The 57380-nt window shown below is 67.5% G+C and carries 49 protein-coding genes (2 of these 49 running past the window's edge); 16 read left to right on the top strand and 33 right to left on the bottom strand.

Annotation, left to right across the window (positions count from 1 at the left end; all coding sequences use genetic code 11):
- The 6 genes in view from ABIC66_RS13460 to rhmD are tightly spaced (at most 22 nt apart) and all read right to left on the bottom strand, a layout consistent with a single transcriptional unit that may run on beyond the window.
- On the bottom strand, positions 1-3084 hold the 5' portion of the coding sequence (locus ABIC66_RS13460) for a beta-galactosidase (RefSeq protein WP_354070788.1). The gene continues 699 nt to the left of window position 1, outside the view; the window shows 3084 of its 3783 coding nt (coding positions 1-3084); it begins with the start codon at positions 3082-3084; its stop codon lies beyond the left edge, outside the window.
- A gap of 2 nt (positions 3085-3086) precedes the next feature.
- On the bottom strand, positions 3087-3422 hold the full coding sequence (rhaM, locus tag ABIC66_RS13455) for an L-rhamnose mutarotase (RefSeq protein WP_354070787.1): 336 nt from the start codon (positions 3420-3422) through the stop codon (positions 3087-3089).
- Positions 3423-3444: 22 nt separating this feature from the next.
- The gene (locus ABIC66_RS13450) at positions 3445-4353 is read right to left on the bottom strand and encodes an amidohydrolase family protein (RefSeq protein ID WP_354070786.1); all 909 of its coding nucleotides are present in this window, start codon (positions 4351-4353) and stop codon (positions 3445-3447) included.
- 9 nt (positions 4354-4362) lie between these two features.
- Positions 4363-5130 (bottom strand): SDR family NAD(P)-dependent oxidoreductase, encoded by a 768-nt coding sequence (locus ABIC66_RS13445; protein ID WP_354070785.1) that lies wholly within the window; start codon positions 5128-5130, stop codon positions 4363-4365.
- Positions 5127-5990 (bottom strand): 2,4-didehydro-3-deoxy-L-rhamnonate hydrolase, encoded by an 864-nt coding sequence (locus ABIC66_RS13440; protein WP_354070784.1) that lies wholly within the window; start codon positions 5988-5990, stop codon positions 5127-5129. Before ABIC66_RS13440 ends, ABIC66_RS13445 begins: the two co-directional genes overlap by 4 nt.
- A gap of 21 nt (positions 5991-6011) precedes the next feature.
- Positions 6012-7190 (bottom strand): L-rhamnonate dehydratase, encoded by a 1179-nt coding sequence (rhmD, locus tag ABIC66_RS13435; protein ID WP_354070783.1) that lies wholly within the window; start codon positions 7188-7190, stop codon positions 6012-6014.
- A gap of 222 nt (positions 7191-7412) precedes the next feature.
- Between rhmD and ABIC66_RS13430 the strand changes: the two genes are divergently transcribed.
- The 6 genes from ABIC66_RS13430 to ABIC66_RS13405 all read left to right on the top strand — a co-directional run bounded on the left by ABIC66_RS13430 (position 7413) and on the right by ABIC66_RS13405 (position 15485).
- Positions 7413-8243, top strand: a complete 831-nt coding sequence (locus ABIC66_RS13430; protein WP_502910349.1) for an IclR family transcriptional regulator — start codon at positions 7413-7415, stop codon at positions 8241-8243.
- A 28-nt stretch (positions 8244-8271) separates the two neighbouring features.
- A complete protein-coding gene (lra1, locus tag ABIC66_RS13425) occupies positions 8272-9033 on the top strand; it encodes an L-rhamnose 1-dehydrogenase Lra1 (protein ID WP_354070781.1) in 762 nt (253 codons plus the stop codon).
- Between the two features lie 4 nt (positions 9034-9037).
- Complete coding sequence (lldD, locus tag ABIC66_RS13420; protein ID WP_354070780.1) at positions 9038-10180, top strand: FMN-dependent L-lactate dehydrogenase LldD; 1143 nt, start codon at positions 9038-9040, stop codon at positions 10178-10180.
- Positions 10177-10941, top strand: a complete 765-nt coding sequence (locus ABIC66_RS13415) for a rhamnogalacturonan acetylesterase (RefSeq protein WP_354070779.1) — start codon at positions 10177-10179, stop codon at positions 10939-10941. The genes lldD and ABIC66_RS13415 overlap by 4 nt, the downstream gene beginning before the upstream one ends.
- A gap of 25 nt (positions 10942-10966) precedes the next feature.
- Positions 10967-12205: an SGNH/GDSL hydrolase family protein gene (locus ABIC66_RS13410; RefSeq protein WP_354070778.1), complete on the top strand. Its 1239-nt coding sequence runs from the start codon at positions 10967-10969 to the stop codon at positions 12203-12205.
- Positions 12206-12476: 271 nt separating this feature from the next.
- Positions 12477-15485 (top strand): glycoside hydrolase family 2 protein, encoded by a 3009-nt coding sequence (locus ABIC66_RS13405; RefSeq protein WP_354070777.1) that lies wholly within the window; start codon positions 12477-12479, stop codon positions 15483-15485.
- On the opposite strand, the gene ABIC66_RS13400 is transcribed toward ABIC66_RS13405, so the two are convergent.
- The 3 genes from ABIC66_RS13400 to ABIC66_RS13390 form a co-directional block, all read right to left on the bottom strand.
- A complete protein-coding gene (locus tag ABIC66_RS13400) occupies positions 15482-16675 on the bottom strand; it encodes a serine hydrolase domain-containing protein (RefSeq protein ID WP_354070776.1) in 1194 nt (397 codons plus the stop codon). The two genes, ABIC66_RS13405 and ABIC66_RS13400, sit on opposite strands and share 4 nt — an antisense overlap.
- 81 nt (positions 16676-16756) lie before the next feature.
- Entirely contained in the window at positions 16757-18085 is a 1329-nt protein-coding gene (locus ABIC66_RS13395) for an oligogalacturonate lyase family protein (RefSeq protein WP_354070775.1), read from the bottom strand.
- Positions 18082-20049: a rhamnogalacturonan lyase gene (locus tag ABIC66_RS13390; protein WP_354070774.1), complete on the bottom strand. Its 1968-nt coding sequence runs from the start codon at positions 20047-20049 to the stop codon at positions 18082-18084. The genes ABIC66_RS13395 and ABIC66_RS13390 overlap by 4 nt, the downstream gene beginning before the upstream one ends.
- 289 nt (positions 20050-20338) lie before the next feature.
- Here ABIC66_RS13390 and ABIC66_RS13385 point away from each other — a divergent pair, with 289 nt between their 5' ends.
- Together ABIC66_RS13385 and ABIC66_RS13380 are read left to right on the top strand one after the other, a co-directional pair.
- Positions 20339-23977 (top strand): TonB-dependent receptor, encoded by a 3639-nt coding sequence (locus tag ABIC66_RS13385; RefSeq protein WP_354070773.1) that lies wholly within the window; start codon positions 20339-20341, stop codon positions 23975-23977.
- A 16-nt stretch (positions 23978-23993) separates the two neighbouring features.
- Positions 23994-26666, top strand: a complete 2673-nt coding sequence (locus ABIC66_RS13380) for an exo-rhamnogalacturonan lyase family protein (protein ID WP_354070772.1) — start codon at positions 23994-23996, stop codon at positions 26664-26666.
- On the opposite strand, the gene ABIC66_RS13375 is transcribed toward ABIC66_RS13380, so the two are convergent.
- From ABIC66_RS13375 to ABIC66_RS13325, 11 genes are all read right to left on the bottom strand, one after another.
- On the bottom strand, positions 26646-27335 hold the full coding sequence (locus ABIC66_RS13375; RefSeq protein ID WP_354070771.1) for a DUF6250 domain-containing protein: 690 nt from the start codon (positions 27333-27335) through the stop codon (positions 26646-26648). The genes ABIC66_RS13380 and ABIC66_RS13375 overlap by 21 nt on opposite strands.
- Positions 27332-28720, bottom strand: coding sequence for a rhamnogalacturonidase (locus ABIC66_RS13370; protein WP_354070770.1), 1389 nt, complete (start codon positions 28718-28720; stop codon positions 27332-27334). The genes ABIC66_RS13375 and ABIC66_RS13370 overlap by 4 nt, the downstream gene beginning before the upstream one ends.
- A complete protein-coding gene (locus ABIC66_RS13365) occupies positions 28717-29658 on the bottom strand; it encodes an alpha/beta hydrolase (protein WP_502910347.1) in 942 nt (313 codons plus the stop codon). Before ABIC66_RS13365 ends, ABIC66_RS13370 begins: the two co-directional genes overlap by 4 nt.
- A gap of 34 nt (positions 29659-29692) precedes the next feature.
- Positions 29693-30913 (bottom strand): rhamnogalacturonan acetylesterase, encoded by a 1221-nt coding sequence (locus tag ABIC66_RS13360; protein WP_354070769.1) that lies wholly within the window; start codon positions 30911-30913, stop codon positions 29693-29695.
- Between the two features lie 120 nt (positions 30914-31033).
- On the bottom strand, positions 31034-31864 hold the full coding sequence (locus ABIC66_RS13355) for a helix-turn-helix transcriptional regulator (RefSeq protein WP_354070768.1): 831 nt from the start codon (positions 31862-31864) through the stop codon (positions 31034-31036).
- A 7-nt stretch (positions 31865-31871) separates the two neighbouring features.
- Positions 31872-32864 carry an alpha/beta fold hydrolase gene (locus tag ABIC66_RS13350; protein WP_354070767.1) on the bottom strand — a complete coding sequence of 331 codons (993 nt, stop codon included), beginning with the start codon at positions 32862-32864 and terminating at the stop codon, positions 31872-31874.
- Positions 32865-32869: 5 nt separating this feature from the next.
- Positions 32870-33022, bottom strand: coding sequence for a hypothetical protein (locus ABIC66_RS13345; RefSeq protein ID WP_354070766.1), 153 nt, complete (start codon positions 33020-33022; stop codon positions 32870-32872).
- 95 nt (positions 33023-33117) lie between these two features.
- Entirely contained in the window at positions 33118-33927 is an 810-nt protein-coding gene (locus tag ABIC66_RS13340) for a DUF4198 domain-containing protein (RefSeq protein ID WP_354070765.1), read from the bottom strand.
- 3 nt (positions 33928-33930) lie between these two features.
- Positions 33931-35109, bottom strand: coding sequence for a DUF4331 family protein (locus ABIC66_RS13335; RefSeq protein ID WP_354070764.1), 1179 nt, complete (start codon positions 35107-35109; stop codon positions 33931-33933).
- Between the two features lie 39 nt (positions 35110-35148).
- The gene (locus ABIC66_RS13330) at positions 35149-36150 is read right to left on the bottom strand and encodes a flippase-like domain-containing protein (RefSeq protein WP_354070763.1); all 1002 of its coding nucleotides are present in this window, start codon (positions 36148-36150) and stop codon (positions 35149-35151) included.
- Positions 36147-37280 (bottom strand): glycosyltransferase family 4 protein, encoded by a 1134-nt coding sequence (locus tag ABIC66_RS13325; protein WP_354070762.1) that lies wholly within the window; start codon positions 37278-37280, stop codon positions 36147-36149. The genes ABIC66_RS13330 and ABIC66_RS13325 overlap by 4 nt, the downstream gene beginning before the upstream one ends.
- Positions 37281-37724: 444 nt before the next feature.
- Between ABIC66_RS13325 and ABIC66_RS13320 the strand changes: the two genes are divergently transcribed.
- Positions 37725-38483 (top strand): phosphocholine cytidylyltransferase family protein, encoded by a 759-nt coding sequence (locus ABIC66_RS13320; protein ID WP_354070761.1) that lies wholly within the window; start codon positions 37725-37727, stop codon positions 38481-38483.
- Here ABIC66_RS13320 and ABIC66_RS13315 read toward each other — a convergent pair.
- From ABIC66_RS13315 to ABIC66_RS13295, 5 genes are read right to left on the bottom strand one after another with little or no spacing between them, the layout of a single operon-like run.
- The gene (locus ABIC66_RS13315; protein WP_354070760.1) at positions 38480-39238 is read right to left on the bottom strand and encodes a nucleotidyltransferase family protein; all 759 of its coding nucleotides are present in this window, start codon (positions 39236-39238) and stop codon (positions 38480-38482) included. The genes ABIC66_RS13320 and ABIC66_RS13315 overlap by 4 nt on opposite strands.
- Positions 39235-40389: a ceramide synthase gene (gene bcerS, locus ABIC66_RS13310; protein ID WP_354070759.1), complete on the bottom strand. Its 1155-nt coding sequence runs from the start codon at positions 40387-40389 to the stop codon at positions 39235-39237. Before bcerS ends, ABIC66_RS13315 begins: the two co-directional genes overlap by 4 nt.
- On the bottom strand, positions 40389-41453 hold the full coding sequence (locus ABIC66_RS13305; RefSeq protein ID WP_354070758.1) for an LptF/LptG family permease: 1065 nt from the start codon (positions 41451-41453) through the stop codon (positions 40389-40391). The genes bcerS and ABIC66_RS13305 overlap by 1 nt, the downstream gene beginning before the upstream one ends.
- Entirely contained in the window at positions 41450-42670 is a 1221-nt protein-coding gene (locus ABIC66_RS13300) for an LptF/LptG family permease (RefSeq protein ID WP_354070757.1), read from the bottom strand. The genes ABIC66_RS13305 and ABIC66_RS13300 overlap by 4 nt, the downstream gene beginning before the upstream one ends.
- Positions 42667-43104, bottom strand: a complete 438-nt coding sequence (locus tag ABIC66_RS13295; protein ID WP_354070756.1) for an HIT family protein — start codon at positions 43102-43104, stop codon at positions 42667-42669. Before ABIC66_RS13295 ends, ABIC66_RS13300 begins: the two co-directional genes overlap by 4 nt.
- Before the next feature lie 143 nt (positions 43105-43247).
- Here ABIC66_RS13295 and ABIC66_RS13290 point away from each other — a divergent pair, with 143 nt between their 5' ends.
- Positions 43248-43778: a DUF2141 domain-containing protein gene (locus tag ABIC66_RS13290; protein WP_354070755.1), complete on the top strand. Its 531-nt coding sequence runs from the start codon at positions 43248-43250 to the stop codon at positions 43776-43778.
- On the opposite strand, the gene ABIC66_RS13285 is transcribed toward ABIC66_RS13290, so the two are convergent.
- Positions 43775-44674, bottom strand: a complete 900-nt coding sequence (locus ABIC66_RS13285) for a metallophosphoesterase family protein (protein WP_354070754.1) — start codon at positions 44672-44674, stop codon at positions 43775-43777. The genes ABIC66_RS13290 and ABIC66_RS13285 overlap by 4 nt on opposite strands.
- A gap of 146 nt (positions 44675-44820) precedes the next feature.
- On the opposite strand from ABIC66_RS13285, the gene ABIC66_RS13280 reads away from it, so the two are divergent.
- Genes ABIC66_RS13280 through ABIC66_RS13270 form a run of 3 tightly spaced genes read left to right on the top strand, consistent with a single transcriptional unit; the run spans position 44821 to position 47668 of the window.
- Positions 44821-45879, top strand: coding sequence for a CDP-alcohol phosphatidyltransferase family protein (locus ABIC66_RS13280; RefSeq protein WP_502910351.1), 1059 nt, complete (start codon positions 44821-44823; stop codon positions 45877-45879).
- Positions 45798-46790 carry a diacylglycerol/lipid kinase family protein gene (locus tag ABIC66_RS13275; protein ID WP_502910346.1) on the top strand — a complete coding sequence of 331 codons (993 nt, stop codon included), beginning with the start codon at positions 45798-45800 and terminating at the stop codon, positions 46788-46790. Before ABIC66_RS13280 ends, ABIC66_RS13275 begins: the two co-directional genes overlap by 82 nt.
- On the top strand, positions 46787-47668 hold the full coding sequence (locus ABIC66_RS13270; protein ID WP_354070751.1) for a hypothetical protein: 882 nt from the start codon (positions 46787-46789) through the stop codon (positions 47666-47668). The genes ABIC66_RS13275 and ABIC66_RS13270 overlap by 4 nt, the downstream gene beginning before the upstream one ends.
- Before the next feature lie 73 nt (positions 47669-47741).
- On the opposite strand, the gene spt is transcribed toward ABIC66_RS13270, so the two are convergent.
- The 7 genes from spt to lptC all read right to left on the bottom strand — a co-directional run bounded on the left by spt (position 47742) and on the right by lptC (position 55047).
- Complete coding sequence (spt, locus tag ABIC66_RS13265; protein WP_354070750.1) at positions 47742-48956, bottom strand: serine palmitoyltransferase; 1215 nt, start codon at positions 48954-48956, stop codon at positions 47742-47744.
- Positions 48957-48959: 3 nt separating this feature from the next.
- Positions 48960-49211, bottom strand: a complete 252-nt coding sequence (locus tag ABIC66_RS13260) for an acyl carrier protein (protein ID WP_013079816.1) — start codon at positions 49209-49211, stop codon at positions 48960-48962.
- Between the two features lie 77 nt (positions 49212-49288).
- Positions 49289-50251: a ceramide reductase gene (gene cerR / locus ABIC66_RS13255; protein WP_502910350.1), complete on the bottom strand. Its 963-nt coding sequence runs from the start codon at positions 50249-50251 to the stop codon at positions 49289-49291.
- Positions 50226-51944, bottom strand: a complete 1719-nt coding sequence (locus ABIC66_RS13250; RefSeq protein ID WP_354070748.1) for a fatty acyl-AMP ligase — start codon at positions 51942-51944, stop codon at positions 50226-50228. The genes cerR and ABIC66_RS13250 overlap by 26 nt, the downstream gene beginning before the upstream one ends.
- Positions 51907-53289 (bottom strand): lipopolysaccharide biosynthesis protein, encoded by a 1383-nt coding sequence (locus tag ABIC66_RS13245; RefSeq protein ID WP_502910345.1) that lies wholly within the window; start codon positions 53287-53289, stop codon positions 51907-51909. The genes ABIC66_RS13250 and ABIC66_RS13245 overlap by 38 nt, the downstream gene beginning before the upstream one ends.
- Positions 53286-54413 (bottom strand): CDP-glycerol glycerophosphotransferase family protein, encoded by a 1128-nt coding sequence (locus ABIC66_RS13240; protein ID WP_354070747.1) that lies wholly within the window; start codon positions 54411-54413, stop codon positions 53286-53288. Before ABIC66_RS13240 ends, ABIC66_RS13245 begins: the two co-directional genes overlap by 4 nt.
- A 1-nt stretch (position 54414) precedes the next feature.
- Positions 54415-55047, bottom strand: a complete 633-nt coding sequence (lptC, locus tag ABIC66_RS13235) for an LPS export ABC transporter periplasmic protein LptC (protein WP_354070746.1) — start codon at positions 55045-55047, stop codon at positions 54415-54417.
- A 176-nt stretch (positions 55048-55223) separates the two neighbouring features.
- On the opposite strand from lptC, the gene ABIC66_RS13230 reads away from it, so the two are divergent.
- The 3 genes in view from ABIC66_RS13230 to ABIC66_RS13220 are tightly spaced (each overlapping or abutting the next) and all read left to right on the top strand, a layout consistent with a single transcriptional unit that may run on beyond the window.
- Complete coding sequence (locus tag ABIC66_RS13230) at positions 55224-56288, top strand: LLM class flavin-dependent oxidoreductase (RefSeq protein WP_354070745.1); 1065 nt, start codon at positions 55224-55226, stop codon at positions 56286-56288.
- Positions 56285-56908 (top strand): cysteine hydrolase family protein, encoded by a 624-nt coding sequence (locus ABIC66_RS13225; protein WP_354070744.1) that lies wholly within the window; start codon positions 56285-56287, stop codon positions 56906-56908. Before ABIC66_RS13230 ends, ABIC66_RS13225 begins: the two co-directional genes overlap by 4 nt.
- Positions 56908-57380, top strand: partial view of a zinc-binding metallopeptidase family protein gene (locus tag ABIC66_RS13220; protein WP_354070743.1) — the 5' portion only. Its footprint extends 877 nt past the window's final position; only the first 473 of its 1350 coding nucleotides appear in the window; it begins with the start codon at positions 56908-56910; its stop codon lies off the right edge, out of view. The genes ABIC66_RS13225 and ABIC66_RS13220 overlap by 1 nt, the downstream gene beginning before the upstream one ends.

The raw sequence follows: 57380 nt of genomic DNA, 5'->3' as shown, positions 1-57380 counted from the left end.
GACGCCGGTGGTGATCGGGCGGGGAAGGCCGCCGTCCAGCTCGTGCTGCCCTAGAAAGCGGCCATCCAGCCACACCTGCAGCATGCCCGCGCCGCCGGCCCCGTAGTGCAGGGTCAGGGTGTCGATGTCAGCCTGGCCCTGGTAGCGGCCGCGATACCAGACGTCGCCCTGGTGGAAGCCGTAGGCGCTCATGTCCAAAGCCGGCTGGCCGGTAGGGCCACGCACGGTCGAGCCGCTGCGACGGCCCTCGGTCTTCAGCCAGGCTGCGTCGTCGAACTTCGGATCCGCCTCGGGCGAGCCGGGCGCGGTCTTCCAGATCAGTTGGGCGAGATTGGGCAGGGCGGTCACGGCCGGACCGGCTAGCGCCTTGTCGGCCAGCAGGCTGCCCGAGGCGGTGGCCTTGGCCGCGATCTTGGCGCCGTTCCAGCGGACCGACGTCACGGCCTTGGGCGCGAAGACTTCAAGCGGGCTAACGGTCTCGGTGTCGCCGGTCAGGCTGAGCATGCCGCCCTTGGTCGCGTCGCTCCGGATCAGGCCCGGACCTCGGATCAGGGCGGTGTCGCGCCGCCAGAAGGCCTGGCCGGTCTCGGCGTCGGCCAGCAGCAGGGTCAAGGGCGGGCGACCGCCGCCGGTGATCCGCACGCGGGCCAGGCCCTTGTGCTGGTAGGTCAGTTTCAAATCGCCCTTGGTCGAGTCGAAGGCCGAAGCGACATCGCCGTCCAGCACCTCGACCTTCGGCGCGGACGCATAGCGCAGCACGGTCTCGCCCGCCTCGCCGGCGCGGCCGTAGAGCAAAGCCAGGTCGCCGTCATTCCACTTCAGGTGAGTCTGGATCTCGGACGTCGAATAGACCAACCGCTGGCCGCCCAGATCGTAGCTGGCCATCAGCATCTTGGCGTCCTGGCCCTTGATCCGCGAGGGGACCACGTACTCGCCGTCGCGGGTCTTCAGCTTGAAGGTGAAGGCCTCGTCGCCGGTGGCGCTGCTCGGGTTGTGGACCACCACATAAAGGTGTCCGCCCGTCTCGAGGTTCACGTTGTGATAGATGCGGACCTTGTCGTTCGACGGAACGATCGCCTCGCCCTTGTCCATGCGGCGGAGGTCGGGGACGGCGGCGATGAACTCGCCCATCTGCTTCATCACCCGGATCTTGTCGCGCAGGCCCCGAGCCTCGTCGATCGCCGAGCCATAGTCGTATGAGCTGAACACCACCGGGGCCGGCAGCCAGCCCCAGCTGGTTCCGCCATAGGTCATGTAGAAGCTCTGCAGCGTGATGCCGTTGGCGACATTGGTTGCGTAGAACACCCGCTGGTAGCCGACGCCGCGGTGGACGGCCGTGCAGTCGTAGTCGCCGTTGCTGCCCCAGTAGTCGAACCAGCCGCCGCCGAACTCGGCCAGGAAGCCGGGCGTGTTCGGGCTGGCCAAGGCGCCGCCCTTGGCCCCGTTCACGCCGTAGATCCCCCAGTCCGGCGCGACGCCGGGGCTCGCCGGCTTGGAGTCGACGCGGCAGTTGCCGCCTGGATAGCCGTCGAAGGCGTAGAGGTCGTTCGGGCCTTCTACGGTCCCGGGCACGTTCGAGCCCTTCGGGACCCAGTAGCCGTTGCGGCCCTTGTCGTTGTGGAAGATCGGGACGGTGATGCCATCGGCCTTGGCCTTGTCGGCCAGCCACTGCATGTATCGCTGCTGCGGCGCGCCGACGACGTCGAGTTCGTTCTCGATCTGGTGGGCGATCACCGTGCCCTGACCGGTGGTCAGCTGGTGGCGGGCGATGACGGCGTTGATCTGGGTCAGCCACTCGTCGGCGGCTTGGATGTATTCCGGCGCATCGGTGCGGGCGCGAGCCTGCTGGTTGACCAGCCATCCAGGGAAACCGCCCCGGGTCAGCTCGGCGTTCACGTAAGGCCCGGCGCGGGTGATGACGTAGAGGCCTTCTTCCTTGGCCATGGTCAGCACGCGATCCATGTCGCGCACGCCGCTGAAGTCGTAGACCCCCTGCTTGGGCGAGTGGTACCCCCAGTCGAAATAGATCGCGACGGTGTTGTAGCCGCTGGCCTTCATCTTCTGGAGAATGTCGCGCCACAGGTCGGGGCTTGGCACGCGGAAGGGGTGAAACTCGCCGCCCCACGAGAAGACCCGCTGATCGTCGACCTTCAGCGAGTACCTGTCCCAGGTGATCTTGTGAGCTTCGGCGGGCTTAGCGACGGCGGGCGGATCGCCGCCTTCCTTCAGCACCGTGAAGTGGCGCACCGTGCCGGAAAGCTCCGGCAATTCAACCTTCTGGGTCCAGGTCCTGAAACCGTCCTTGCTGTCCGACGACCAGTAGCGCTTGGCTGCGTACTCGTCGAAATAGATCCGCCAGCCGCCGTCGGATGTGCGGATCATGGCGGGGCCTTCGACGCCCCGACCCCAGCCGGCCCAGTCGCCGGTTCCCTTGGCCTGCCAAGGACCGTCCAGCGACGGTGCGGTCCACAGCTCGATGAACTTGCTCGTCTCGTTCTTGGCGAAGGCTTGATAGAGCCCGTCCTGGCGCACGACGAAGGTGTCGATGAAGTTCGGCCCGAGGCCGGATAGCGGCTTGGGCTTGCTCCAATCGGCCAGCGAGGCGTCGGTCGCGGTGATGCGCATCGGCTGGAACAGGCCGGCGATGCCGGTGGTCGAGACCGACAAGATCAGGTTCACCGACCCGTCCTGGTCGACGAACCACTCCGGCGCCCAGCTGTTGGTCGCGCCGGGGACGTCGATCTTCACGTCGCGCAGGAAAGTCCAGTCGGTGAGGTTCTGGCTGCGGGCCAGGCCGATCGTGTCGCCAGTCCAGCCGGTGGTGTAGGCGACGTAGTACCAGCCGTCCGTATGCTTCATCACGCTGGGATCGCGGATGAGGCCCTTGGGCGGGGTGTAGGCCAGCGGCTTCTTCAGGGTGAAGCGCGTTCCGTCCGCCGAGTCGTACACGCTCATGTTCGACTGGCTGGCGTTGGTGAACGCCGTCATCGTGTAGCGGACGGGCTCGGCGCCAAAAGACTGAACGGGCGCGCTGGTCGTCATCAAGGCGGCGGCCAGTCCGAGCGCGGGGAGGGCGAAACGCATCCTCAGCCCTCGAAATAGAAGACGGGCTTCAGGGGCCACTCGACGGGCTTGTTGTCCGGATGGACCTCCATCAGGTCGGCCATGAAGTCCCACCAGCGCTTCATCACCGGCTGCAGCGGCAAGGCGTCCTTGTTGTGGTCGGGGCGCAGGCGCAGCACGGCGAAGAGGCTCATGGTCTCCTCGTCCAGGAAGATCGAATAGTCGTGGATCCCCGCGTCGCGCAGGGCCTGCGCGAGGTCGGGCCACAGTTCGTCGTGGCGGCGCTCGTACTCGGCGGCGACGCCCGGCTTCAGCTGCATGCGGAAGGCGAGGGGGCGGTTTTCCGTCGTCGTGCTCATCGTCTTCCTCCCGTCCTTGTTGTTAGTTTTCCAGCCGGTAGACCCGCCGGGCGGTCCCGAAGAACAGCGCCTCGCGCTCGTCGTGGCCGAAGTCGGCCGTGATCGCGTCGTAGGCGGCGTAGAAGGCGCCGAAGCTGCCGTGGACCTTCTCGACCGGGAAGTTGCTGGCGAACATGCAGCGCTCGATCCCAAAGGTCTCGATGACCTGGAGCACGAAGGGCTTCAGGCTCGCCGTGGTCCACGACCGGTCGACCATGGCCAGGCCCGAGATCTTGCAGCTGACGTTCGGGCGGCCGGCCAGCACGGCCAGGCCTTCGCGCCAGGCGGCCAGGCCCGCTTCGTCGCGATCCGTCGGCATGCCGGCGTGGTTGACGATTAGCGGGATGTCCGGATGGGCATCGGCCAGTTCGGCCGCCGTCGGCATCTGCGAGGCGTAGAGTTGCAGGTCGAACGACAGGCCGTACTTGGCCAGCAGGGCGAACCCGGCCCGCCATTGCGGGTCTTGCAGCTTGTCGGTCGGGCCGTAGGTCTTGGCCGGATCGTTGTGCCAGTTGACGATCTGGCGGATGCCCCGGACGTTGCGACGGGCGGCGTGGGCCGCCAGCATCGCCTCGACGTCCGGATCGTCCAGATTGGCCCCGGCGACGATACCGCCGATCACGCCGCGCTGATCGGCGATCGCCTGCAGCCAGTCGGTCTCGGACAGCTGGTCCTTCGGTGGCAGACCGCATTCGACATGGACCGTCTGGACGACGTTCCAGCCCTTGGCGTCGGCGAGATAGTCGTCCAGTCCATAGGACCTGTAGGCGATCGACAACATGTCGCCGGCCGGGTTGTTCGGCAGCGGCGTGTCCTGGAGCCAGGCGTAGTAGTGCCGATCGAGGTCCCACAGGTGCATGTGGGGATCGACGATGGGACCCGTGTACGCCATGGCTCCCTCCTAGAACGTGGTCCGGCCGCCGGAGGTGTCGAAGGTGGCGGCGGTGGTGAAGCTGCACTCCTCCGAAGCCATGAAGCAGACCATGGCCGCGCTCTCGTGGATCTCGCCCAGGCGGCCCATCGGGATCTTGCCGCGCATGTAGTCGACCTGGCTCTGGGGCAGCTGCTCCAGGATCGGGCTCTCGAAGGTGGCCGGTGTGATGCTGTTGGCGATCACGCCCTTGGTGGCCAGCTCCTTGCCCAGCGACTTGGTCAGGCCGATCACTGCCGCCTTCGACGCCGAATAGGCGCCGGCGTTGGGGTTGCCTTCCTTGCCCGCGACCGAGGCGACGTTGACAATCCGGCCATAGCCGCCCGCCAGCATGAACGGGACCACGGCCTTGCAGCAGTAGAAGACGCCGTTGACGTTGATGTCGAATACTCGCTTCCAACTCTCCGTCGGATACTCGTACACCGTGGCCGTGGCGCCGGTGATGCCGGCCGAGGCGACCAGGATATCGATGCGGCCCAGGACCTCGTTGGCGGCCTTGGCGGCGGCGAAGACGGCGTCCTCGTCGGAGACGTCAAGCGCGACGGTGTGCGCCGCGCCGACTTCGGTCGCGGTCTCCTTCAGGCCCTCGGCGTCCACGTCCCATAGCGAGACCTGGCCGCCCTCGGCGACGATGCGGGCGGCGACCGAACGGCCCAGGCCCGAGGCCCCGCCAGTGATCACCGCGCACCGGCCCCCAAAGCGACCCGGATAGAAACGATTGGCGTAGGGCGTGCTCACTGGACGCCTTCCTTAGTCCAGGCGACGACGATCTGGCGCTGCTCGCCCAGCTTCTCGATGCCCAGGCGGATCTCGTCGCCAGCCTTCAGATAGACCGGCTCGGGCTTCTGGCCCATGCCGACGCCAGGCGGCGTGCCGGTGGTGATCAGATCGCCCGGCTCAAGAGTCATGAACTCGCTGATGTACGAGACCAGCTTGCTGATCGGGAAGATCATGGTCTTGGACGAGCCGTCCTGCTTGCGCTGGCCGTTGACGTCCAGCCACATGCCCAGATTCTGCGGGTCGCCGACCTCATCCGAAGTGACCATCCAAGGGCCGACCGGGCCGAAAGTGTCGCAGCCCTTGCCCTTGTCCCATGTGCCGCCGCGCTCGATCTGGAAGGCGCGCTCGGAGACGTCATTGATCAGGACATAGCCAGCCACGTGGTCGAGGGCCTCGGCTTCCGAGACGTAGCGGGCGCGCGACCCGATCACCACGCCCAGCTCGACTTCCCAGTCGGTCTTCAGCGAGTCCTTGGGAAGCATCACCGGGTCGTTCGGACCGGTCAGACAGCTGACAGCCTTGGTGAACAGCACCGGCTCCTCGGGGATCGGCAGGTTCGACTCCGCGGCGTGATCGGCGAAATTCAGGCCCACGGCGATGAACTTGCTGACGCCGTTGACCGGCACGCCGTAGCGGGGCGAGCCCTCGACGACGGGCAGAGTGGTCGGATCGATCGCGGCCAGGGCTTTCAGGCTGGCAGGCGAGAGTTGGGCGCCGGTGATGTCGGTGACGTGGGCCGACAGGTCGCGGATCTTGCCGTCGGCGTCGAGGAGACCAGGCTTTTCAGAGCCCCTGGGGCCGTAGCGGAGCAGTTTCATAGGGATTCGCCTTCAGGGAGATCAGCGGGCGTAAGGCCGGTGCAGACCGACCTCGCGATTGAGTTCGACGCCGAAGCCCGGCGCGTCGGAGAGCTTGAGCTTGCCGTTCACCGGCACGGGTTCGCCGATCAGCTGCGGGTGGAACATCGGCACCACCTCGTCGGCCTTCGGGGCCATCATCAGGAACTCGGCGAACGGGCTGTTATGGCGCGTGATGACGAAGTGGTAGCTGTAGACGCTGGAACCGTGCGGGATGCACAGCACGCCGCGGCTGTCCGCCAGGTTCGAGATCTTGATGATCTCGGTCATGCCGCCGCACCAGCCCACGTCCGGCTGGATGATGTCGCAGCACTCCATCTCCAGCAGCATGCGGAAGCCCCAGCGGGTGGCCTCGTGCTCGCCGGTGGTGACCAGCATGCCCTTGGGGGCGTTCTTCTTGAGATCGCGATAGCCCCAGTAGTCGTCGGGGCTGAGCGCTTCTTCGATCCACTTCAGGCCATACTCGTTGGCCTTGTGAGCCAGCTTGGTGGCGTAGTTGAGGTCCAACGCCATCCAGCAGTCGAACATCAGCCAGAAGTCCTCGCCGCAGCGCTCGCGCATGGTGGCGAGTTCCTCGAGGTTCTTCTTCAGGCCTTCCTCGCCCTCGGCCGGGCCGTGGTGCAGGGGCATCTTGCCGCCGATGAAGCCCATCTGCTTGGCGAAATCCGGGCGCGCGCCCGTGGCATAGAAGGTCAGCTCGTCGCGAACCTTGCCGCCCAGCAGGTGATAGACCGGCTCCTGGCGCAGCTTGCCCAGCAGGTCCCACAGCGCCAGGTCGACGCCCGACAGGGCGTTCACCACCAGGCCCTTGCGGCCGTAGTATTGGGTGGAGAAGTACATCTGGTCCCAGATCTTCTCGACCTCGGCCGGGTCGCGGCCTTCCAGGAAGCGGGCCAGGTGTTTCTCGACGATGTAGGCGGCCGGCTCGCCGCCGGTGGTCACCGCGAAGCCGATCGTGCCGTCGGCGGCCTCGATCTCGACCACCAGCGTGCCCAGCACGTTGATGCCGAAGCTCTGGCGGCTCTGGCGATATTCCGGATAGCGCGACATCGGGGTGGCGATGTGGTCGTCGATCCAGTGGCCGTCGCCCTGGTCGTGATAGTCGGCGCCTCCGCCTCGAACCACAAAGGCGCGGACGTGCTTGATGACCGGAAACGCCATGGCGACGAGGCTCCAACCTTTGAGGGCGCTCGACGACGCCCAAGACAAGGAAGGCGCGCCTTCCGGAACCTCTCCGGCAAGCCCTGGCGAAGCCTTTAGGCTCCGCCTACCTCCCCAACACAACCTATGACACGCTATCGGTTCGCGAGGGTGGCGCGCTCGACAGAGTCGCCGTTGTTCCGCTTGCCTTGCGTTCCACAATATGAGAGGTAGTGCTACAAAATGAAACCAGCGTCAAGGGGAGCGGAACCGGTGGCGGCGGATGAAAACGCGACGACCAAGAGCCCCAGCGGCAGCCAGACCCTGTTTCGCGGCCTCGATCTGCTGGATGTGGTCGCCGAGTCCGGGACCATCGCCTTGCCAGCCCTGGCCAAGCAGCTGGGCCTGACTCGCAGCACGACTCACCGCCTGGCCACGGCCCTCGTCGAACGCCGCCTGCTCTCGCAGGCGCCGCGCGAAGGCTACAGCCTTGGCAGCAAACTGCTGGAGCTGGGCTACTTGGCCAGCCAACAGATGGACCTGCCGCGCGTCGCCCGCCCGCACCTGGAAAAGCTGTGGGAGGACACCGAGGACACGGTGCACCTGGGCGTCCTCGACGACGACCGGGCCCTCTATCTCGACAAGCTGACCGGCCGGCGGCGGATCAACATCAGCTCACGCGTCGGCGACCGCCAACCGATTCGCTCGACCGGCCTCGGCAAGGCCCTGGTCCTAGACGACACCGAGGACCGTTGGCGCACGCTGTACCGCGCCGAAGGTCCGCCCGCGCCGGGCGCGCCGGACGAGACCCAGTGGATCGACTGGATGCGCGACTACTCCAAGCGCGGCGTGGCCTTCGACCTGGAGGAGAACGAGGACCGCATTCGCTGCGTCGCCGCGCCGATCCGCGGGGCGGCCGGCCAGGTCGTCGGCGCGATCAGCGTCTCCGGCGCGGCCCAGTACATGGACGACGAGCGGATGCAGGCGCTGGTCAACGACGTCCGCGACACGGCCAACGCCATCGGCCGCGACCTCGGCTGGAATGGAAAAAGGACGGCCGTCGGCAAAGGCTAGACGGTCAGAAGACCTAGGTGGAGGAACGATGCTTCTGAAGGACAAGGTGGTGCTGGTGACCGGCGCCTCGCAGGGGATCGGCAAGGCCGCCGCGATCGGGTGCGCTCGGCACGGCGCGGATGTGGCGATCAACTATCACTCCGACGAAGTGGGCGCGGCCGACGCCGTGCGCGAGATCGAGGCCCTGGGCCGTCGCGCCATCGCCGTGAAGGGCGACGTGGCCAACGTCGAGACCGCTTCATCCTTCGTGCAGGCCGCCGTGGATGCCTTCGGCAAGGTCGACGTCTTCGTCAACAACGCAGGCATCTGCCCGTTCCACGCCTTCCTCGACATGCCGCCCGAGGTCATGGAGCGGACGATGAAGGTCAATCTGTTTGGCGCCTACTACATGGTGCAGGCGGCGGCCAACCAGATGGTCAAGCAGGGGAACGGCGGCGCGATCGTCGCCGTCAGCTCGATCAGCGCCCTGGTCGGCGGCGGCATGCAAACCCACTACACCCCGACCAAGGCCGGCGTGCACAGCCTGATGCAGTCCACGGCCATCGCGCTGGGCAAATACGGCATCCGCTGCAACTCGGTGCTGCCGGGCACGATCGAGACGGCGATCAACAAGGAAGACCTGGCCGACGTCGCCAAGCGCGAATACATGGCCGGCCGCATCCCGCTGGGCCGCCTGGGCGAGCCTGACGACCTTGCCGGTCCGATCGTGTTCCTGGCCTCGGACCTGGCCAAGTACGTCACCGGCGCGGCCCTCTTGGTCGACGGCGGCGCGTTCGTGAACCTGCAGTGATCCCGTGATCGTTTCCTCGACCACGGACTTCCGGGAGGCGGCCAAGCGCAGGCTGCCGCGCTTCCTGTTCGACTATATCGACGGCGGCGCCTATGCCGAGCGGACCTTGGCCCGCAACGTCTCGGACCTGGCCGACATCGCCCTGCGTCAGCGGGTGCTGAAGGATGTCTCGGCGGCCGACCTCTCCACGACGCTGTTCGGGGTCAAGCAGGCCCTGCCGGTCGCCCTGGCCCCGGTCGGCCTGACCGGCATGTACGCCCGGCGGGGCGAATGCCAAGCCGCCCGCGCGGCGGCCAAGAAGGGGGTGCCCTTCTGCCTGTCGACGGTCTCGGTCTGCGACGTCGACGAGGTCAGCAAGGCCTCGTCCGCGCCGATCTGGTTTCAGCTCTACGTGCTGCGTGACCGGGCCTTCATGCGCGAACTGCTGGCCCGCGCCAGCGCGGCTGGGGCGACGGCCCTGGTGTTCACCGTTGACATGCCTGTGCCCGGCGCTCGCTACCGCGACGCCCATTCAGGCATGAGCGGCCCAAACGCCGCCGCCCGTCGTCTCGTGCAGGCGGCGTTCAAGCCGGCCTGGGCCTGGGACGTCGGGGTGATGGGGCATCCCCACACCTTGGGTAATGTCGCGCCGGTGCTGGGCGCCAATTCCGGCCTCGAGGACTTTATGGGCTGGCTGGGCGCGAACTTCGATCCGTCCATCCAGTGGAAGGATCTGGAATGGATCCGCGAGCTCTGGAAGGGACCGCTGATCATCAAGGGCGTGCTTGACCCCGAGGACGCCAAGGCCGCCGCCGACATCGGCGCGGACGGGGTCATCGTCTCCAACCACGGCGGGCGCCAACTCGACGGTGTGCTGTCCTCGGCGCGGGCCCTGCCGGCCATCGCCGACGCCGTGGGGGACAAGTTAACGGTGCTGGCCGACAGCGGCGTGCGCTCCGGTCTCGACGTGGTGCGGATGCTGGCCCTGGGCGCCAAGGGCGTGCTGCTGGGCCGGGCCTTCGTCTACGCCCTGGCCGCGCGCGGCGAGGCGGGCGTCACTCAGCTTCTGGATTTGATCGAGAAGGAGATGCGCGTCGCCATGGCCCTGACCGGCGTGCGTGATCTGGCCTCGATCGACCGTTCCATCCTCGCGGAGTTCAAGTCGTGATCGCAGCCCTGGCGCTCGCCGCCGCCGTCAGCGCGACGCCGCCGCGCATCGTCATCGCCAGCGACTCCACCGCAGCCAACTATGGCGCCAGCAGCTATCCACAGATGGGCTGGGGCATGGTGCTGAAGTGTTCGCTGGACCCGAACATCGAGGTCGTGAACCTGGCGCGCGGCGGCCGTTCGACCAAGACCTTCATCGAGGAGGGGCTATGGGACCAACTGCTGGCCCAGTTGAAACCCCGCGACACGGTGCTGATCCAGTTCGGCCACAACGACGCCGACACCAAGAAGATCGTTCGCTTCACCGATCCGAACGGGGCCTATGACGTCAATCTGCGCCGGTTCGTGGCCGACGTGCGGGCGGCCAAGGCCGTGCCGGTGCTGGTCACCCCGATCGCCCGCTGGATGTGGGAAAACGGCGAGCCCAAGGACGCTCACGCCGCCTATGCCGCGACGATCCACAGGGTGGCCGCCGACCTGAAGGTTCCGCTGGTCGACCTGGACGGCGACATGATGGCGGCGCTGAAGGCGAGGGGGGAGCTGGCCTCGCGCGGCCTCTATCTGCAGTACAAGCCTTACGACCACATCGCGCGCTATCCCGAAGGCGTCAGCGACGACACCCACATCAACGAGCAGGGCGCGCGGCTGGGCGCGGCCCTGGTGGCGACACGGCTGGCGGCGCTGAAGCTGCCAATCTCCAAAAGCGTGCATCCGGCTTCAGTCGCCGGCCAGCCCAATCTGGGCGGCCCGACCTGTCCATGATCCGCATTCCTTGAGGGAGGAACGCATGAAGCTTTCGCGCGCGAGCTTGCTCGCCTTCGCCGCCGTGGTCGTCATCTCAGGCTCGCCAGCCCTGTCGGCGCCGAAGGCCAAACCAGCGATGGTCGCCGCGCCGCTGTCGACCTGGTCGGGCGCCTGGGGTACTGCGCCCAGCGCCTCGCAGGCCGTGGCGCGGCCCAACGAGGTGCGAGCGTTCGCCGATATCACCGCTCGTCAGGTCATCCGGCTCAACCTGGGCGGCGAGGCGTTGCGGCTGCGGTTGACCAACGAACTGGGCGATCGCCCCCTGAAGGTCGGAGCGATGAGCGTCGCCCTGGCCGGTCCGGACGGCGAGCCGCTAGGCGCGCCGATCCCCGTCACCTTCGGCGGCCGGGGCGAAGCTCTGATCCCGCCGGGCGGGCCGCTGCTCAGCGATCCGGTCGTGCTACAGGTCAAGGCCATGGACCGTATCTCGGTCTCGACCTTCTATGTCGAGCCGACCGCGCCGGCCGGCCACCGCGTGCGACTGTTCCTGTCACCGCAGGGCAACCATACCGCCAAGACCGAGACGCCAGGCGAGCAGGCCTTGCGTGGTCCGGGATTGGTCTCGGGCGTCGACGTGCGTGGCGCGACCCAGCGCCCGGTGCTGGTGACGATCGGCGACTCGATCACCGAGGGGGCGGGCTCGACGCCCAATGCCGACATGGGTTGGCCCGAGCAATTGGCGGCGCGCATCGCCGCGCGCGGCGGCGAGTGGGGCGTCGTCAATGTCGGGATCAGCGGCGGGCGGCTGCTGCGCGAAGGCTCGGGGCCGAGCGCGCTGTCGCGCTTCGACCGCGATGTGCTGTCGGTTCCCGGTGTGGCGACGGTGGTCCTGCTGGAAGGTATCAATGATATCGGCCGCGCGGCCCAGCCCGGCTATGCCAGCGAGGCCGTTACGGCCGACGAGGTGATCGCCGGCTATCGTCAACTGATCGACCGCGCCCACGCCCGGGGCGTGAAGATCTGGGCTGGCACGATCCTGCCGTTCGAGGGCGCGATGTACTACCACGCCGCCGGTGAGACGACGCGCCAGGCCGTCAATGCCTGGATCCGTACGAGCGGCGCGTTCGACGGCGTCATCGACTTCGAGGCGGTCGCCAAGGATCCGGCCAAGCCCAGCCAGATGGTCGACGGCTTCCACAGCGGCGACCACCTGCATCCGGCCGACGCTGGCTACGCCCGCATGGCCGAGGCCGCGGACAAGGCGCTGTTCGGCGCGAAATAGCTCTGGTCGAAAAAGAAAATGGAGCGCCTGGAGGAGGCGCTCCATGCGCCCGCACGGGGGATGGGCGGACAGTCAATCGCGAGGAACGGGGGCGAGGAGGCGACCGGCGTTCCTGGGAAATATCCCAAATATTGAGATATAATCCGATATAATGAGATTGCTTGACAGGGAGCGACCTGTCAAGCCACACGTGCGGAAGAGCCAAAAGTGGCCTGACCAATCCGAGGCGTTCATGTCGAGCTTTCTCCGGTCCGCTCCCCTCGCTGTCGCTATGTTGGCCGCCGTCGCGCCGGCCCAGGTTCAGGCCCAGCGCGCCGAATTCGCCTTCAACGACGGCTGGCGCATGGCCACTGGCGAGATCGCTGGCGCCGAGAGGTCCGACTTTGACGACGCCGCCTGGAAGGCCGTCACCCTGCCGCACGCCTTCAACGAGGACGAAGCCTTCAAGGTCGACATTCACGATCTGAAGGACGGGATCACCTGGTACCGCAAACGCTTCGTCTTGCCGGCGGACTTCGCGCCCGGCGGCAAGGCGTTCCTGGAGTTCGAGGGCGTGCGCCAGGCCGGCGACGTCTATGTCAACGGCATGCTGGCGGGCGGGCACGAGAACGGCGTCACGGCCTTCGGCGTCGACGCCTCCAAGCTGCTCAAGCCCGCGCCGTTCGAGAACGTCGTCGCCGTCCGCGTCGACAGCGACTGGAAGTACAAGGAGAAAGCCACCGGCAGCGCCTTCCAGTGGAACAACAACAACTTCAATGTGAACTACGGCGGCATCCACCGCGCCGTGCGGCTGCATCTGATGGGCGGCCTGCACCAAACCCTGCCGCTGTATTCCAGCCTGGGCACGACCGGCGTCTACGTTTGGGCTGGCGACTTCGACATCAAGGGCGGGGCGGCGACGATCCACGCCGAGTCCGAGGTGCGTAACGAGACCGATCGTCCGCGCACCTTCATCTATCGCGTGGCCCTACGCGACGTCGAGGGCAAGCCCGCCGGTGAGTTCGCCGGGCCGACCGTTACCCTCGCGCCCGGCGAGACCCGCGTGGTCGCGGCCCAGGGGCGGCTCACGGGGCTGAAGTTCTGGAGTTGGGGCTACGGCTATCTCTACGCCGTGAGCACGGCCCTGGTGGAGGACGGCAACACGGTCGATGCGGTCACGACCCGCACCGGCTTCCGCAAGACCGCCTTCGGCCAGGGCATGATCCGACTGAACGATCGGGTCATTCAAGTCCACGGCTACGCCCAGCGTACCAGCAACGAATGGCCGGCGCTGGGGACGGACATTCCGCCGTGGATCAGCGATTTCTCCAACGCCCTGATGGTCGAGAGCGGTGGCAATCTGGTGCGCTGGATGCACATCACGCCCGCTCGCCAGGACGTGACCTCGGCCGACCGCGTGGGGCTGATGCAGGCCATGCCCGCCGGCGACGCCGAGAGCGACGTCACCGGCCGCCGCTGGGAGCAGCGGAAGGAGGTGATGACCGACGCCATCGTCCGCTTCCGCAACAACCCCTCGATCGTCTTCTACGAGGGCGGCAACGAGAACATCAGCGACGAGCACATGGCCGAGCTGAAGGCCATCCGCGACCGCTTCGACCCGCACGGCGGCCGCGCCATCGGCTCGCGCGAGATGCTGTCCAGCAAGGTCGCCGAGTACGGCGGCGAGATGCTCTACATCAACAAGAGCGCCACCAAACCCGTCTGGGCCATGGAATACTCCCGCGACGAGGGCGCGCGGAAGTTTCAGGACGACTTCACCGCGCCGTTCCACAAGGACAACCCCGATTACAACCGCAACCAGGACAGCCACGCGGCCGAGAACGTTCGCCGTTGGTACGACTACTGGCGCGAGCGGCCGGGCGGCGGCGGCCGGGTCAGCTCGGGCGGCGTCAACATCATCTTCTCGGACAGCAACACCCATTTCCGCGGCGACAACAACTACCGCCGCAGCGGCGAGGTCGACGCTATGCGGCTGCCGAAGGAAGGCTTCTATGCCCACCAAGTGATGTGGGACGGCTGGGTCGACGTCGAGCGGCCGCGCGCCCACATCGTTGGCCATTGGAACTACGCTCAAGGGACGGTGAAGGACGTGCTGGTGATCGCCAGCGCCGACAAGGTCGAGCTGAAACTGAACGGCCGCTCGCTGGGCTACGGCCGCAAGAGCGACGGCTTCCTGTTCACCTTCGACAAGATCGCCTGGACGCCGGGCAGGCTGGAGGCGGTCGGCTACGACGCCAGGGGCAAGGTTGTTTCGCGCCATGCGGTCGAGACCACCGGGGAGCCGGCCGCGCTGCGCCTGACGCCGCGCACCGGGCCAGGCGGCTGGAAGGCCGACGGTGCGGACTTGGCGCTGGTCGATGTCGAGGTCGTGGACAAGCAGGGCCGGCGCGTCCCGACCGCGTTGAACACGATCAGCTTCTCGACCTCGGGGCCGGTCGAGTGGCGCGGCGGCATCGCTCAGGGGGACAGCCTGGGCCGCAAACCCGTCCTTCCGACCTCGACCGAGCCCGAAAAGGCGGCTGGCGTGGACCAGGTGACCAAATTCCCCGGCGCGGCGCGCACCGACGACAACTTCATTCTCTCGAAGACCCTGCCGGTCGAGGCGGGCGTCAACCGCGTCTCCCTGCGGTCGACTCTAGAGCCAGGCAAGGTGACCGTCACGGCCAAGGCCGAGGGGCTGTCCGACGCCACCCTGACTCTGGACGTCGCCACGCCGGCCAAGGCCGACGGCCAGGGGCCGGTGGGCGACGACGCCCTGCCGGTCAGCTTGGTCCGTGGTCCGACGCCCGCGACGCCGTCGTTCAAGCCCTGGCGCGTCACGGTGCGTCCCGCGCAGACCATCGCCGGCTCCAACCAGGTCGATGCCCGCCTGGCCCAGGACGACGACGAGATGACCCACTGGGCCAGCGACGGCCAGCTGGCCAACGCCTGGATCGAGTACCGCCTGGACAAGCCCCAGGTGGTCGACGAGCTGGAACTGAAGCTGATCGGCTGGCGCCTGCGCTCGTACCCGCTACGCGTCACGGTGGATGGGGTCGAGGTCTATCGCGGCACGCCCGCCAAGAGCCTGGGCTATGTGGTCCTGCCGCTGAAGCCGTTGAAGGGCTCGCGCCTGCGGATCGCCCTGACCGAGCCGACGGTGGACCGCGACGCCTTCGGCAAGATCGTCGAGGTGAACGGGGCAAAGGCCAGCCTTGATACGGGCGCGGAGAAAGTGGCCGCCGGGGGCCGGTTGGGGATCGTCGAGGCGGAGCTGCACAGGCGATTGGATCGGCGCTAGCCAAGCAGCTTCGTGATGAACGGCCAGTCGTAGATTCTGCCGATATCGCGCAGCAGCGACATGCCCAGCGCCATGCCGCCGTCGCTGTTGGTCATCATCGCCACGCCCCGGCAGCGCGGCGCGTCGAAGACCAAGAAGGCGCGATAGCCGGCATTGCTGCCAGTGTGGAAGAAGATCGTGTTCCCGTCGTCAGCGGGCATGTAGCGGAAGCCCAAGCCAAAGGAGTCCTTCAACGCGCTCTGCGGCATTAGCGCTTCCCGGGCTAGGTTTTGGGGCAGGAAATCGCCCTCGCCTTGATAGGCCCGACTCATCGCGATGCCGAAGTGGGCGAGGTCGGTCGGGGTGGTCCAGAGACCGGCGGCCGCCAGTTCGGGGTAGGCATGCCAATCGCCAGCGATCGGCGCGCCCTGTTCGTCGTGGCCCAGGGCGATGTCGTCAGATGGCGCTGTCGTGGAGAAGGTCGATCGGGTCATGCCAGCGCGGCGGATGACCTCTCGGTCCAGAACCTGAGCGAACGACGCGCCCGAAACGTCCTCGATCAGCTTCTGCATCACGGTCATTCCGCCGCCCGAATAGGCGACCTGCGCGCCGGCGGGTTTTTCGGCGATGATCGGGCCGGTGTTGACCGGCGGGGCTCCCGCTAGCACCTGGTCCAAGGTCGGAACGGGCGTACCCCGGGCATAGCCCGGGAAGCTGCTAATCGTGGTTCCGCCGGTGTGGGACAGTAGGGCGCGCGGTGTCACCTTATCGACGTCGATCCCCGGCGCGGCCGGCAAGGTCCAGGTGCGAAGCTGGGCGTTGACCGGCCTGTCCAGCGCGAGCTTGCCCTCCTTGGCCAGGCGCAGCGCCGCGACCGCCGTCAGGGTCTTGCTGATCGAGGCGGCCTGGAAGCGGGTCTCCGGCCGAACCGGTGTGGCGTCCGTGGCAGACCGCACGCCGTAAGCGCGTGTCCAGGCCAGCTTGCATCCGTCGACAACGGCGATGCTGACGCCCGGCGTCTTGGCCCTGCGCAGCCGCTCGGAAAGGGTCCCGACGGCTAGAGCGTCGTCGGCCTTGGCCTGTTCGGCGGTAGGACCGCGCTCGAACGCGGCGACGGCGGTCTTCGGCGTCGGCGCGGCAACGGCCATCGCGGTTGTTGCAGCGCCAATCGCCAAGGCGAGGAGGGCGGCGGCCTTATGCGAAACGGACATGCACGGCTCCGTGGCGACCCGTTACAGTTTCAGGTCACCACAGGCCTTGCAGCTTAAATTTCGCTCATGCGCCTAGCGCGATCAGGGCTGGGTCTTCGCCACCTCGACCGCATAGACCTGGTTCGCCCCGTGCATGTTGGAGCGAAACACCAGCCACTTGGCGTCGGGCGTGAAGTTGACGTTCGGCTCCAGGCGATAGTCGTGGCCGCGCATGTCGACCAGGCGCTCGGAGTCCAGCACGCCGGGGGCGATCAGGTGCTCGGCGCCGGGAGCATGGATGCCGGCGACGTCCGGCACGGTGCGCGGCTTCAGCAGCACGATCCATTTGCCGTCCGGGGCGTGGGCGACCATCTCGCTGTCGCCGCCGTCGCCGGCGAACAGCTTGCCGTCCGGCGAACTGTTGAAGTGCACCGACCAGTCGTTGCGCTGGACGTGGTTCCAGGTGCGCTTGCCCGTCGCGATCTCATAGCCGGCGACCCAGAAATCCTCGCCGCGCGGGGTCTGCAGGTCGTACCAGACGGTCTTGCCGTCGGCGCTGAACCATTCGTGGCCCGCGATCTCCATGTTCATGGTGCGAGTGTGGATCTTGACCGGCGTGTCGCCGGCCTTGTCGACGCGGACCAGCCACAGGCGGTCGACCTTGTGCCAGGGACCCTCGTGGCAGAACATCAGGAGGCCCGGATCGGTGGGCGAGAACTGCAGGTGGTTCAGCCAGTCGGTGGCCTGGTGGACGATCTTGCGTTCGCCCGTGACCGTGTTGATCGTGAAGATCTCCATCGGGATGCGGCTGTCCAGGCGCGCGTTCAGCTGCACTTCGCGGCCTTCGGCGTAGGAGAGCTCGCGGCCGTCGGCGCCCTTCACGTCGTCGGGGTTTTTGGGCAGCGAGTCGGCCAGGTTCGGCGGGACCGGCACGTCGGTGCGGACGGCGACGCCGGCCAGCAGGGTCTCATCCGCGTTGATGGTCTGCAAGCTGCCGCGATCCATCACCGCCACCTGGCGAGTGGCCTTGGTATAGGGATCGGTGGCCATCACCGCCTTGGCGCCCATCGGGTCGGCGGTCAGAGCCTTTTCGTAATAGACCGCGCCGGTCTTGCGGCCGACGTACAGCAGCCGAACGCGGCCCTCGACGATCTTGGTCAGGGCCCGGGTCTTCAGGTCCATGGCCGTGATGCCGTTCGGCGACGAGAACACCAGCCGGTCGCCCTTGGGCGTGTAGCCGTTGTAGTTGAAATAGAGGCTGGAGCTGCCGGGCTCGCGCGACAACCGCACGATGCGGTGGCCCGTGGTCTTGTCCACCCACTCCAGCGGCGGCTCGGGCGCGCCGGGCTTGGCGGTGGTCTGCATGTCCTGGCCCGACGCGGCGCCGACCAGAAGGAGGGCGGTCAGGCCGCCGATCAGAAACGACTTCATTGCGACACCTTCCGAGTGACGATGGCCGCCGGCTTGGGCGACTTCATGCCTTCGCCGAGCTGGAAGCTGGTGTGGGGCGGTTGATTGTAGGCGGTGTTCTGCCAGGCGATCGACACCCGGTACTGCGGGTCGTGCATCAGGGTCACTAGGCGGCGCTCGGTGGGGTAGGGAGTGGCGTAGATCCGCAGGGACCTGTTGTCCTCGGCCCGCCAGATCACCTCCTCACGCCAATCGCCCAGAATGTCGGCCGACAGGGCCGGCGTCGCCTTGGTGCCGTTGTTCGAGACCATGCCTTCAGCGGTCAGCAGCGGCGTCGCCTGGCCGGTCTTCCAGTCCCACTTGCTGATCTGGTTGCGGTCCAGCAGTTCGCGCAGGTCGTCGCCGTCCCACCAGATGGCGAAGTTCACTTGGCGCGGATGCTTCACGCCCTCGATGGCCTTGCCCTGGGCGGTGTAGAGCGCGTCCTGGTTCGTGCCCCAGGCCTCGTCGCCGGGGAAGCGAGGGTCGATGTCGGCGGCCAGGCCCCGGCCGGTGTCCCTGTCGGTGGGCGTGCTCCACAGAACCTTGCCGGTCCTGGCGTCCAGCATGGCCGCGCCAATGCCGCCGTTCATCTTGGGGCTCTCGTGGACGCCGAACTTCTCCAGGCCCGGGTGGGTCGGGTCCAGGTCGCCGACGTGCATGGTGTCGCCGTGGAACAGGCGGGCGCTCCACAGGCCCTTGCCGTCGTCGTCCACCGCCATCGAACCATAGATGATCTCGTCGCGACCATCGCCATCGACGTCCGCGACGCTGAGCTGGTGATTACCCTGGCCGCCGAAGGCTTCGTTCCCAGGCGCGGCGCTGTCGAACAGCCAGCGCTGGGTCAGCTTGCCGTCGCGCCAGTCCCAGGCCGCCAGGGTCGTACGACCATAGTACCCCCGGGCCATGATGATGCTGGGCCGCTGGCCGTCCAGATAGGCGGTGCCGGCCAGGAAGCGGTCGGAGCGGTTGGCGTAGCCGTCGCCCCAGATCTGCGTCATCTGCTCGACCGACGGCGCGTCGGTGCGCGGATCGCGCGGGGGCGAGTAGGGGGCGCTGGCCAGGGCCTTGCCGGTCAGGCCGTCGAAGACGGTCAGGAACTCGGGGCCGCGCACGATCCGGCCCTGGACCTTGGCGACCTTGGTGCCGTCGGGCAGCACCGTCGCGCCGGTGCGGTCAGCCTGGGGCCGCTCGCCGCCGGTCTCGCGCCAGTCGGCGCTGGCGTCGCCCAACACCGCGCCGGTCCCGTCGATCGTGCCGTCACTGGTCCGCATGGCGATCTCGGCCTTGCCGTCGCCGTCATAGTCGAACACCTGGAACTGGGTGTAGTGCGCGCCGGCCCGGATGTTGCGGCCCAGGTCGATGCGCCACAGGCGCCTGCCTTCCAGGGTGTAGGCGTCGAGGAAGACGTCCCCCGTATAGCCGCCGAAGGCGTTGTCCTTGGAGTTAGTCGGGTCCCACTTGAGGATGATCTCGTAGCGGCCGTCGCCGTCCAGATCGCCGACGCTGGCGTCGTTGGCGGTGTACGAATAGGCCTCGCCCGCCGGGGTGGTTCCGCCGGGCGGCGGCTCGATCGGGATCGATAGGTAGCCGTCAGTCCAGACCCTGGCGGCGGCGCTGGCCGCGCTCTCCTTGCCTTTGGCGATCAAGCGCACCGTATAGTCGCCCGCGCCGGACGTGGCGTCGACGAAGTCCGTGCCGCCTTTCAGCGGCTTCCCGTTCAGCTTCTTGCCGTCCTTATAGAGGTTGAAGGCCGCGCCGGCCGGGTCGTCGCCCAGTAGCCGCCAGCTGACCAGCACGCCGCCGTCCCTGGCGGGAACGGCCACGACGCCGCGATCCAGTGATTCCACCCAGCGGGGGGCGGCTTGGGCCGTTCCGGCTAGTCCCGTGAGTAGCGCGGCCGCGCAGACCGTCGCGCCGAACCGCATTTCCATACGTCTCGTCATGGGCGTCTGGCCCTCCCTGAACCCTTCAGGATCCCGGCTGGCCGCGACGAGCGGCTTCTATCCGGCGCGCCGTGAGCGGCCGTCGGGATCGCTCCGGGTTACATCATGAAACCCATGTTCTGTCTTCCCATAAATTGCGTTGACATCTCAATATGTGGCACTACTGTAATTGTACTAAGAATGCGTCGTTGCGTGTGGAGCGGACCCTCGGGTCCCGCCATGCGGATTAGGCGCACCAGGGGCTCCAGGGGACGGAGTTCCAGGCAATGAACTAAAAGGGAGGGACACCATGCAGTTCACCATGGCGCGCCGCCGTGCGGCCGCCGCCACCGCTTCGATCCTGGCGCTGAGCGCCGGTCTGGCGCTCGCCGATCAAGCCGCCGCTCAGTCAGCCAACCAAGCGCCAGCCGCCAGCGCGGCGGCGTCGGACAACACCGTCGAGGTGATCGTCGTCGGCGCGCGGGCTTCGCAGCAGAGCTCGATCCAACGCAAGAAGCGCAGCAAGACGGCGCAGGACTCGATCGTCGCCGACGACGTCGGCTCGTTCCCGGACAGCAACGTCAACGAGGCCATGTCGCGCATCGCCGGCGTGGCCATCGAGCGTAACGGCTTCGGTGAGGGCGACGGTTTCGCGATCCGCGGCAACGGGGCCGACCTGACGCGCGTGGAACTGGACGGTCTGGGTGTCGCCGCCTCGGGCTTCAGCCTCGCGGCCGGTGGCGGTGACGGCCGCTCGGCCGACATGCGCGAACTGCCCGCTGAAATGATCAAGAGCCTGGACGTCATCAAGGGGCAGACGGCCGACATGACGCCTGGCGGCCTGGGCGCCACGGTGCAGATCCAGACCCGCACGGGCCTCGACTTCAAGAAGCCCTTCATATCGTTGCGCGGCGCGGCCGCCGGCAACACCCTGTCGAAGAAGGCCGGGCCGGAGATCGGCGTGGTCGCGACCCGCAAGTTCTTCGACGATCGCCTGGGCGTGATGGGCAACCTGAACTCGACCAAGCGCTACAACGACAGCCACGCCCTGAACAACGGCGGGTCGAACAATCTGCAAGGCTATACGCGCTTCGCCGACTTCGACAATTCGCCGAACAAGACCTTCACCTACAATCCCGCGGCGACCAACGGCGTCGACGCCAACACGCCGCTCGGCTCATGGGCTCTGGCCAGCGGCGGGGGCAACTTCCTCGCGCCGACGCCGCTTGAGGTCGTCACCAAGTCGGCGGCCGCAAAGACCAAGGCCGACTGTCTCACGGCCTTCCCGACGCTGACCGACGCCCAGCTGAACACCATCGCGGCCGGCTCCAACGGCGCCAACCGCCAGGCCGCCCAGGCGGCGATCATCAACTCGCAGATCAGCTGCCTGAATCAATGGAACGACTACACGCCCAACCTGGTCCGCGACCAGAACTGGTCGCAGTACGAAAAGCGCCTGGAGTGGGACCTGCGCCTCGACTATCGCGTCACCGACAATCTGACGGTCTTCGCCAAGTACCAGGTCGCCAACCGCCGGCAGGAAGAGAATAACCGTCAGCGCACGCGCGGCGGCATCACGTCGCTGGGCGCGGCCACCGTCGGTTCGGTCACCTCGCCGCTGGTCACGAACACCTTCTACCCGGCTGGCACGACCAACCCGCTCTCGGCCGTCAGCAACTCCGGCTACTACATCTACAACAACGCCTTCCCGACGGGCGTGTCGACGATCGACACGACGCCGGGCACGCCCGTCACCAACAACGCGTTCCCGATCTACGGCGTCGCCGCCAACATCATCCCGGGAACGGTGAAGTATGACGAAAACCACCACCTGACCTCGTTCGACGTGACCAACGCCGCCGTCGGTATCGACCACATCGAAAACACCCAGAACTGGAAGACGAACTATCTCACCTACGGCGCCGACTACGACAAGGGCCCGTTCAAGGTCGAGTTCCGCGGCGGCCGCACCGAGGCGTCCTATACGCGTTACGACCGTCGTCTCTCGCGCAGCTACACCTACGGCAACGCCACGATGCGCGTGCTGGATAACGGCATTTGGACGATCGACACGCCGGCCTCGTACGACGAGACCAACATGACGAACTTCGTGCAGCTGCTGAACCCCACCGCGGTGGGCCAGCCGAGCTATAGCGCGCTCTATCGCCTGCAGTGGAACCCGCGGATCGTCGAAAGTGGTGAGGACCAGTACAAGCTCGACCTCAGCTACCTGGTCAACGACAAGATCCCATTCTTCACGCGCTTCAAGGTTGGCGGCTTCTATCGCGAGGCCAAGACGGATTCGTGGGGCGCTGGCGGCTACACGCCCAAGGCCGGGGTCTTCGTCCCGACACTTGCGCTGCGCAGCGACGTCCGGGCTTGCGAGAACGTGGCCAGCACGACGGCGACCAACGCCTGCGTCTACGGCTACGCCCCCAACCCCACGACCGCCAACACCTTCCTGTACGGCATCGAAACGCTGCCGCAGGCTCAGCTGATATCGATCTTCCAGAACAGCCTGGAGAAAAACTCCGGCGCTTTCATGAAAGGGTATGAGGGCACCAAGGGCCTGACGGTGTGGGACAGCATCGACGTGCCGAAGGCCTTCAGTCAGCTGGCCAGCGCCGCCAACTACAACTTCTCCTGCGTGAAATCCTGCAAGGGCAGCGATGGCAACGTTTACGACCAGCCGGTGAACAAGGCGCTGGAGAAGTACACCTCCTGGTACTGGATGGCGGAATTCGAACAGCAGTTGCCGTTCAACATGGAGCTCGACGGCAATCTCGGCATGCGTGGACTGAAGACCGAAGTGTCGGGCTCCGGCTACGTGTCGCTGGCGGCCACCGTGAAGAATGGGACGTTCAATCCGAACGATCCTTCCAACGCGGCGGGCGTGACCACCACGACCGTCACCAAGGCGGTGGCGATCAACCGCGAATATACGGGTTGGATGCCTGCCTATAACGCGGCCCTATGGATGATCCCGGACAAGGTGGTTTTGCGCTACTCGTGGGCGAAGACCATCGCGCCGCCGCCTCTGAACCGCCTGTTCCCGGCCGGCACCTGCACCTATGACGAACGGCGCGACGGCGTGAACGACGCCGACGGCACCGAACAGGACATGAGCTGCACCACCTTCGGCAATCCGGAGCTGAAGCCCTATACGGCGACGAAGAACAACACGAGCCTGGAGTGGTATCCGAACCGCGACACCTCTTTCAGCCTGGCCTACTACCGCCAGAAGGTCCGCATCGGCGCGCCGGTCGCGGTGCCGGTCAAGAACGTCAACCTCTTCGCCGGCACTGACGAAGTCGTTCCGGGCACGACCAAGAAGTTCTCCGACTACGAATTCGGCATGACCTCGTACATCAACGGTCCTGGCTACGTGCAGAAGGGCTGGGAGTTCGTGGCGCGCACGGCCTTCACCTACCTGCCTTGGAAACTCAAGCACACCGGCGCGGACTTCAACATCTCGACGACCAGGTCGGGAAACTCGGTGGCCTATATCGATCCGGTGACCGCCGACGCGCTGGATCCGGCCGGCCAGTCGAAATACTTCGCCAATCTGGTGTTCTGGTACGACGACAACGTCACCAAGATCCGGGTCGCCTATCAGACCCGAGACCGAGTGCTGAACTGCATCTCGCCGTGCAACAACACCGCGTCCTCGCCGGTCCGTAACTCGCCGAACACCAACGTCGGCAACTTCGTGGGCTTCCCTTACAACCCCAGCGAACCAGTCTATTCGGAGAAGTATGAATACCTGGACGTGAAGGTGTCGCGTAAGGTCAACCCGAACCTCGAGGTCTATTTCGAAGGGCGCAACATGCTGAACGCCGCCCGCCTGACCATCGGCTCCGACCGGGCCGGCTTCGCCGACAAGCCCAACCCCTGGTCGGCCCAGTTCGGCGGCGCCCGCCTCGCGGTCGGCTTCGTCTACAAGAACTAAGCCGATGGGCAGTGGCGTGACGGTTTCGCGACGGGAGGTCCTGGGTTCTGGCCTGGCGCTTCCCGCGGTCCTCGGCGGAGCCGCGGAGGCCAAGGCCGCCGCGCCGCCTTCCGCCGACCTGCACTGGCTGGGCGATGCTCCCCCCGGCGCGCCTGGCGCGGCGGTGTGGGGCGCGCCGTGGCCGCGCGGGGCGCTCAAGGCCAAGACCGCGCTGACGGCCATCGGCGTCGACGGACAGGCTCTACCGTTGCAGACTTGGCCACTGGCCTATTGGCCCGACGGTTCGTTGAAATGGACCGGGCACGCCGTCGCCGGCACGGCCCCCAAGGGCTTTCAGGTCAAGCCAGGCAAGCCCGCGGTTCCGGCCAAGCCCATCCAGGTCCGCGAGACGCCGGAGTGGATCGAAGTCGCTACCGGCGATCTCGTCTGTCGGTTCGCGCGAACGGGCGGCGCGCTGATCGAGAGCGTCGGCCTGGCGGGGCGCGAGACCCTGCGGGGCGCACGCCTCGTCTGTCTGAACCAGATCCTGCCACCCGACGACCTGGGACCGCGCGAGACCCAGGTCTTCGACGGCGTGGTCCAGGCCGCGACCGTCGAACAGCGCGGTCCGGTGCGGGCGGTGGTCCGCATCGACGGTCGTCATCATGGCGCGGGCCGAGACTGGTTGCCGTTCACGGTGCGCGTCGCGGTTGACGCCCAGGGACGGCTGACCCTGACTCACAGCTTCGTCTTCGATGGTGACGGGAACAAGGACTTCATCGCCGGCCTTGGCATCCGCTTCGACGTTCCGCTGACCGATGAGCTTCAGAACCGCCACGTCCGCTTCGCTGGAGAAGGCGAGGGGATGTGGGGCGAGGCTGTGCGCAATCTGCCGGGCTGGCAGCCCGCCAAATTCGCCCTGGCGGACAAGTTTCCCGATCAGCTGCGCGGCGAGCGCGTTCCCGCTCTCGCGGCGATGGATGGGAAGACCCGCGACCAACTGCTGACCGTGCCCGCCTGGGACAGTTATCGTCTGTTCCAGGGTGACGCCGACGCCTTCGCGATCGACAAGCGCACCAACACCAAGAGCAGCTGGCTACGCGCCGACCACGGCGGCCGCTCGCCGGGCTTCGGCTATGTCGGCGGCGTCTCTGGGGGCGTGGCGTTCGGCGTCCGCCACTTCTGGCAACGGCATCCGACCGGGCTGGAGATCAGCGGGGCCACGACCGACGCGGCGACCGTCACGCTATGGCTGTGGTCGCCCCAGGCCGGGCCCATGGACCTGCGCCACTACAGCGACAAGGCCCACGGCCTGGAAATCCAGTACGAGGACGTCGAGGAGGGGCACAGCACCCCGCTGGGCGTCGCGCGCACCAATCAGGTGTTCTTGTGGCCGGTCGCCGCCACGCCGACGCGCGAAACCCTTTCGGCCATGGCCCGGACGACCTCCGAGCCGCCTCTGCCCGTCTGCACTCCGGCCTATTACCAGAGCTGCGGCGCGTTCGGCGTCTGGGCCCCGGTCGACCGCTCGACGCCGGTGAAGGCCAAGCTGGAAGCCGAGCACGAGCGCCTGCTGGGATTCTATCAGTACGAGATCGAACAGCGCCGCTGGTACGGGTTCTGGGACCACGGCGACGTGATGCACACCTACGACCAGGACCGGCATGTCTGGCGCTACGATGTCGGCGGCTACGCCTGGGACAACAGCGAGCTGGTGCCTGACCTCTGGCTATGGACGGCGTTCATGCGCACCGGCCGCGCCGACGTATTCCGCATGGCCGAGGCGATGACTCGCCACACCGGCGAGGTCGACGTGCATCACCTGGGACCGTTTAAGGGCCTGGGTTCTCGCCATAACGTCAACCACTGGGGCGACGGGGCCAAGGAAGTACGGATCAGCCAGTCGCTGTTGCGCCGCCACTACTACTACCTGACCGCCGATGAGCGGACCGGCGACCTGATGGCCGAACTGGTCGACGCCGACCACGCCCTGGCCGCGGTCAATCCGGTTCGCAAGGTCGCCGCCAAGACCGACTATCCCACCCAGGCCCGTTCGGGCCCCGATTGGTTCGCCTTCGCCAGCAACTGGTTGGTGGCCTGGGAGCGGACCAGCGACACGCGCTGGCGCGACAAGATCATCAAGGGCCTGGACGCCATCGCAAGCTCGTCCCACGGCATGTTCAGCGGGCCGCCGTTCGGCTACGACCCGACCACCGCGACCCTTCACGACCTCGGTACGGCCTTCACGACCAGCTACCACCTCGTGACGATCATGGGCGGGGCCGAGTTCGTGTTCGAGCTGGATGGGTTGATCGACGACCCGGCCTGGACCAAGGCCTGGGCGCGGTTCTGCGCCTACTACAATGCTCCCCAAGCCGAGCGGCAGGCGGCCCTGGGACCGACCGCCGTCGATCGTGTGTTCGGCTATCCCGTCTGGCATGCGCGCCTGACCGCCTGGGCGGCCAAGAAGCTGAACGATCCGGTCCTGGCCCAAAGAGCCTGGAAGGAATTCCTGACCAAGACCAAGAGCGGACAGGAAGGTCGTCCGGCCCTAATCCAGCGCGTCGCGGGAACGGCGGTGCTGGAGCCGATCGACGAAATGGCCAATGTCTCGACAAACCAGTCGTCGCAGTGGGCGTTGAATCTGTTCGAACTGCTGGCCCTGGTCGGTGACGCCGCGCCGGCGGCGCTACCTCCCGGCTGGGAGTAGGCTAAAGACCGCGAAATTGCGGATCCGCAGGTGGCTCTGGGTCGTCCGTAGGCCGAACCAGCCGCGCGCGTAGGGCTCCGGATCGCGATGTTCGAACAGGCGGCGATCGTCGTTCCAATATTCGATGCGCTCGCCGTCGGCGACGAGCCGCACCCCCGTCCAGCGATTGGGCGTCAGCATCTCGTCCGCCGCCGCGTGGTCGTGTCGCGGCAGCAGCGGCCGATCGCCAGGCTTGCCGATGTAACGGCGGAAGCGGGTGGTCGTGTTGCCGTTGCCGCCCTGGCCCACATAGTAGGTCTTCAGGGTGTCGTAGTCGGCGAAGGCGCCAGAACGGGGATGCGCCAGCGGTGAGGAGCCATCGAGCTCGCGCGCCATCCAGAATGCGTTGAGGTCGCTGACCCGGTCGTAAGGACCGCCGGCTGAAACGGCCTGGGCCTCGTAGGCGATCGCCACCGGCCCGACCAGCTCGCGCTTGAACCAGACCGTGAGGCCCGCCGCAGCGACGATGTCCAGCACTCCGCCCTTGGCCACGACCGTCGCCGGCTTCTCGGCCTCAATCGTCCAGTGTTTCATCCCGTGGCGGAAATCGTCCGCGAACAGTCGGCGGCCCTGGCCCGCGAAGGGCGTTGCGGCGAGACCGGCCAGCAGGGTTCGGCGATCGAGGATCATGGCGCCTCGCGGACGTTTTCGAACAACACGGCGGGACGGGCGTCCGGCGTCGTCGTCTCGATGGTGAGGTTGTCGATCTTCAAGCCGTCGACGTGCCGCGCCCACAGGCCGTGGACCGGGGAGGGGCCGAACATGCTGGGCTCGGGATAGGCCTCGGGCAGGTCGCCGGGACGGCGCTCGGCCCATTCGGCCGGCCCACCGCCGCGATAGGACAGGCGGATGTTCGACAGGGTCACATCCCGGATCGGCGAGTCCGGGAGGCCGGCGATCGTGGCGGCGTAGTCGGGCAGGACGTCGAAGGCCTCGATGTCGCGCAGCACGATATCGCGCATTGCCCCGAGCGACGTGTCCTCGGGTCCGCGCCGCCGGTCGCCGACCCGTAGGAAGATCGGGGCGGTCGTCACCTCGTGCATGTGCAGCCGCTCGGCGACGACGTTTTCCATGGCCCCACCATCGACCACCTCTAGGGCCAGACCCCGCGAGCGGACAAAGCGGCAGTCGCGGATCGTCACGTCCCTGAAGCCGCCGTTGGACTCCGTGCCCAGCTTGATGCGACCGGTGACCCGGTCCTGGTCTGGCGAGACGAGCTGGGTCCGGCCGAATGTCCCGTCCAGCATCGTGCCGAGATCGAAGCCGCTGACCTCACAGTGCTCGATGATCACGCGTTCGGTCGGCAGGCGTTCGCCCAGCGCCAATGAGCTCTTCAGCACGATGGCGTCGTCGTTGGGCGTGTTGACGCGACAGCCGCTGACCAGCACGTTTCGGCAAGCGTCGATGTCCAGGCCGTCGCGGTTTGTGTCGACGATCAGGTCTCGCAAGACCAGGTCCTCGCAGCCCGTCGCCAGCACCGCGAAATGACCGCCGCGGAAGATTGTCAGGCCTTCGACCCGCGCGCGCTTCACCCGCTTGAGGGCGATGGCCTTGTTGCCCAGACCCGCCATGGCTTCGACCGCCGGCGACAGCTCGGCCATCGCCTCGGCCGAGAGGCCGGCCATGCTAAGCGGGAACTCGCCCGCCTGCTTTTTCCAGCGCGAGCCGGGGCCTTCGCGCGTCAGTCCCGCGCCGTCGATCCGGCCGGGGCCGACGATGGCGACATCCTCGAGATTTTCGCCCCAGATCAGGCTGTTGCGCCAGTGGCTATGGCCGAAGTCCTGCCAGAGGTCGTGTGGATTGGGCTCGGCCGGGTCGTAGGCGCCGCCGTGCTGGGTCGGATCGGCGGCCTCCAGCACGCAGCCTTCCTCCAGCTTCAGGGTGACGCCGCTGAGCAGACGGATCGAGAACGACAGGTGGCGGCCCGCCGGCAGCACCACCTCACCGCCGCCGCGAGCATGGGCGTGGGCGATGGCGCCGTTGATCGCGTCGGTGGCCAGCCGCGCGCCGGTCACGCGTAGAGGCCGTGCCGCTTGAAGAAGGCGTCCAGCGCGGTCATCGCCGGGGCCAGCTGGCCGTCGGGCGTTCGCAGGCCGAAACCGTGGCCGCCGACCTCTTGCAAGTGCATCTCGACGGGGATTTTCTTGGCGCGCAAGGCTTGCCACATCAGCACGCTGTTCTCGACCGGGACGACCTTGTCGTCGGCCGCGGCGGCGATGAAGGTCGGCGGCGTATCGATGGGCGTGTTCAGCTCGACCGAGACGGCCTGGCGCTGGGCGTCGGTCGGATTGGCGCCGAACATCTCTTTCACCGAGCCGCCATGGGCATAGGGTTGGGTCAAGGTGATCACCGGATAGAACAGGCCGGCCGCGAACGGGCGCGTCGGCAGCTTGTCGGCGCCGTCGACCGCGGCATAGGTTTCGCGCGCGAACTGGGTGGCCAGTCGCGCGGCGACGTGGCCGCCGGCAGAGAAGCCGATCGCCGCCACCTTGGCCGGATCGACTCCGATCGTCGGCGCGCGCGCGCGGATCAGGCGCATGGCCCGCTGGGCGTCTTGCAGGGCCACGTCGGGGCCGGCCGCCCAACCATCGGCGGGCAGGCGGTAGTCCATCACGAACGCGGTGATCCCCAGGCTGGCCAGCCAGGCGTCGATCGGCCCGCCGTTCTTGCCGACCGCCACGCGGCGATAGCCGCCGCCGGGGATCATCAGCACGGCCGCGCCGTTCGGCTTGGCCGGCCGGCGCATGGTTAGCCAGGGCTTGGTCACGTTCAGGAAGGCGGTGTCGTTGGGATCGCCGCCCGGCGTGCGCAGGATCACCTGCTCGGTGACGGTGACTTTCTCCCCCCCGGGCGCGCCCTTGGGCCAGAGGTCGACGGTCTCGATGGTCGGGGCGGTCTCGGCCGCGCGAGCCATGGCGGGCAGCGTCGCCAGGCCGGCGGCGAGACCGAGCAAGGCGCGGCGGTCGGTTTCAATTGCCCCATTTCTTCTAGTTTCCACGGGGAGATTCCTGGCTGCGGGCCGCGCTGGGCGGCAGTGTGAAGGCGTCGGGCGAGGGCGGCTTCGCCGGGTCGAACGGCGGCAGGTCGATGGTCAAGTGCGTGGCCAGATCTGGCACGCTATCCCGGACCCCCTGGACCACGCAGCGGGCCAGTTGATAAGCGCCGTAGTTGTCGTGGTGCGTGGCGTCCTTGCCGCCATCGTTGAAGGCTTTCCAGGCCTGGTCCGGACCCAGCGCTTCGTAGAAGACGGCGCTCATGGCGTGCAGGTCGATCAATGGAACGCCGAGCTCCTTGGCCGTCTCGCGCACGGCTTGCGGGTAGTCGCCATGGGTGTTCACGATCTTGCCGGCCGCGTCGAACTTGCGGCGGTGCATGGAGGTGACCAGCACAGGCGTCGCCCCGCGCCGCCGCGCCTCGCCGGCATAGGCCCGCAGATAGTCGCGATAGGTGGTGGCGGCCTCGACATAGGTCTGGGGCCAGTTGGCCTTCTGATCGTTGTGGCCGAACTGGATCAGCAGCCAGTCCCCGGGCTTGATGCGGCTGAGGATCTTGTCCAGCCGGTGCTCCATCAGAAACGACTTCAAGGTCTCGCCGGACTCGGCGTGGTTGGCGATCGAGATGTCGGGCTTGAAAAAGCGCGGCAGCATCTGACCCCAGCCGGCGGCTGGCTCGGCGTTCTGGTCGGTGACCGTGGAGTCGCCGGCGAGGAACACGGTCGGAACCGTGACGGGCTCGATCCGCAACCGGCGCACGGCGGCGGTCGGGCCGCAGAACTCCAGGGTCAGCTTATCGTCCCAGTCGAAGCTGCTGGTTTCACGCGGATTCAGCAGCACGCGCGTACCGCCCGGGGCGTTGGCCGGCGGCGGCGCGAGATCGGGGCGGCGAACATTGACGATGATCGCGCGCGTCTCGGTCTTGCGGGCGCCGACCCGGACGCCTTCCAGCATCAGCCTGCGCGCTTCGGCCTTCACCGTGGTTTCGGAGGCCTTGTCGCCGCCTAGGTCCAGGGTGACGCGATAATCGCCCTCGGGGACGCGAACCGAGAACAGGCGGTCCGAGCCGGACTCGAAGCCGTGGCCCAGGGCGGGGTCATAGGGGCCGATGGATGTCGTGAAATCGAAGGCCCACACGGGCGCGACCTCCCTGGCGAGCGCGGCGCTCGGCGCGAGGACGAGGCCCGCCAGCAGCGAACGCCGATCCAGGATCATGCCGCCTCCCTACGCGCCGTGTCCGTCGCCTTGGTAGCCCCCTGAGAAAAGGCTTTCAATGTCAAAATGCAGGATATTATCTCGCAATATGGGAATATTGCGTCGGCGGCGATCACTGCATCAAGCGCTGACCGAGCGCTGAAACTCCGCCGGCGTGCGGTCATAGGCCTGCTTGAACGCGGCGCTGAAGTGACTGTGGCTGGAGAAGCCGAGGTCCAAGGCCAGGTTGGTCAGGTGGTCGTAGCTGTTCAGCAGGTCCAGCGCCCGGGCCAGGCGCAGGCGCAGCTGGTAGCGATAGAGCGGAACGCCTTCGACCTGCTGGAAGACCTGGGTCAGGTAGACGGGCGACACGCCGACCTCATCGGCGATCTCGGCCAGGGTCCAGCGACGGCTGAGGTCCGAGGCCAAGACTAGTTTGGCGCGATCGACCAGCTTCTGACGGCCCCAACTGGCGGCCGTGGCGTGCGAGGTGCGTTCGCCCAGGGCGCGGCGCACTAGGGTCAGGCTCAGGGTCTCGGCCTCGAGGGTCTCGATGGTCCCGCGCGACAGACTGTGGCGCAACAGGGCGACCAGGGCCTGGGCGCGGGGGTCGATGCCGCGGCGCTGCTTGTCGAAAGCCACTTCCGGTCCGCCGCGGGTCTGGTCCTTGGGCGTCAGCTCGGCCAGCATGGCCGGGCTGAGCGACAGCGACAGGCACGCGTCGCCGCCCTCGACCGGATGGCTGATTTGGAAGCCTTCCTCGTTGTTGAGGAACACCACCTGGTTCGGCTCGGCCACCGTGTCGCGGTCGCGCCCGAGGTGATGCATGAAGAGTCCGCGATAGGGGAAGACAAGGTGCGCGCCGTGGGCGCACTCTTCGTGGCTCTTGTGCCGGCACGTCCCGTCGCAGACCACGTCGTACAACGACACGGTCGGCGTATCGAGCAGTTGCTGGACCTGGTAGCCGCTCATGAGCCCTCTACGCGACCTTCCACAGCAGGCGCGCCTCTTCGGCGATGATATGGGGATACTCTTCCGGGAAGAACAGCTTGGCTTCCGGAATTCTGCGCACACCCTCCACGCGCAGCAGGACCCGCGCCAGATAGTCCGCGTCTTCCTTCGCGAAGATAGTGTCGCTGATGCCCCAGATGATCCGGACGGGGATGTCCAGTGTGCGCAGGGAGGCCTCGACCCCGGCCAGGGGATTGGGCTTCAGGCCCAGAGCGTAGCGGTTGGCCAGGTCCTTGCGCTCGATCGACTGCAGCAGGGGGCCGAGATACTGGTCGATGGCCGCGTCGGTGGGGTGCTCGGGATTGGCGAAGCACATGCCGCCCAGGCCGTCGGACGCGCGGCACTTGGCCTTGTCCTTCAGCCATGGGGCCAGCCAGGCGTCGGGCCAAATGCCCATCTCGGCTAGCTCGAACACCGGCGTCATCGCCGGCGGCGGGCTGTTGGGCTCGACGTCGCAATTGGTCAGCAGCAGCGTGCGCACCCGCTGGGGGTGGCGGATCGCGAATAGCTGGGCGATCGCGCCACCGCTGTCGTTGGCGACCAAGTCCACCGTGTCGACCTCGAGCGCGTCCAGAAAGGCGACCAGCATCTTGACCTGGTCGTCCGGCGTCACCGACTTGCCGGGCAGGACTTCGGTGAAGCCGAGGCCCATGGAGTCGGGCGCCAGGCAGCGGCGGACCTTCGACAGGCGATCGATTGCGCCGCGCCACTGGAACCCACTCAGCGGAAAGCCGTGCAGGAACAGGGCCGTAGGGCCGGTTCCTCGGTCGATATAGGCGGTGCGGCCATAAGGCGTGGCCTGGAAGCGGCGCTCGCGGGTCCAGCGCTCGGCGGCGTCGGAGTCGTCCTCCGCGTCGAAGCCGTGCGCGAGGACGGTGGTGGCGAGGCCGCTCAGCAGGGCCGTGGCGGCGAGGCCGGTCGAGGCCGCGAGCCAGCGGCGGCGGGTCAGGTTGAACGTCATGGGACTTAAGCTTCCGATCCGGCGATGGCCGCCTGGGCTTCGCCCAGCGCGAGGGCGCACGCGTTGCAGCAGACCTCGACGGTCCGGCCGCCGATGGTCACGGTGATGATGTCAGCCTCCAGCTCGCAATCGCAGGCGGCGCAGGTCTTGGAATCCATGGGTGTCTCCTTGGAATGTCCCCGTGGGCGGCGCGCCGGGGGGATGTCTTGAAAGGACGTGACCACACCGGGACCCAACTTCGCTGTCAGGATCTTTAGCGATCACCGAGGCTGAGGCTGGAAAACACGGTCTCGAAGTCGACCTCGGCGTCGGACGGCAGGGGGCGGGTCGAGACGACGGTCAGCAGCCAGGCGCCGTGTGGCGGAACCTGGAAGCGGGCCCGACCGGCGGCGTCGGTGCGATGGGTCTCGACCGGCGCGGCGTCGTGGGCCAGGTCCGTCAGCTTGACTAGGGCGCCGGCCAGCGGGCGTTCGTGCTGATAGACGCGGACCGGCACCTCGGACGACCGGCCCAGCGCATAGGGATCGGCCTCGGGTACGATTTCCAACGGCAGATCCAAGGGCGCGAGGCTCGTGGCGGCCCCACCGGTTCCGACCTGGACGATGGCCTTGGCGACGCGACTGTAGCGCTCCGAGCCGTCGGCGGCCTCGCGACCCTGCTGGCGACGGAGCTCCTGGGCGTTCGTCAGACCCTCTGTTTCGAGATGAAGGTTGAAGCGTTCGGCCGGCAGATGGCTTTCGGCGCGGTCGTCGGTGGTCAGGATCACCACGTACTGGCCGGCGGCGGGCAGGCGCAGGCGGCCATCCTCGTCCGTTTCGCCTGGATGCAGGTCGCCGCTCAGGTCGAGACGACCTTCGGGACCGAGGGCCTCGAAGCGGACGATGCGGTCCTTGCGGATCGGCGAGCGCTGGCGCGCGCCGCCATGACCGACCTGAATGGTCAGGGGCGTGGCCCCGCCGACGGCCATTTGGAAGGCCCGCGGCTGCAGCCAGAAGTCATGGGCGAGGGCGGGTGATGTGGTGAGGACAAGGGCGGCGAGGCCTGAAAGAAAGCGTGCGCGCATGGCTCAGGACCTCGGCGGCGACAGGAACGGGAAGACGGTGTCCGAGACCGGGAGCTCGTCATGGCTCAGCCCGTCGCTGACGCTGGTGTTGGTCCCGTCGACCAGCAGCGAGCGGTAGACATTGACGGCGCTGTAGCTCGGTGCGCGGCCGCCGCAGTCTCCACCGGTCGGGCGCCCGGCCAGCGCCGCCAACTCGACCGCGAACAGCTGGGCGCAACTCTTCGAGGCGCTGTTGACCCACTGTCGGTCGTCGGCCAGCAGCTTAGCCAGGGGCAGGTAGCGGTGCGGCTCGATCCTCGGCGTCGCCAGGAGCTGGTCGCCGCATCGGCCGTCGAAGCCGTCATAGAGGGCCAGGCCCTTCTCGATCTCGGCGACGAACTGGGCGCCGTCGGCGGGCGTGGCGGCGTTGTAAACCTCCTTCATCCGGTCCTGTTCGGCGTCGCTGGCGATCGTGCCGAGTAGGGCGTTGCCGGTCAGCGGGCGGGCGGCGCGATCGATCTGACGCTGCCTGGAGGCGGTGCTGGCCCAGACGCCCAGGATCGGGCCGCCCTTGGCGACGGCCGTCAGCTCGACCTGGACGACGATCGAGGCCGGGGTCCAGCCGGCGAGCAGATTCTGGGCCGGGCCGCCCTTGGTATGACTCCATTCGTGGCGGATCGCCGCCACGGTCGCGGCGTCGAAGGTCGGACAGCCGGCCGCATCGACGGGCGCGCCCGCCCTCAGGGCCACGGCCGCGACGTCATAGGCGGCCCGCGTGCCCCGCACGTTGTTGAAGAAGGGGTCGTCACGCAAGCCCGCGAACACGCGGAAGCGGCCCTTCTGGCTGCGCAGGCCATCGGGCGTCTCGACGGCGCCCTGGGCGACGTCGTCGCCTAGCCCGCAATCGGCTTGGCCCGGCGCTGGGAAGCGGCAGACGATCGTGACGCTAGCCGTCGTCGCGCCGAACCGCCGGCCGCTGTCGATGTGGAAGGCGTAGGTCAGGCGATCCGAGAAGCTGTGGCCGACGATCGGCATGACCAGGTTCAGGCGCCGGCCGTCCGGCGCCATCCAGGCGTAGAGGTCGCCGATGTCGGCGCGGGCGTCCGCGATGACGCTGGGGCTGTCGAGATGGTCCGAAGCGGCGGCGTGGCCGGCTACAAGGCAAGCGGCGAAGGCGGTGGTGGTCCAGAGAGAGAGGCGCATGGCGGCGATCCGGCGGGTTGCTGACCCGCCGGATAAGCCTCAGGCGACCGCCGCTTCGCTGTCGGATTCTTTAGCGATCGTCGTCGGCGCGCGCGTGGTGCGCCAGAGAACCAGGCCGATTCCGCCCAAGGTCAGCTCGCGCAGGCGGCGCAGCAGCGACAGGGCCAGGGCTTGGTCGGGCGTCAGGCCCAGGGCTCCGCCCAGCAGCAGGTAGCCGCCCTCCTGCACGCCCAGGGCGCCGGGGATGGCGAAGCCGACGACCTTGGCCGTCTGGGCCAGACCTTCGACGATCAGGGCCTGCATCAAGGTCGGATTGAGGCCCAGGGCCCACATGGAAACATAGGTCTCGAACGCCCCGGCGATCCAGGCGGCCATGTGCCATGCCCAGGAGGCGAACAGGTTGGCGCGCTGGCGGCCGATGCCCCGGAAGGCCTCGCCCAGTTCGCCAACGCGGCCGGCGATGGCGGTCCAGCGCTGGGAAAATTGACCCAGCCGTCGGCCTAGACCGGCCTTGTGGGCGATCAACAGGGCTCCGGCGATCGCGGCGACGATGCCGACTAGGGTCAGGCCCGCCTGCGCCAGCCGCGGGTCGTGCAGCGTCAGGATCGCCACGACCAGGCTGATCAGCACAAACAACACCAGACCCACCGTGCCGGCCAGGACGTCGACGACACAGCTGGCGGTGGCTTCGGCAAGGGTGAGGCCATCGCGGACCGACAGCTTGGCCCGCACGACGTCGCCGCCGACCTGGGCGACGGGGAGGAGGGCGTTGACGGCCTCCTTGATCAGGCGGACGCGGAACAAGAAGCCGAGGGGCGGCCGTCGATCGGGCGGCAGCAGGACCTGCCAGCCGACCGTGGCCAGAAAGGTGACGGGCAGGTGGGCGGCGACGACCAGGATCGCCTCCCAGCCGACCTGCAGCACGATCTCCCGCACCGCGCCCGCGCCATGAGTGGCCAGCAGCAGAGCCAACAGGGCGACCCCTACCGTCAGTAGCCAGCCCCGCCAAGGCGAAGGCTTGTCCCCCGTCTCCGTGGTCATGCCGCCGAGCGCGCGCGCTGCTCGGGCGCGGCGCCCAGCTCGCGATAGACGTCGAGCACCGATCCGCAGATCGTGCTCCAGTCGTAGCGGGCGCTGGAGATTCGCGCGGCGCGGCCCAAGCGCAGACGGCGCATCGGCTCGGCGACCAGGCCCTGGATCGCGCCGGCATAGGCCTTGGCGTCGGCGCCTTCGATCAGCACGCCGTCCTCGCCGCCGCTGATCAGGGCGCTGGTGCTGGGCGCGCGTGGGCAAAGCACCGCCAAGCCCGCGGCCATGCCTTCCAAACTAGCGTTGCCGAACGCCTCGGTCTGGCTGGGATTGAACAGGATGTCGGCGCTGGACACCGCGCGCCCCAGGGTCTCGCCGTCCAGGTGGCCGGTGAAGATCGCCTCGGGCAGCTTGGCCTCAAGAAACGCCCGCGCCGGACCCTCGCCAATGATCAGCGGGCGGATCGGTAAGCCCCGCAGGCGGATCATAGTCTCGGAGAGAACGTCTAGACCTTTCTCCATCACCAACCGTCCCAGGAAGGCGACGACGATCTCGTGGTCGGCGATCCCCAGCGACCGGCGCCAGGCGGTGTCGCGGCGGGCCGGCGAGAACCGCTCACGGTCAACGCCACGGCCCCAGATCCGCACGCGTTCGCCCAAGCCCTGTTCGCGGAGCAGATCGGCGATCGGGGCGTTGGGAGCCAGCACGCGGTCACAGCCGCGATAGAAGCTGTCCAGATAGCGCTCGGCGCTCGGCCGCAGCCAGTCAAGGCCGTAGTAGGAGAGATAGGTCTCGAACCGCGTGTGCAGGCTGGCCACCACGGGCAGGCCTTGCTTGCGACCCCAACGGCCGGCCTGGGCGCCCAGCAGGTCGGGCGCGGAGAGGTGGATGGCCGTTGGCTGGAAGCGCTGGAGGTCGGCGCGCAGGGCGCGCGTCAGGCCCAGGGCCAGGCGATATTCGCCGCGCCCTGGGATCGCCACCGAGGGCGCCGAGACCAGATCACCGGCCGGTACGAAGGCGGGGGTGTCGGTCGTCGGCGAGTAGACCCGCACCTGGGCGCCGGCCGCGATCATGTAGGCCGCCAGCCGGTTCAGGGCTTGGTTCGAGCCATCCCGCGTGTAGTTGTAATTGCCGGAGAACAACGCCAGGCGAAGGCCTGCGGCGGGTTTTTCTTCAGCAAGCTGACGAACGAATCTTTCCGCGAGCTGCACGACGCCTCCGTTGGTTACTGTCCGAGGCCCCCGCCCAAATCCTCCGTATGACAATGGCCATATGGTGGAATGGTTCAGTTTCCGGAAGGGGCGCCTCGGTGGAAGATTGGACAATCTTCAGGTCAAGCTGAACCGAAGCTGAACCATGGGTCGCATCGATCATCCGGACGTCTCGGCGTCACCCTTTGGCCGCGTTTTTCGAAAAAGCGCCGGCGGGGGCTTGCGCCGCGACCTCATGACCGGCTTTGACAGGCCGAGCGCCCTTGCCGAGAGGCGGGTTCATGCTCAGTTATGCGCTCGCGGCCGCCAGGCGCGCGGTCCAACGATTCCTAGCGGGGCGAAGTCGCCCCGAACCCAGCGAGATTTCGAAACGTCATGCAGCCGGTCAAGACCCTCATCCTCAGCGCCGGCCAGGGCAAGCGGCTGTCGCCGCTGACCGACGACCGACCCAAGTGCCTGGTCGAGCTGGCCGGGCGCACGGTGCTGGAATGGCAGCTGCGCCACCTGCATCAGGCGGGTGTCACCGAGGCGGTGGTCGTCACCGGCTTCCGCGCCGATCTGGTCGAGGCCGAAGTCGCACGCCTGAACCTGCCGGGCATGAGCGTCCGCACGCTCTACAACCCGTTCTACAGCTTGACCGACAATCTCGCGACCTGCTGGCTGGCGCGCGAGGAGATGCGCGGCGGGCCGTTCATGATCCTCAACGGCGACACCCTGTTCGAGCCTGCCATCGCCGAGCGTTTGATCAGCGCTCCGTCGGCGCCGATCACCGTGACGGTCGATCGCAAGGGCTCGTACGATTCCGACGATATGAAGGTGCTGACCGACGGCGACGCCCTGCGCGCCATCGGCAAGACGATCACCCAGTATGACGCCGAGTCGATCGGCTTCCTGCGTTTCGACGTCGAAGGCGCCGAGCTGTTCGTGAACACGCTGGAAGCGATCATGCGCACGCCGGAAGGCCTGAAGCGCTGGTATCTCAGCGTGATCAACGAGATCGCCCAGAACCACGACGTGGTGCGCGTGCGCTCGATCGAAGGCCTGGACTGGGCCGAGATGGACTTCCCGGAGGACCTGGTCGGCAACCGCGCCCTGACCGAGGCCTGGGCGGCGAAGGAAGCGGTTTCGGCCTAGGCTTCGCCGATCAGTTCTCTCACAAGATCCAGGTCGGACGGCTTGTCCACGTCCACGGCGGCAAGGCCGTCGTGCGCCCGCACCGCCGCGGCCTTGACGCCGGCCAGCTTGCCCAGCCGCGTCACGGCCTGGTCCAGGGTCAGCAGACCTAGCGCGTAGCGGATCAGGAAGCTCGGCCCTAGCATCGCGGCGATCTTCCAGGGCTGTTTGCGCAGCGCCTCGACCTTGCGCCAGAGCTGGACGACGCCCATCGCCTTTTCGTCGCGCAGCAAAAAGAGATTGCATCCCGAGTAGCGGCCGTCCTGAAACTTCAGATAGGTCCGCTTGGTCTTTGGCGCGGCTTCTCGAACGCGCGCCTCGGGGGCCAGCAGCACGGCGACGTCGGCCCAGTCGGGCATGTCGGCGAGGAACTGGGTGATCCATTCGGGCTTGAGCAGAGCGTGATCGACAGTGGTCACCACCAGCGGAAAGCCCAGCGTCCCGGCGCCGTCTGCGACGCTTTGGCTGGGCCCCGAGGCGGTGGGCAAGATCACCGCCCTCGTGTCGGCCAGAGCCGCGCGGATGGCCTCGTCATTGGCCGAGACCCCGATCGTGGCCGCGCCGGCCGCTTCGACGGCGCCCAGCACGCGGGCCAGCAGAGTCTGGCCCTGCAGCACGATCAGACCCTTATGGGCGACGCCGGCATAGGCTGCGGCCGGATCGATCTCGCCGCCGCGCGAGCCAGCCAGGATCAGCGCCTTGAAGGGGCTGATCACAGAGCCTTCTCGTAGATCCGATAGGTCTTGTAGTGCGTGCCGCCGACGTTCTCGGCGATGTGGGTCATGGCCTTGTTAGCTTCCAGCACCCACGAAATCTCGTAGCGGTTGTAGCCCAGGCTCATCGCCATATCGCGGCTGGCCTTCATCATCCAGAACGGCAGCATACGGCCGCGCTGGGTGGATGAGAACTTGCGCTTCACCCCCATCAGCGGGATGCGCGCGGACTTCACGCCCTTGACCTTCAGTCGCCACAGCAGCTTGGCCCAGCCGAACGGCAGAAGCTTGCCCTTCAGGTCGGCGATGGCCTCGTTGACGTTGGGCAGGAAGACCACGACGCCGGCCGCCTCGCCGTCGATTTCGGCGAACCAGATCAGGCGCTTGTCGATCACCTGCTTGAGCGCCTTGCCCAGCTGGGCGGTCTCGGCCTCGGTGGTCGGGGTGAAGCCCCAATTGTCTTTCCAGGCGTCATTGAGGATGTCCGTCAACGTCTGGACCTCCTCGTCATAGCGTTTCATGTCCAGTTGGCGCAGGACGACACCGGCGGGCAGGCCGCGCTTGACCCGGCGCTGGGCGATCTCGGGGATGTCGCCGGTCTCGTCGGCCCGGTAGGCGAAGACGTCCTGAGCTTTCACGTAGCCCTGTTCCTCGACGCGCTTGCCAGCATAGGCCGGGTCGTGGCCCATCAGGATCATCGGCGGGGTGTCGAAGCCCCAGACCAGCAGGCCGACCTCTTCGTTGATCGACAGGTTGAATGGGCCGACCACGTGGGTGCGGCCGCGGGCGCGCAGCCAGTCCTCGGCGGCGCGAAACAGGATCTGGAACACCGCCGCGTCGTCCTCGCCGGCGATCATGCCGAAGTGGCCGTCAAGGCGGCCCGGCGCGGGCTGCGGGGTCAGCTGATCGATCTGAGCGCTGATCCGGCCAACGTCGCGGCCGCCGCGCGTGGCGAGGAACAGCTGGACCTCGGCATGTTCGAAGAACGGATTGGTCTTCGGGGACAGGGCCTCCATCCGCTCCATGGTCAGAGGCGTGATCCAGTTCGGATCCTTGGCGTTGAGGCGCGCGGGCAGGGCGATGAACCGCTTCAGTTCATCGGCGGTCTTGACCGGGATGACCGAGAGGTCGGCGTTCGTGGAGTCGAAAGGCATCACCCCTCCAGGGCCAGGAATGTGCGGACGGCGAGGGCGCCGAAGATCGCGGGAGCGGCCCAGACGGCCAGGAACGGGGACAGGGAGCCGGATTCGCCGAGGGCGGTCAGCATGCCGTTGGCCACCAGGAAGAACAGGCCGGCCGCCAGGCCCGCCGTCAGCAGCACCGCGCCTTGGCCGCTGCGGAAGTTGGCCAGGGCGACCGGCGCGCTGAGCAACAGCATGACCAGGGACACGAACGGACCGGCGAAGGCCGCCTGCAGGTGGGTGGCGTAAAAGCTCTCGGGACGGTCTGAGCCGCCATTTTCCAAGGCCCGACGGGCCGAGGCCGCGGTGGGCACGGCGTCGTCGCCGAACAGGCCCTGCACGTCCTGCGGCCGCAGCGCCGTTGGCCAGGTGGTCGTGGTCGCCGTCGAAGTCTGGGCCAGGTCGCCGGCGAAGCGGGTGGTCCGCGGCTGGTCCAGCGTCCAGGCGCCGCCGCCCTTGTAGTGAGCTCGCGTCGCCTCGATCTTCTCGATCAGTATGCCCTTGGCGTCGCGACGGAAGACGGTGACGCCGTTGATGTCGCGACCGTCGGCCGAGGCGCCGGCGGCCATCACCAAGTCGGCGCCGGCGCGGAAGGTGCGGGGGGCGGGGACCTTTCGCTCGGCGACCGGCGTAGTGTTCTTCCACCAGTCGGCCAGGGCCGGATCGGCGCGCGGAGCTAACACTTGGCCACACAGGACGTCCAGAAGCATCACCGCGACCGCGGCGGGGACGGCCATGCCGACGATGCGATAGCCCGACACGCCGCTAGCGCGCATGGCGACGACGGCGCTTTCACGGGCCAACTGCGAGAAGGCGAACAGACCGCCGGCCAGCACCGCGATCGGCGCGACCTGCTCGAACAGGCGCGGCAGGCGCAGGGCGGCGTAGAACGCCACGCCGGCGACGCCCAGGCCGCGGTCGAGGATGTCGTTGGTGACGTCCAACAGGTCCAGGATCTGCAGGATGGACATCAGGATCAGGGCCGCGCCGAGGATGCGGGTGGCGACGGTCCGCAGGACGTGGAGCTGCAGAATCATGCCGCTTGTCGCTTCTTCGGGAGGGGCAGGGCGCGGACAAGGCGCGCGACCAGGTTGTTGATGCGACGGACCGTGCGCGAGACCGGCGTGTCGCCGGGGCGCGTGCGGCTGCCGATGAATAGCCACAGGCCCAGGCCCGCGAAGATGCCGAACGGGACCCAGATCGCCGGGAAGGGGGGGATCTTGCCGGACGAAGCCATGCTCTGGCCCAGCAGCAGGGCGTGTTGGAAGGCCAGGAGCAGAACCCCGGCTATGACTAGGCCCGGCGCGCGGTTGCCGCGCTTCGACGCCAAGCCCAACGGGAAGGCCAGCATCGGCAGGAACGGCAGGAAGGCCGCGCGCGCCAGCCGCCCGTAGAATTCGCTCATCAGTGTGGCTTTGGGGACGACCGGGTGAGGCGACTTCGCCTGTTTCACTAGTTCGCCCATGGTCAACTCGCGTTCGTCGCCGCCGCGATCGCGCAGCAGCGCCGCCGCCGCCGCCAGAGGCGTCTGGGTGGTCAGGCTGCTGAAAGCCAAGTTGCGATAGGCGCCGGTGGCGTCATGGCCGATGCGGCGCCCTTCGCGCAGGTCCATCGTGATGGTCTTGCCATCCGGGTCCATCTTCAGGTCGGCCGAGGCGGCGGTGATGATCTCTTCCTGGCCGCGCGCGTCCAGGCGACGGATAAACACCCGCGTCAGGCGCTGGCCAGCCATGTCGGCGCTGTCGGCGGTCAGCAACGAGCCTTTGTCGTCGATGAAGGCCCCGCCTGCTAGGCGTCCGTTCCAACCGGCGTTGATCGCCGCGTGCATGACCGCTCGGTAGGTGTAACGGCTGTAGGGCTGCATGTAGCCGAAGACGCCCAGGCTGAAGACAGCCAGGAACAGGCCGACGAGCAGGAACGGGGCGGCGATACGCTCCAGCGACTGGCCGCTGGCCAGCAACGCGTCGATCTCCGAGCCGTCGGACAGCTTCACGATGACGATGAACAGCGCCACGAAGAAGGCGACCGGCAGAGCCAGGCCCAGATAGTGCGGCACCAGATTGACGGCCAACTGCGAGACGTAGCCAAAGCGAGCGCTGCTCTGGGACAATGCGTCCAGCAGGCGCAGGATGCGCTCCAGCAGAAGGGCCACGACAGTGACGCCCAGGCAGCCGACCAGCGGCCAGACCAGCAGACGCAGGAGGTAGCGGTCGATCAGGCGAAGACCGCCTGCTTGCAGGTCCTTGGCGCTCACGCCTGAACCCAGGCTTGAGCGAAGCGCTTGGCGAGCGCCTCGACGCCCTCGGCCGAGAGCTCCACGGCGGCGCCCAGGGCGGGCGCGGCGGGCCAGCCGGCGTCCGGGAATGCCTGACCCCCGTGCTCGCGAATCCCGGCATAGCGGGGCAGCACATGGAAGTGGACGTCTTTGTCGACCATCATCAGCATCAGGTAGTTGATCTTCTCGTAGTCGACTTCCGCCTTCAGAAGGCGCTCAATCCCGGCCACCGCGACTTGGAGGTCGGCGAAGGCGGCGGGACTCACTTCCGAGAACGCCTGGACAGCTTCCTTGCACACCAGGACCAAAGACCCAAATGTCGGTTGCTTAGGACGGACGAGAATCAACCAGTGATCTGTCTCCGCGATCTTGGAACCGGGATAGCCGAACGCCAGGGCGGTTGGATTGGTCATGAGAAAGCCGGAACTTCGGGCTGATGTCGGCCCGGAATCTGTTGGTTTGGATGAAATCCTCCAAACCAACAGATTCCAGATTCAAAAGTTTGGAGCGCGCCTTAGCGCGCTCTGTGCGTAACAATAGGGATGCGGCCTTTTACATGGAAGTACGATCCGTTCTCGTCGGCGCGATGTTCGCGACGCTCGCGACGGCCGGAATCGGCTACGCCCAGGGCGGTGCTCGCGCGCCGGTCGCTCCCGCGAGCGCGGCGCGCTCGCTGACCGACAAGGAATGCGTCGGCCGCAAGACCGCGACCCGATTGAACGTGCAGGTCGGCGCCCTGCGCTCGAATGCCGGTGAGGTAGTGATCACGGTTTATCCCGGTGATCCCAGCCGGTTCATGGCGCCGCGCGGCAAGCTTGGCCGTCAGCGGGTCAAGACCTCGGCGCCGATGAGCCAGGCGTGCTTCTTCCTGCCCTCGGCCACCGACGCCTATGCGGTGTTCGTGTTTCATGACGCCAATGGCGACAAGGAACTGGACCGCAGCCCCGACGGCATGCCGACGGAAGGCTACGGCTTCTCGAACGACGCCCCGACCAAGTTTGGCACGCCGTCGTTCGACGCCGTACGCTTCGGCGTGAAGCCGGTGGGCGAAACCACGATCCGCATCAAGGTTCGCTATCCGCGCTAGCTGACGTCGGCGAGCCTATAGCGGCCGAGTTCGGTCAGGCCGTCGCGCCCCGGCTCGATACCTCGCGCCACGACCCGAGCGTGATAGCCGCCTTCAGGCCGCGCCTCGATCTCGATTGCGTGCCAGCGCGCAGGCGAATGGCCGCTAGGCTTGGCCGAGGCGGACGAAACGCCCAGCGCTGGGATCATCGAACCGTTGGGACCTGGAACCGACCCGACTAGGGCCTCGTGGGCATGGCCATGCAGGACGAGATCCGCGCCGCGCTTGGCCAGGACGGCCCTAAGCGCCTCCTGGTCCTCCAGCGCCTTGCGCCTGGCGACCGCGCCCTTCTGCGGCGGGTGGTGCAGCACCACGATCCGAAAGTGATCGGCGTAGGCGGGGTCGGCCAGCAGAGCGTCCAGGCGTTGAAGCTGCTCCTCGCCCAAACGGCCCGTGGCCAGATGCGGCGCGGTCCGCACGGCCGAGCAAAGATTGAAGATCGCCGCTGGACCGCGCACCCGCACCTGCGGAAAACTGGCCTCGCCGAGATCGCCTAGCCAGGGCGTCCAGGTCGCGAACCGTTCGGCCCCGCCCGAGCCGGCCAGGGCGTCGTGATTGCCGGGGCTGACGGTGAAGTCCGCCGGGGCCCCCAGGGTCTCGAGCCAAGCCCGCGCCGCGGCGATCTCCGTATGCGAAGCAAAGTTGGTGAGGTCGCCGCTGATCACCACATGATCGGGCGCGGCGGCCTTCAAATCGGCGACCAGGGCCGCCAGCACCTCGGGCCGATGCACCTTGTGCTTCCGGCGCCAGGCGATGCGGCTCACGAGGCGTTTGGTGAAGACGTCCCTCCAGCCGAACGCTCCGGGCGGCGGCGGCAAGTGGGGGTCGGACAGGTGCGCGATGCGGTATATGGACAAGACGGTTCGGGTCGTTCTGGTCGAAGCAGCCGAAGCTGCTTATCAATCGGCTCGGGATACAAGGGGTATATCTGTCTTTGGGCACTGAATTGCAAAACGGACCGCGCGCCCTGACCGTCGGCGAGGCGGGCGGGCGCATCTGGGGCATGAGCTCCAGCGAGCGCCTGTCGCGGATCTATCGCCGCTTGGGTCTGGCCGAGACGCCCGCCGTCGACCTGTCCAACGCGGTGGTGGCGGTCGATGCCGGCTGGGTGTTCGACGAATCGCTGATCAAGGCTCTGGCCGGCCGCGAGGGCGCAGTGCTGGTCGACGACACTGGCCGCGCCGTGGCCGTGCACGCGCCGGCCGATCTGGCCTACGCCGCCAGCGAAGCGCTGGTCGCGGGGCAGGATCCTTCGACCCTGGATCCGCGCCTCACCCGCTTGACGGCGCTGGAACTGGGCTCGGCCTACAACAGCGCGCTGCGTAAGCGCGAGCCGCCAGTGCTCGAGCGCCTGACGCCGGAAACCGTGCGCGCCGTCGAGAAGCGCCTGTTTCAGGGCTCGTACAAGGGCGTCACCGACCTCGTGACCAAGTATGTGTGGCCAACGCCAGCGCGGATCGTCACCCGCTGGTGCGCCCTGGCCAAGATGACGCCCAACCAGGTGACCTTCGTCGGCTTCCTGCTGACCCTGGCGGCCACCTGGCTGTTCTGGACCGGCCAGTTCGGCTGGGGCCTGGTCTGCGCCTGGATCATGACCTTCCTCGACACCGTCGACGGCAAGCTGGCCCGGGTTACCTTGACCTCGTCCAAGTGGGGCAACGTCTTCGACCACGGCATCGACCTGCTCCACCCGCCGTTCTGGTGGTGGGCCTGGTTCGTCGGCGTCTACGCGATCGGGCAATCCATTCCCTATGCGGGCCTGAGCCTGGCCATCGTCATCGGCGGCTATGTCGCCCAACGGGTCGAGGAAGGGATCTTCCTGGCTCTGTTCAAGCTGGAGATGCATGCCTGGCGGCCGTTCGACAGCTTCTTCCGCCTGATCACGGCGCGTCGGAACCCGAACCTGATTCTGATGACCGCCTGCGTCCTTGTCGGGCGGCCGGACGTCGGCTTCACCCTGGTGGCTATCTGGACCGCCGCGTGCTTCCTGGTGCACGCCGTCCAGATTCTGCAGGGGCTGGCCGCGCCGAAGGGCTCCATCCAGTCATGGCTGTCGAAATGACGCGTATCGGGGTCGTCCGCAATCCGAAGAGCCACGGCAACCAAGTTCGACCGCCGGGGCCCGCGCCCGAGGGCGTGCGCTTGGTCGAGCCGTTTGGCCGGGAGGCGTTGAAGACCGCGTTGGAAGAGTTCGCTCGTGATGGGCTCGATCTACTGATTATCGACGGTGGGGACGGTACGGTTCGCGACGTTATCAGCCTGCTGCCCCATACCTTCGGCGAAGACCTGCCCGTGCTCGCGGTGCTGCCGTCGGGCAAGACCAATGTCCTGGCCATGGACCTAGGCACCCCCAGAGACTGGCGGTTGGAAGAGGCGCTGATCGCGGCGCAACGAGCCGAACCGACGATGAAATCGCGGCCGCCGCTGCGGGTCAGCTGGGCCGACGGCCGGCCGTGCCTGCAAGGCTTCTTTTTCGGCGTTGGAGCGCTCGTAAAGGCCACGAACTTGGCGCAGCGGGCCCACAGAGTCGGGGTCTTCCACAACTTCGCGGTAGCCGTGACGATCGCGACGGCGACGTTTGGCGCGTTGTTCGGCGGGGCGCGCGATGAATGGCGCGAAGGCGTGCCGGCCAAGCTGTCCCTCGATGGCCAGACCCAGCCCGGCGACGAGCGGTTCGCCGTGGTGGCGACAGCCCTGAAACGGCTTCCCTTTGGTCTCAAGCCCTTCGGCGTCCCGCGCGAGGGGTTGAAGCTGCTCGACGTCGACGCCCCGCCGCGCCGCCTATTGAAGGCGGTCCCCATGGTCCTGAGCGGCAAGGCCGAACCACAGCTGGAAGGCATGGGCTATCGCCGCCGCGATCCCAGCGTCGTCAGCCTGGGCGGCGGCGCGCCGTTCGTGCTGGACGGCGAGGTCTATGAAGGCGGTGACCTGACGATTGGCCTGGGACCCGCCTTGAGGTTCCTGGTCGGATGAGCAGCCTTCGCGACCTAGTCGCGGCCGAGCTCTCCACGCCGACCCCCGCGCCCATCACCGCCTTCGCCGAGCACCTGACGACGATTTTTCCCGGCGCTCAGGGGGTGTTGTTCTACGGCTCGATCTTGCGGACGGGGGACCTGTCCGGCGTGCTGGACTACTACGTCCTGACCGATAAGCCGCCGGCCGGTTGGCGCGGCTTCTTCACGCGCATCCTTTGGCCAGACGTCAGCTATCACGAGCTGGAGCGTCAGGGGCAGGTCTTGCGGGCCAAGGTCGCCTCCATGACCCTGGCGCAGTTCCAACGCGCGGCCAGCGGAGCGGGGGCGGACACCACCATCTGGGCGCGCTTCGTGCAGCCAAGCGCCCTGATCTGGGCCGCGGAGTGCGCGCGCGAGACGGTGATGGACGCCGTGACCGACGCCTGCCGTACGGCCGCCCGCTTCGCCCAGGCGCTGGGACCGGTCGGCGCCGACCCGCACGCCCTGTGGACGGCGCTGTTCCAGGAGACCTATCAGGCCGAGCTTCGGGTGGAGAAGGCGGGCCGCGAGGTCTCGATCCTGACCTATGATCCGCGGCGCTATGACCATGTGCTGGAGGCCGTCTGGCGCGACGAGGGCTCGGCCATGGCCGAGGCTGAACGGGCGCGGTTGAGGAAGGCCTGGGGCCTGCGCAAGCTGGCTGGCAAGCCGCTGAACGTAGCGCGGCTGATGAAGGCGGCCTTCACCTTCCAGGGCGCGGCGCGTTACGCGGCCTGGAAGATCCAGCGGCATACGGGCGTTGAGGTCGAGGTCACGCCTTGGCGGGAGCGGCATCCGATCCTGTCAGCGCCGGCGGTGCTGCTGAAGGTGTGGAAGAACCGTCGACGCACGGCCTGATCTCTCGGCGAGCGGCCAAACAAAAACGCCCGGGCGCGAGCCCGGGCGTCTTCGTTTCAACGCGGCGAGGATTTTAGGCGCGCGCGCGCTTTAGGGGTTCGATGACGCCGAGCGCCGCGCCGATTTCGGCGAAGGTGGCCAGGACGGTGTCGATCTGTTCGTTGGTGTGGGCGGCGCTGACGCTGGCGCGCAGCAGCGGACGGCTGTCCGGCGTGGCGGGCGGCAGGGCCAGGTTCAGGTAGACGCCGGCCTGCAGCAGGCCGTTCCACATGGCGATGGCGCGTTCCTGGTCCGGCATGGTCGTGGCGACCACCGGGCTGGCCGTCGGGCCAGTGTGGAAGCCCAACGCGGTCAGGCCGTCGTACAGGCGCTTGGCGTTGTGGTTCAGGCGGTCGCGCAGTTCGGGCTGCTCGATCATGCGGCGCAGCGCCGTCACGGTCGAGGCGACCACGGCCGGCGGCAGCGAGGCGGTGAACATGTACGGACGGCAGACGACGCGCATGACGTCGAAATCGTCCATGTCCGAGACGCAGAAGCCGCCGATGGCGCCCAGGCTCTTAGAGAAGGTGCCGACGATGAAGTCGACGTCCGCTTCCACGCCGGCCGCTTCGGCGAGGCCGCGTCCGGTCGCGCCGAGCACGCCCATCGAGTGGGCTTCGTCGACGAGCAGATAGCCGCCCATCTCGCGCTTAATCGCGGCGATTTCCTTGAGCGGCGCGACATCGCCGATCATCGAATAGACGCCTTCGACGACAATCAGGCGCTCGCCCGGCGCATCGCCTAGGCGACGCAGGCGCTTGGCCAGGTCTTCAGGGTCGTTGTGGCGGAAGCGAATGACCTCGGCGTGGCCGAGACGCGAACCGTCGTAGATCGAGGCGTGGCTGTCGGCGTCGAGGATCAGGTGGTCGCCGCGACCCACCAGGGTCGACAGCACGCCCAGATTGGCCTGGTAGCCGGTCGTGAAGACCATGGCGTGCTTGCGGCCGTAGAACTTGGCCAGTTCGGTCTCGAGCTCGACGTGGGCCTCGAAGCTGCCGTTGGCGATGCGCGAGCCGGTCGTGCCGGTGCCGCGCTCCTGGACGGCCTTCACGGAGGCGGCGATCGCCTCCTGGTCGAAGGTCAAGCCCAGATAGTTATTGGTGCCCAGCAGGATCGTCGGACGACCCTCGACGACGCCTTCGGTCGGAGAGACGACGGCGTCGAAGCGAACCTTGAACGGGTCGGCGCCGGCTTGCTGGATGGCCTTGTACGCATCGCGATAGGCCAGGTGCTTATCGAATAGCCCCATTAGTTAAGCCCTAGTCCGGAGATCATTGATCAGTTTGGAAAGGTCGCCAGCGGTCTCGACAGAGGCCAGGCGATCGAGAGGAATGGAGATGTCGAAGGTGTCTTCGAGCTCCATGATGATATTCATGAGGGCCAGCGAATCCACGGCGAGGTCACGGCCGATATGCGACTCTGCACGCACCTCTACGGGCCGCCCCAGAACCTTGCTCGCCGCCACCCCGATCTCGCGCAAGCTGAGATCCGTCACCGTTTCCATTCTAAATCAAACCTCCGGGAGCCCCACCCGTGTCACTACTGTAACGGCGAGTCTGTCAGATTTCCGCCATATTTGAACTAGGCGACGATATTTTTGGGTAGCCAACCCTCTGAACGATACCAATCGACGGTCTGTGAGAACCCATCGATCAGGCCGAACACGCTGGGTACTCTCTCCGCCATCGGAGCGCTAGATAGGGTCCAATTGGCGTGAAGCAACTCCCTGGCCTTGCCAAAACCGAATACGGCGGGGGTGCGAGTGGCCCAAGACCAAGCATCCGCAAGGGCTCCAGCGGCTAGGATACCGGCGTCGGGAAGCCTTATGAGGCGTGGTTTTGTCCCCATGACGGCGCCCGCCGCGCTCATGATTTCCACCCAAGTGTAACCGTCGCGCCGCACATCCGATAGCTCGACGCGGCCAGAAACGGGCATTTTGCAAAAGCTTGCAAGCTTTGCCGCGGCGTCCTGGACGTGAATCATCGCGATCCGCGTGTCCGGCGACAGCACCGGGAGGACGGGACTTTTGGCCGCGAGTTCGAAAAGGCCCAAGGTTTCGGTGTCGCCAGGGCCGTAGATCGCCGGCGGCCTCACGATCAGGGCCTCGGGAAAGGCTTCGAGGACCGCATCCTCGCCGGCGCGTTTGCTAGCGGCGTAGTTCGAGAGTTGCGGTTCACGCGCCGCCAGGCTGGAGACCAGGATGAAGCGGGCTCCGGCCGCCCTGGCGGCCAGGGCGGCGGCGCGCGCGCCGTCACGATTGACGACGCTAAAACCTTCCAGCGACGCGGCCTTGATCAGGCCCGCCACGTGGATAACGACCTCAGCGCCCTTGCATAGGCGCGCAAGCGCGCCCGACGTTCTCAAATCGCCGGCGACGACCTCGACCTCGATGTCGCGCCAGAAAGGGTGGACTGGATCGCGGCGCACCAGGACGCGGGGCGTCCAGCCGTCCTGGGCCAGGGCGCGGACCAGATGGCGGCCCAGGAAGCCCGTGGCTCCGGTGACGGCGACGACAGGCCTAGTCACCGTAGGTTCCGGCCAGATAGGCGGTCTTGGCCTTCGAACGGCTCAGCTTGCCCGACGAGGTCTGGGGCAGGGCATGGGCTCCGACCAGCTTCACCTTGGCCTCCACCCCGTGGCGGGTGCGCAGCAGGGTGGCGACCGACTCCACCAGGGCCGCGCGGCTGTTGGCGTCGCCGCCGCGCGCCTGGACCAGGACCACGATCTGGTCCTCAGGTTCGGCCGGAATCGCGAAAGCGCAGACATCGCCGCTGCGCAGGCCCTCGATCTCGTGATCGGCCGTCCATTCCAGATCCTGCGGCCAGATATTGCGGCCGTTGAGGATGATCAGATCCTTGGCGCGGCCGGTGATGACGATCTCGCCTTCGATCACGAAGCCGATGTCGCCGGTGTCCAGCCAGCCGTCGGCCGATAGCACGCGGGCGCTTTCTTCTGGATTGGCGAAGTAGCCGCTCATCACCGAGGGGCCCTTGGCGAAGATGCGGCCGACGCCGCGCTCGGGCAGGACCTGACCGTCCTCGCCACGCACTTCCAGGAAGTGTCCGGGCAGGGCGGGGCCGCAGCGGGCGAAGTCGCGGGCCCGATCCGAGCCCTCTGGCGCGTCGACGGCGATGGCGTCGCGCTCGAGGCGTTCGACGTCCAGGGTCTCGGCGCGCAGGCCCTTGCCCAGCGGAGCCATCGACAGGGCCAGCGTCGCCTCGGCCATGCCGTAGCTGGCCACGAACGCCTTGTCCGAGAAGCCGGCCGGGCCGAACGCCTCGACAAAGGCCTTCAGCGGGGGCATCCGGATCATGTCGCCGCCCAAGCCGGCGCTGCGCCAGTGGCCCAGGCTATAGGCGTCCAGCGGCTGCCCTTGCACGCGGCGGGCGCAAAGCTCGTAGCCGAACGTCGGGCTATAGGCGATCGTCGCCTTGTTGCGGCCGATCAGATCGATCCACAGCAGCGGGCGGCGGACGAACGCGCCGGTGGGCAGCAGGTCGACCGACATCTGGCAGCTGAGGGGCGAGAGCAGGAAGCCGATCAGCCCCATGTCGTGATAGAGCGGCAGCCATGAAATGGCGCGGTCCTGCGGCTTCACCTGCAAGCCGTCGCGGGTGATCGCCACGCAGTTGGCCATCAGCGCCTTGTGGCGGACCAGGACGCCGGTTGGCGTGCGGGTGCTGCCTGACGAGAACTGCAGGTAGCAGGGATCTTCCGGCGTGATGGTCGGCAGGGCCGCGCCGCCGTCCTGCGGCAGGTCGGCCAGCACGCCGGCGAAGGCTAGACCCGCGCGCTCGCCGATCTCGGCCACCCAGTCCTTCAGGCCGACCGGGCCGATCAGGATCTTGGCCTGGGCGGAACCGGCGAGGGTCTTGATCTGCTCGATATAGGCCTCGCGGCCGCCGAGCGGGGTCGGCAGGGCCAGGGGCGCCGGCAGCAGGCCGGCATACTGGCAGGCGAAGAAGGCGCGCACGAAGTCGCCGTCGGTCTCGGCCAGCAGGGCGACGCTGTCGCCGACCTTGGCGCCAGTCGCCAACAGGCGGCGGGCCAGCACCAGGGCGTCCTCGCGCAGCTTGGCGTAGGGCAGGGCTTCGACCAGTTCGCCGCGCAGCGAATAGAGGTTGATCCCCGTCTCGCCCGTGGCGGCGAAGTCGAGGGCCTCGGTCAGGGTCGGAAAGTCGGCGAACCGAACGGTGCGGTCAGACGCCGTGGGGGTGATCATAAGAAAGGCCTTCATCGTCTTTGTCGGTGCGGGCGGAGGAATCTTCCGCCGCGAGTCGGGCGAGCCTGCGGCGCGCCATGAAATACATGCCAATGGCCATGGCCAAAGCGGCCGCAACCAGAGCGGCGCCCGCGCCGGTCAGGCCGAACGTCGTGATCAGCGGCGCCAGGGCCGCGAGATAGGCGGTCACGACCACCAGGCGAACGGTCAGGGCCGCGCCCGCGGCGCGCATCGAGACCAGCATCGGCTCCAGCGGAAGAGTCATGACCCCGATGGCGGCGGCCGCGACTTGCCAGTTCATGACCCCGGCCGCCGCGCCATACGCCTTGCCCATCACGATCTCAAGGATCCAGCGTCCGGCGACCAGGCTGACCAGCAGCAACACGCCGGCCGCGGCGCCGCCGATCAGGCCGATCTGCACGGCCAGCTTGGTCATGGCCTGCTGGCCGCCGGCGGCGCGCATCTTGGCCAGTTCCGGATACATGGCCGGCACCATGAGGCGCGCGGGCTTGGCCATGCCGTCGGCCACCTGCTTGCCGATCCGCCAATACGCCGCCTGAACCGGGCCGAGCATGGCGCCGACCACCAGGGTCAGCACGTGCGTGAAGCCGACGTCGACGGTGCTGGAGAAGTTGGTCGCCATGGCGAAGCGCCAGACGCCGGGAAGGTCCTGGCTGGTCGGACCCAGTATGGTGAAGCCTTTCAGCAGGCCGCGCTTGTTCAAATCCCAGGCCGCGATGGCGGCGATATAGAAGAACGAGGCGAAGGTCCCGGCCGCCCAAGCCAGCAGGAACCACTGGATCGGCGCATTGGTCACCGCGCAGACCGCGCAGCCGATCATCCTGACCAGCGAGCTGACCGCCTGCTGGGCGGCCAGGAAACGGAAGCGGTCGAACAGGCGCAGCAGGCCGACGCCCGTGGCCGAGGTCATCACTCCGATCGACAGGGCGTAGAGCGCGCCGTAGCCACTCATGTCGGCCGGCCATTTCAGCGTCTGCCAGAACAGGAAGCTGCCTAGGACACCTAGCGCGGTTCCCAGCACGCCGCTGATCAGGTCCAGCAACAGCGACAGACGCAGCACCTGCTGGAACCGTGCGCGGTCGTTGTCGAGGGCCGGACCGGCGCCGAAGGTGATCAGGGTCTGCCAGGATTGGAAGTGCGCGACCTCACCCAGGAACTGGGCGAAGGCGTTGATCAGCACGACCACGCCCATCGCTTCCTTGCCGAGGCTGCGGGCGGTGAGGGCGATGTAGGCCAGGCCTACGACGGCGTTGACCACGCGGCCGCTGAGCAGCTCGCCGGCGTTGGCCAGCACCCTTCTGAGCGGCGACATCGAGGGGGCAGGCCGGGCGTCGGTCATGCCGCGCGCTCCAGCTTGTCGACGATGGCGCGGGCCGCGCGCACCGAAGCGGGCGTGTTGCTGACGTCGAAGGTCTCTTCGATGCCCCAGACCTGGGTCTCGCGATAGTTTTCGTGCGTGGCGAAGGCCTCGTCCAGGCCGGCGCCCAGACCGTCGATGGTCTCCAGCACAGGGCCGAACAGCCAGTGGTGGAAGCTGGGATCGCCGCACCAGGACGCGCCGCTGGAATTGAGGAACAGGCACGGCTTGGGCGTGCGCAGAAACTCGTAGATCTGGCTTGATACGTCGCCGAGATAGAGGTCGGCGGCCTTGGTGTAGGTCATGTCCGCCGCGGCCGGGCCGCCCAGATCGACGTGGATCCGGGGATGTTCGGCGAAAACCTTGAACGCCGCGCGTTCCTCGGTCGAGGCGGTCTCGAACAGGCGGATATGCGGAGCGAAGATCAGGTTGTAGCGCTCGTTAGCCGCGAAGAACTCCAGTACCTGCCTGCCCCACTTGGGCCAAGAGCCGAGCTCGGCGTGGAAATGCGGGTTGTACAGCACCACAGGCCCTGGCTGATCGAAGCGCGGGGCGGGGCGCTGGGGCAGATCGTCGACCAGGTCGAACTTGGGATAACCGACCATGGCGCAGGTATCCTCGGTGACCCAGCCCTCCTGCAGCATGCGGTCGCGCTGCTTGCGACCGGCGGCCATGACCAGGTCGAAGACCTTCAGGCGCGGCTCGAACGGGCCTTCGCGGTCGCCAGCGCCATGCTGGGTGTAGACCAGCAACGGGTGGCGCACGCCGAGGCGGCGCAGCAGGGCGGTGGTGCGCTCGGGCGTGATGACGGCGTCGTAGCGTCCCAGTCGTCGGGCGTTGGCGATCAGCATCGGCGCTTTGGGCGGCGCGCCGCCGCCGCCGAAGCGGCGCAGCCAGGCGGGCGGCAGCAGGACAAGCTCGATCGGCGCGCCGCCCAATTCGGCGATCAGGCCGGCGACATAGTCGATCAGCTCGGGTGTGGTCGCGGCGATCTCGACCTTGATCGTCGGCCAGCGTCTGGCCATGGCGACGGCCACCGACAGGCTGTGCCAGACCTGATGGTGTTGCGCGATGTAGAGAAAGCAGACGCGTTTGGCGGCGGCCACGTCAGCGCCCGCGCTCCAGCCGGGTGTGGACACGACCCTTCAGCACGACGCGGTCGCCCTTGTTGGTGACGTTGTAGCTGTTGGCCTGGGTGCTGCCCTTGGGCCCGGTTCCGGCAATGCCGGCGTCGCCACTGACCTCGCCCGTCCGCATGTCGATCAGCGCCCGCGGGGCGTCGAACGCGTAGCCCTCGCTGCTGGTGATCTTCACGTCGTCGGCCAGCAACAGGGTGTGCTCGGCCTCGCGATAGAGGCCGGTCTTGGCGGTGGCTTGGCTGGGATTGGGCGCGCCGTAGCCGCGCACCAGGATCGGGGTGGTCAGGCGGACGAGGTTCTCGTCCTTGAGGTCGCGCTCGGCGTGGTCGGCGGTGATCAGGAAGGCTCGGCCATCCTTCAGCACCCCGGTGAAGCGCGGCTTGTTCAGCACCAGGGGTGTGGCGGCGGCCTGGGTCTGGAGCTTGTTCGAAGCGAAGCTGCGCCACGACGCCTGGCCGACCACGGCCACGCCGACGCCAATGGCGAAGACGGCCAGGGCCAGGCGTAAGCGGCGGACCGGTTTCCGCCGGCGATTGCGGGCCCGTTCGGCGGCGCTTTCAGTGGGGGGGACGGCGGAAGCGCCATCGGTCTGGGTGAGCATTTGGGGGAATGGATAGTCCCACGTTGTCATTCGCCCAAGACCTTTGTTTTCAGGTGCGCGGTCCTGGCGCGGGGAAGTGGCGTGCAGATGGTGACCGCTGACGCTTCGTCAAGCGCGGTTGTCCGGCGGCGCGAAGCGCGTGATCCTGGCGCGCGCGCCATGTAAGGATCCGCGTCATGTTCGATCGACCCTCGCAGCACAAGGATTTCGGCGTCTTCCTGCCCGTGGCCAACGGCGGCTGGATCGTCTCAAAGACCACGCCGATCCTCGATGGTCTCTACGCTCAGAACCGCGCCGCCGCCGTGGCCGCCGACCGGGTCGGCATGGATTTCGTGATGTCGATGGGCAAGTTCCGCGGCTTTGGTGGCGCGACCGATCACTGGGGGACCTCGCTCGAGTCGGTGACCCTGATGGCCGCCATCGCCGAGGCGACGACGAACGTGCGCATCTGGGCCACGGTCCACCCACTGCTTCAAAATCCGGCCGTGGCGGCCAAGATGATCGCCACCCTAGACCACATCAGCGGCGGCCGGGCCGGTTTGAACATCGTCGCCGGGGCCTACAAGGCCGAGTTCGACCAGATGAGCGCCTGGGACGATTCGCTAGACCACGACGATCGCTATGGCCTAGCCGAGGAGTGGACGACCATCGTCAAGCGCCTGTGGACCGAGGACAGCGTCGACTTCGCCGGCAAGTACTTCACGATGAAGGACTGCCAGTCCAAGCCCAAGCCCTTGTCCGCGCCGCGCCCGGAACTGATCTGCGCGGGAATGTCCGATCGCGGTTTCCAGTTTTCTGTGCGCGAGGCCGACGCCTGCTTCATCGGCGGCCGCTCGCGCGAGGAGCACCGCGAGGCCTCGCGTCGCGCCAAGCAGCTAGCCCAGAGCCTGGGCAAGACGGTCCGCACCTACGCCATGTGCACGATCATCCACGCAGAAAGCGACGCCGGCGCTGAGGCCCTGGTCCAGCGCTATGCCGAGGGCGCGGACATTGGCGCGATCCTGGCGATGCTGGCTAGCTGGGGCGTGCCCGCCGAGCGACTGCAGGCGGCGGCCGCCAAGCAGGGCGCGTTCATGACCCAGACCATGGTCGGCTCGCCCGCCACCTGCCGCGAACAGGTCGAGGCCTTCATGACCGACTGTGAATTGGATGGGCTGATGTTGATCTTTCCCGACTACGAGGAAGGCTTGGCCATGTTCGGCTCGGAAATCCTGCCAGGCCTGCGGTCGGTGTTCTCGTGAAGCTGGAAGATTGGATCGCGCCCGACCGGACGGCATTGCTGCTTGTCGACATGCAGGTCGATTTCGCCTCGCCAGAGGGCGTGAGCGGCCAGTGGGGGCTAGACCTCTCGACCGTGCCGGCGGCCCTGACGGCGGCCGGGCGTCTGGCGAACGCAGCACGGGCGGCGGGCGTCCCGGTGGCGTTCGTGGGTCTTTTCACGACGCCGGAGACCGACTCCGACGCCTGGGACGAACGCATGCGCCGGCGCGGCGCCGACCCCGAGGCCGCCCCGGCGCTCTGCCGTGCGGGCTCGCCGGGCAGCGCCTTCGTCGGCCCTCAGCCTCAGCCGGGCGAACCGATCTTCCGTAAGACCCGCTATAGCCCTTTTTGGGACACCGACGTCGATGCGTGGTTGAAGGCGATGGAGGTCGACACCGTGGTGTTGGCGGGCCTGACCACCGAGTGCTGTGTCGCCGACACCGCCAAGGACGCCTTCAACCTCGATTACCACGTCTTCGTGGTCGCCGACGCCTGCGCGGCCTACGAGCCCGACCTGCATGCGGGGGCGCTGAAGATGCTGGACCTCAACACCGCGATCCTGACCGACTCGGCCAGCACCGCCGCCGCCTGGAGCATTTGATGGCGACGCCTGTTTCGGTAAGCGCGGCCGATCGTGACGCGATCGCCGCCGCCATCGACACGGGTGAGCTGGTCGAGCTGGCCCTGACCCTGGGCAATATTCCCAGCCGATCGGGCGAGGAGAAGGCGGCCGGCGACTTTGTCCACGACTGGATGGCGCGCGAGGGCTTCTCGCCGCGCAGGGTGGGAGCGACGCCGGAGCGGTTCAACGTCGTCGGGACCTATGGCGGGCTCGGCGTGGGGAAGAACCTGCTGTTCACGGCTCACCTCGACACCGAGAGCCCGACCCGCGATCCGGACCTGGACATCCACAAGTACAGTCCCGCGACTCTGGCCGATCCGGAGTGGGAGCGCTGCTGGCTCGAGGACGGGGTGCTGCGTGGCTATCCGATCGCCAATGATCGCGGGCCGATGAGCTGCTTCCTGATCGCCGCCAAGGCGTTGAAGACCGCCGGCTATGGCCTGGCTGGCAA

Origin of the sequence: Caulobacter sp. 1776, from assembly GCF_040545685.1 — a bacterium.
Lineage (GTDB): Bacteria > Pseudomonadota > Alphaproteobacteria > Caulobacterales > Caulobacteraceae > Caulobacter.
The sequence above is the reverse complement of the archived record's forward strand: the minus strand, read 5'-3'. Positions and strand labels throughout refer to the sequence as shown.

Excerpts from the sequence above, each read along its gene's own strand:
- ABIC66_RS13295 (WP_354070756.1), bottom strand. The coding sequence starts at position 43,104 with ATGACCAATCCAACCGCCCTGGCGTTCGGCTATCCCGGTTCCAAGATC.
- ABIC66_RS13245 (WP_502910345.1), bottom strand. The coding sequence starts at position 53,289 with ATGACCGACGCCCGGCCTGCCCCCTCGATGTCGCCGCTCAGAAGGGTG.
- spt (WP_354070750.1), bottom strand. The coding sequence starts at position 48,956 with ATGGGGCTATTCGATAAGCACCTGGCCTATCGCGATGCGTACAAGGCC.
- ABIC66_RS13430 (WP_502910349.1), top strand. The coding sequence starts at position 7,413 with ATGAAACCAGCGTCAAGGGGAGCGGAACCGGTGGCGGCGGATGAAAAC.
- ABIC66_RS13260 (WP_013079816.1), bottom strand. The coding sequence starts at position 49,211 with ATGGAAACGGTGACGGATCTCAGCTTGCGCGAGATCGGGGTGGCGGCG.
- ABIC66_RS13410 (WP_354070778.1), top strand. The coding sequence starts at position 10,967 with ATGAAGCTTTCGCGCGCGAGCTTGCTCGCCTTCGCCGCCGTGGTCGTC.
- ABIC66_RS13340 (WP_354070765.1), bottom strand. The coding sequence starts at position 33,927 with ATGCGCGCACGCTTTCTTTCAGGCCTCGCCGCCCTTGTCCTCACCACA.
- ABIC66_RS13305 (WP_354070758.1), bottom strand. The coding sequence starts at position 41,453 with ATGATTCTGCAGCTCCACGTCCTGCGGACCGTCGCCACCCGCATCCTC.
- ABIC66_RS13350 (WP_354070767.1), bottom strand. The coding sequence starts at position 32,864 with ATGACGTTCAACCTGACCCGCCGCCGCTGGCTCGCGGCCTCGACCGGC.
- ABIC66_RS13250 (WP_354070748.1), bottom strand. The coding sequence starts at position 51,944 with ATGAAGGCCTTTCTTATGATCACCCCCACGGCGTCTGACCGCACCGTT.
- ABIC66_RS13230 (WP_354070745.1), top strand. The coding sequence starts at position 55,224 with ATGTTCGATCGACCCTCGCAGCACAAGGATTTCGGCGTCTTCCTGCCC.
- ABIC66_RS13280 (WP_502910351.1), top strand. The coding sequence starts at position 44,821 with ATGAGCTCCAGCGAGCGCCTGTCGCGGATCTATCGCCGCTTGGGTCTG.
- ABIC66_RS13450 (WP_354070786.1), bottom strand. The coding sequence starts at position 4,353 with ATGGCGTACACGGGTCCCATCGTCGATCCCCACATGCACCTGTGGGAC.
- ABIC66_RS13400 (WP_354070776.1), bottom strand. The coding sequence starts at position 16,675 with ATGTCCGTTTCGCATAAGGCCGCCGCCCTCCTCGCCTTGGCGATTGGC.
- ABIC66_RS13330 (WP_354070763.1), bottom strand. The coding sequence starts at position 36,150 with ATGACCACGGAGACGGGGGACAAGCCTTCGCCTTGGCGGGGCTGGCTA.
- ABIC66_RS13320 (WP_354070761.1), top strand. The coding sequence starts at position 37,725 with ATGCAGCCGGTCAAGACCCTCATCCTCAGCGCCGGCCAGGGCAAGCGG.
- bcerS (WP_354070759.1), bottom strand. The coding sequence starts at position 40,389 with ATGCCTTTCGACTCCACGAACGCCGACCTCTCGGTCATCCCGGTCAAG.
- ABIC66_RS13375 (WP_354070771.1), bottom strand. The coding sequence starts at position 27,335 with ATGATCCTCGATCGCCGAACCCTGCTGGCCGGTCTCGCCGCAACGCCC.
- ABIC66_RS13335 (WP_354070764.1), bottom strand. The coding sequence starts at position 35,109 with ATGCGCCTCTCTCTCTGGACCACCACCGCCTTCGCCGCTTGCCTTGTA.
- ABIC66_RS13345 (WP_354070766.1), bottom strand. The coding sequence starts at position 33,022 with ATGGATTCCAAGACCTGCGCCGCCTGCGATTGCGAGCTGGAGGCTGAC.
- lptC (WP_354070746.1), bottom strand. The coding sequence starts at position 55,047 with ATGCTCACCCAGACCGATGGCGCTTCCGCCGTCCCCCCCACTGAAAGC.
- lra1 (WP_354070781.1), top strand. The coding sequence starts at position 8,272 with ATGCTTCTGAAGGACAAGGTGGTGCTGGTGACCGGCGCCTCGCAGGGG.
- ABIC66_RS13290 (WP_354070755.1), top strand. The coding sequence starts at position 43,248 with ATGGAAGTACGATCCGTTCTCGTCGGCGCGATGTTCGCGACGCTCGCG.
- rhmD (WP_354070783.1), bottom strand. The coding sequence starts at position 7,190 with ATGGCGTTTCCGGTCATCAAGCACGTCCGCGCCTTTGTGGTTCGAGGC.
- rhaM (WP_354070787.1), bottom strand. The coding sequence starts at position 3,422 with ATGAGCACGACGACGGAAAACCGCCCCCTCGCCTTCCGCATGCAGCTG.
- ABIC66_RS13395 (WP_354070775.1), bottom strand. The coding sequence starts at position 18,085 with ATGAAGTCGTTTCTGATCGGCGGCCTGACCGCCCTCCTTCTGGTCGGC.
- ABIC66_RS13355 (WP_354070768.1), bottom strand. The coding sequence starts at position 31,864 with ATGAGCGGCTACCAGGTCCAGCAACTGCTCGATACGCCGACCGTGTCG.
- ABIC66_RS13440 (WP_354070784.1), bottom strand. The coding sequence starts at position 5,990 with ATGAAACTGCTCCGCTACGGCCCCAGGGGCTCTGAAAAGCCTGGTCTC.
- ABIC66_RS13405 (WP_354070777.1), top strand. The coding sequence starts at position 12,477 with ATGTTGGCCGCCGTCGCGCCGGCCCAGGTTCAGGCCCAGCGCGCCGAA.
- ABIC66_RS13385 (WP_354070773.1), top strand. The coding sequence starts at position 20,339 with ATGCAGTTCACCATGGCGCGCCGCCGTGCGGCCGCCGCCACCGCTTCG.
- ABIC66_RS13270 (WP_354070751.1), top strand. The coding sequence starts at position 46,787 with ATGAGCAGCCTTCGCGACCTAGTCGCGGCCGAGCTCTCCACGCCGACC.
- ABIC66_RS13390 (WP_354070774.1), bottom strand. The coding sequence starts at position 20,049 with ATGACGAGACGTATGGAAATGCGGTTCGGCGCGACGGTCTGCGCGGCC.
- ABIC66_RS13360 (WP_354070769.1), bottom strand. The coding sequence starts at position 30,913 with ATGATCCTGGATCGGCGTTCGCTGCTGGCGGGCCTCGTCCTCGCGCCG.